The 56,676-nt window shown below is 59.4% G+C and carries 56 protein-coding genes, 1 tRNA gene and 1 pseudogene (2 of these 58 cut by a window edge); 34 read left to right on the forward strand and 24 right to left on the reverse strand.

Going from position 1 to position 56,676, the window contains the following annotated elements; all coding sequences use genetic code 11:
* Positions 1-65, forward strand: partial view of an iron-sulfur-binding ferredoxin reductase gene (locus PSUM_RS26710; protein WP_020797865.1) — the final stretch only. It extends 871 nt beyond the left edge of the window; only the last 65 of its 936 coding nucleotides appear in the window; the start codon falls outside the window, past its left edge; it ends in the stop codon at positions 63-65.
* Between the two features lie 179 nt (positions 66-244).
* Here PSUM_RS26710 and pyk read toward each other — a convergent pair whose 3' ends face one another.
* On the reverse strand, positions 245-1,696 hold the full coding sequence (pyk, locus tag PSUM_RS26715) for a pyruvate kinase (RefSeq protein ID WP_020797866.1): 1,452 nt from the start codon (positions 1,694-1,696) through the stop codon (positions 245-247).
* Positions 1,697-1,868: 172 nt separating this feature from the next.
* Between pyk and PSUM_RS26720 the strand changes: the two genes are divergently transcribed.
* The gene (locus PSUM_RS26720) at positions 1,869-2,243 is read left to right on the forward strand and encodes a tetratricopeptide repeat protein (protein WP_020797867.1); all 375 of its coding nucleotides are present in this window, start codon (positions 1,869-1,871) and stop codon (positions 2,241-2,243) included.
* 238 nt (positions 2,244-2,481) lie between these two features.
* A complete protein-coding gene (locus tag PSUM_RS26725) occupies positions 2,482-2,841 on the forward strand; it encodes a PilZ domain-containing protein (protein WP_020797868.1) in 360 nt (119 codons plus the stop codon).
* 28 nt (positions 2,842-2,869) lie between these two features.
* On the opposite strand, the gene PSUM_RS26730 is transcribed toward PSUM_RS26725, so the two are convergent.
* Genes PSUM_RS26730 through PSUM_RS26755 form a run of 6 tightly spaced genes read right to left on the reverse strand, consistent with a single transcriptional unit; the run spans position 2,870 to position 9,589 of the window.
* Complete coding sequence (locus tag PSUM_RS26730) at positions 2,870-4,201, reverse strand: DUF58 domain-containing protein (protein ID WP_083349685.1); 1,332 nt, start codon at positions 4,199-4,201, stop codon at positions 2,870-2,872.
* On the reverse strand, positions 4,198-5,199 hold the full coding sequence (locus tag PSUM_RS26735) for an AAA family ATPase (protein ID WP_020797870.1): 1,002 nt from the start codon (positions 5,197-5,199) through the stop codon (positions 4,198-4,200). Before PSUM_RS26735 ends, PSUM_RS26730 begins: the two co-directional genes overlap by 4 nt.
* Entirely contained in the window at positions 5,196-6,359 is a 1,164-nt protein-coding gene (locus PSUM_RS26740) for a DUF4350 domain-containing protein (RefSeq protein ID WP_083349684.1), read from the reverse strand. The genes PSUM_RS26735 and PSUM_RS26740 overlap by 4 nt, the downstream gene beginning before the upstream one ends.
* Entirely contained in the window at positions 6,356-7,903 is a 1,548-nt protein-coding gene (locus tag PSUM_RS26745) for a DUF4129 domain-containing protein (protein WP_083349683.1), read from the reverse strand. The genes PSUM_RS26740 and PSUM_RS26745 overlap by 4 nt, the downstream gene beginning before the upstream one ends.
* Positions 7,890-8,867 (reverse strand): stage II sporulation protein M, encoded by a 978-nt coding sequence (locus PSUM_RS26750; RefSeq protein WP_083350190.1) that lies wholly within the window; start codon positions 8,865-8,867, stop codon positions 7,890-7,892. The genes PSUM_RS26745 and PSUM_RS26750 overlap by 14 nt, the downstream gene beginning before the upstream one ends.
* On the reverse strand, positions 8,864-9,589 hold the full coding sequence (locus PSUM_RS26755; RefSeq protein ID WP_083349682.1) for an RDD family protein: 726 nt from the start codon (positions 9,587-9,589) through the stop codon (positions 8,864-8,866). Before PSUM_RS26755 ends, PSUM_RS26750 begins: the two co-directional genes overlap by 4 nt.
* 184 nt (positions 9,590-9,773) lie before the next feature.
* Between PSUM_RS26755 and sbcB the strand changes: the two genes are divergently transcribed.
* On the forward strand, positions 9,774-11,204 hold the full coding sequence (gene sbcB / locus PSUM_RS26760) for an exodeoxyribonuclease I (protein ID WP_083349681.1): 1,431 nt from the start codon (positions 9,774-9,776) through the stop codon (positions 11,202-11,204).
* Between the two features lie 98 nt (positions 11,205-11,302).
* Here the strand turns inward: sbcB and mvaT are convergent, their stop codons facing one another.
* Positions 11,303-11,680, reverse strand: coding sequence for a histone-like nucleoid-structuring protein MvaT (mvaT, locus tag PSUM_RS26765; RefSeq protein ID WP_008058684.1), 378 nt, complete (start codon positions 11,678-11,680; stop codon positions 11,303-11,305).
* 328 nt (positions 11,681-12,008) lie between these two features.
* Here mvaT and purU point away from each other — a divergent pair, with 328 nt between their 5' ends.
* Positions 12,009-12,857: a formyltetrahydrofolate deformylase gene (gene purU / locus PSUM_RS26770; protein ID WP_020797876.1), complete on the forward strand. Its 849-nt coding sequence runs from the start codon at positions 12,009-12,011 to the stop codon at positions 12,855-12,857.
* Positions 12,858-12,942: 85 nt separating this feature from the next.
* A complete protein-coding gene (locus PSUM_RS32230) occupies positions 12,943-13,122 on the forward strand; it encodes a hypothetical protein (RefSeq protein WP_080725283.1) in 180 nt (59 codons plus the stop codon).
* Here the strand turns inward: PSUM_RS32230 and gpgF are convergent.
* The 5 genes and pseudogenes from gpgF to PSUM_RS32735 form a co-directional block, all read right to left on the reverse strand.
* The gene (gene gpgF, locus PSUM_RS26780) at positions 13,100-14,095 is read right to left on the reverse strand and encodes a glucosaminyl phosphatidylglycerol flippase (protein WP_020797878.1); all 996 of its coding nucleotides are present in this window, start codon (positions 14,093-14,095) and stop codon (positions 13,100-13,102) included. The two genes, PSUM_RS32230 and gpgF, sit on opposite strands and share 23 nt — an antisense overlap.
* A complete protein-coding gene (gene gpgD, locus PSUM_RS26785; protein ID WP_033039762.1) occupies positions 14,092-14,868 on the reverse strand; it encodes an N-acetylglucosaminyl phosphatidylglycerol deacetylase in 777 nt (258 codons plus the stop codon). Before gpgD ends, gpgF begins: the two co-directional genes overlap by 4 nt.
* A complete protein-coding gene (gpgS, locus tag PSUM_RS26790) occupies positions 14,861-15,973 on the reverse strand; it encodes an N-acetylglucosaminyl phosphatidylglycerol synthase (protein ID WP_083350189.1) in 1,113 nt (370 codons plus the stop codon). Before gpgS ends, gpgD begins: the two co-directional genes overlap by 8 nt.
* A 172-nt stretch (positions 15,974-16,145) precedes the next feature.
* Positions 16,146-16,910 (reverse strand): methyl-accepting chemotaxis protein, encoded by a 765-nt coding sequence (locus tag PSUM_RS32730; protein ID WP_371106612.1) that lies wholly within the window; start codon positions 16,908-16,910, stop codon positions 16,146-16,148.
* Positions 16,911-17,003: 93 nt separating this feature from the next.
* A pseudogene (locus PSUM_RS32735) lies at positions 17,004-18,035 on the reverse strand (cache domain-containing protein); the annotation flags it as partial.
* A gap of 189 nt (positions 18,036-18,224) precedes the next feature.
* On the opposite strand from PSUM_RS32735, the gene PSUM_RS26800 reads away from it, so the two are divergent.
* On the forward strand, positions 18,225-19,712 hold the full coding sequence (locus PSUM_RS26800) for a helicase HerA-like domain-containing protein (RefSeq protein ID WP_042955423.1): 1,488 nt from the start codon (positions 18,225-18,227) through the stop codon (positions 19,710-19,712).
* Positions 19,713-19,814: 102 nt separating this feature from the next.
* On the opposite strand, the gene PSUM_RS26805 is transcribed toward PSUM_RS26800, so the two are convergent.
* Positions 19,815-20,270, reverse strand: coding sequence for a DUF721 domain-containing protein (locus PSUM_RS26805; RefSeq protein WP_083349680.1), 456 nt, complete (start codon positions 20,268-20,270; stop codon positions 19,815-19,817).
* 307 nt (positions 20,271-20,577) lie between these two features.
* Between PSUM_RS26805 and secA the strand changes: the two genes are divergently transcribed.
* The 4 genes from secA to PSUM_RS26825 all read left to right on the forward strand — a co-directional run bounded on the left by secA (position 20,578) and on the right by PSUM_RS26825 (position 26,371).
* Positions 20,578-23,313, forward strand: a complete 2,736-nt coding sequence (gene secA, locus PSUM_RS26810) for a preprotein translocase subunit SecA (protein ID WP_020797884.1) — start codon at positions 20,578-20,580, stop codon at positions 23,311-23,313.
* A gap of 121 nt (positions 23,314-23,434) precedes the next feature.
* Positions 23,435-24,652, forward strand: coding sequence for a bifunctional glutamate N-acetyltransferase/amino-acid acetyltransferase ArgJ (gene argJ / locus PSUM_RS26815; protein WP_020797885.1), 1,218 nt, complete (start codon positions 23,435-23,437; stop codon positions 24,650-24,652).
* Positions 24,653-24,797: 145 nt separating this feature from the next.
* On the forward strand, positions 24,798-25,430 hold the full coding sequence (locus PSUM_RS26820) for a glutathione S-transferase family protein (RefSeq protein ID WP_020797886.1): 633 nt from the start codon (positions 24,798-24,800) through the stop codon (positions 25,428-25,430).
* Positions 25,427-26,371: a Nudix family hydrolase gene (locus PSUM_RS26825; RefSeq protein ID WP_020797887.1), complete on the forward strand. Its 945-nt coding sequence runs from the start codon at positions 25,427-25,429 to the stop codon at positions 26,369-26,371. Before PSUM_RS26820 ends, PSUM_RS26825 begins: the two co-directional genes overlap by 4 nt.
* Before the next feature lie 114 nt (positions 26,372-26,485).
* Here the strand turns inward: PSUM_RS26825 and PSUM_RS26830 are convergent, their stop codons facing one another.
* From PSUM_RS26830 to PSUM_RS26840, 3 genes are read right to left on the reverse strand one after another with little or no spacing between them, the layout of a single operon-like run.
* Positions 26,486-27,067, reverse strand: a complete 582-nt coding sequence (locus PSUM_RS26830; RefSeq protein WP_033039748.1) for a cob(I)yrinic acid a,c-diamide adenosyltransferase — start codon at positions 27,065-27,067, stop codon at positions 26,486-26,488.
* A gap of 2 nt (positions 27,068-27,069) precedes the next feature.
* On the reverse strand, positions 27,070-29,106 hold the full coding sequence (locus PSUM_RS26835) for a HAMP domain-containing sensor histidine kinase (protein WP_033039745.1): 2,037 nt from the start codon (positions 29,104-29,106) through the stop codon (positions 27,070-27,072).
* 45 nt (positions 29,107-29,151) lie between these two features.
* Complete coding sequence (locus tag PSUM_RS26840) at positions 29,152-30,069, reverse strand: putative 2-dehydropantoate 2-reductase (RefSeq protein WP_083349679.1); 918 nt, start codon at positions 30,067-30,069, stop codon at positions 29,152-29,154.
* 142 nt (positions 30,070-30,211) lie between these two features.
* On the opposite strand from PSUM_RS26840, the gene PSUM_RS26845 reads away from it, so the two are divergent.
* Complete coding sequence (locus PSUM_RS26845) at positions 30,212-30,697, forward strand: YajQ family cyclic di-GMP-binding protein (RefSeq protein ID WP_007977344.1); 486 nt, start codon at positions 30,212-30,214, stop codon at positions 30,695-30,697.
* Between the two features lie 141 nt (positions 30,698-30,838).
* On the forward strand, positions 30,839-31,681 hold the full coding sequence (locus tag PSUM_RS26850; protein ID WP_020798470.1) for a mechanosensitive ion channel family protein: 843 nt from the start codon (positions 30,839-30,841) through the stop codon (positions 31,679-31,681).
* Between the two features lie 207 nt (positions 31,682-31,888).
* Here PSUM_RS26850 and PSUM_RS26855 read toward each other — a convergent pair whose 3' ends face one another.
* Positions 31,889-33,217 (reverse strand): OprD family porin, encoded by a 1,329-nt coding sequence (locus tag PSUM_RS26855; RefSeq protein ID WP_020798469.1) that lies wholly within the window; start codon positions 33,215-33,217, stop codon positions 31,889-31,891.
* 906 nt (positions 33,218-34,123) lie between these two features.
* Between PSUM_RS26855 and PSUM_RS26865 the strand changes: the two genes are divergently transcribed.
* Positions 34,124-34,549, forward strand: a complete 426-nt coding sequence (locus PSUM_RS26865; protein WP_020798466.1) for an HIT domain-containing protein — start codon at positions 34,124-34,126, stop codon at positions 34,547-34,549.
* Between the two features lie 3 nt (positions 34,550-34,552).
* Positions 34,553-34,759, forward strand: coding sequence for a SlyX family protein (locus PSUM_RS26870; RefSeq protein ID WP_007977339.1), 207 nt, complete (start codon positions 34,553-34,555; stop codon positions 34,757-34,759).
* A gap of 71 nt (positions 34,760-34,830) precedes the next feature.
* Here the strand turns inward: PSUM_RS26870 and PSUM_RS32395 are convergent, their stop codons facing one another.
* Positions 34,831-35,433: a cold-shock protein gene (locus PSUM_RS32395; protein WP_020798465.1), complete on the reverse strand. Its 603-nt coding sequence runs from the start codon at positions 35,431-35,433 to the stop codon at positions 34,831-34,833.
* A 306-nt stretch (positions 35,434-35,739) separates the two neighbouring features.
* Here PSUM_RS32395 and PSUM_RS26880 point away from each other — a divergent pair, with 306 nt between their 5' ends.
* The 19 genes from PSUM_RS26880 (at position 35,740) to nadA (ending at position 50,922) form a co-directional block, all read left to right on the forward strand.
* Positions 35,740-36,210, forward strand: coding sequence for a Dps family protein (locus tag PSUM_RS26880; protein ID WP_020798464.1), 471 nt, complete (start codon positions 35,740-35,742; stop codon positions 36,208-36,210).
* Between the two features lie 256 nt (positions 36,211-36,466).
* Entirely contained in the window at positions 36,467-36,805 is a 339-nt protein-coding gene (locus PSUM_RS26885; protein WP_020798463.1) for a ribbon-helix-helix domain-containing protein, read from the forward strand.
* A gap of 136 nt (positions 36,806-36,941) precedes the next feature.
* Positions 36,942-37,163, forward strand: coding sequence for an FmdB family zinc ribbon protein (locus tag PSUM_RS26890; protein WP_007977333.1), 222 nt, complete (start codon positions 36,942-36,944; stop codon positions 37,161-37,163).
* A gap of 109 nt (positions 37,164-37,272) precedes the next feature.
* On the forward strand, positions 37,273-39,048 hold the full coding sequence (aspS, locus tag PSUM_RS26895) for an aspartate--tRNA ligase (RefSeq protein WP_020798462.1): 1,776 nt from the start codon (positions 37,273-37,275) through the stop codon (positions 39,046-39,048).
* Positions 39,049-39,176: 128 nt separating this feature from the next.
* The gene (locus tag PSUM_RS26900; RefSeq protein ID WP_020798461.1) at positions 39,177-39,923 is read left to right on the forward strand and encodes a YebC/PmpR family DNA-binding transcriptional regulator; all 747 of its coding nucleotides are present in this window, start codon (positions 39,177-39,179) and stop codon (positions 39,921-39,923) included.
* Between the two features lie 158 nt (positions 39,924-40,081).
* The gene (ruvC, locus tag PSUM_RS26905) at positions 40,082-40,606 is read left to right on the forward strand and encodes a crossover junction endodeoxyribonuclease RuvC (protein WP_020798460.1); all 525 of its coding nucleotides are present in this window, start codon (positions 40,082-40,084) and stop codon (positions 40,604-40,606) included.
* A 114-nt stretch (positions 40,607-40,720) separates the two neighbouring features.
* Complete coding sequence (gene ruvA / locus PSUM_RS26910; protein WP_020798459.1) at positions 40,721-41,329, forward strand: Holliday junction branch migration protein RuvA; 609 nt, start codon at positions 40,721-40,723, stop codon at positions 41,327-41,329.
* Positions 41,330-42,391, forward strand: a complete 1,062-nt coding sequence (ruvB, locus tag PSUM_RS26915; RefSeq protein WP_020798458.1) for a Holliday junction branch migration DNA helicase RuvB — start codon at positions 41,330-41,332, stop codon at positions 42,389-42,391.
* Between the two features lie 127 nt (positions 42,392-42,518).
* The gene (ybgC, locus tag PSUM_RS26920; protein ID WP_020798457.1) at positions 42,519-42,986 is read left to right on the forward strand and encodes a tol-pal system-associated acyl-CoA thioesterase; all 468 of its coding nucleotides are present in this window, start codon (positions 42,519-42,521) and stop codon (positions 42,984-42,986) included.
* A complete protein-coding gene (gene tolQ / locus PSUM_RS26925) occupies positions 42,976-43,671 on the forward strand; it encodes a protein TolQ (protein ID WP_007995636.1) in 696 nt (231 codons plus the stop codon). Before ybgC ends, tolQ begins: the two co-directional genes overlap by 11 nt.
* A 23-nt stretch (positions 43,672-43,694) precedes the next feature.
* On the forward strand, positions 43,695-44,147 hold the full coding sequence (tolR, locus tag PSUM_RS26930) for a protein TolR (RefSeq protein ID WP_162276380.1): 453 nt from the start codon (positions 43,695-43,697) through the stop codon (positions 44,145-44,147).
* Complete coding sequence (tolA, locus tag PSUM_RS26935; protein WP_020798455.1) at positions 44,147-45,244, forward strand: cell envelope integrity protein TolA; 1,098 nt, start codon at positions 44,147-44,149, stop codon at positions 45,242-45,244. Before tolR ends, tolA begins: the two co-directional genes overlap by 1 nt.
* A gap of 17 nt (positions 45,245-45,261) precedes the next feature.
* Entirely contained in the window at positions 45,262-46,542 is a 1,281-nt protein-coding gene (tolB, locus tag PSUM_RS26940) for a Tol-Pal system beta propeller repeat protein TolB (protein ID WP_173667181.1), read from the forward strand.
* Between the two features lie 52 nt (positions 46,543-46,594).
* Positions 46,595-47,092: a peptidoglycan-associated lipoprotein Pal gene (gene pal / locus PSUM_RS26945; protein ID WP_003178634.1), complete on the forward strand. Its 498-nt coding sequence runs from the start codon at positions 46,595-46,597 to the stop codon at positions 47,090-47,092.
* A 6-nt stretch (positions 47,093-47,098) separates the two neighbouring features.
* A complete protein-coding gene (ybgF, locus tag PSUM_RS26950; protein WP_033040435.1) occupies positions 47,099-47,944 on the forward strand; it encodes a tol-pal system protein YbgF in 846 nt (281 codons plus the stop codon).
* 167 nt (positions 47,945-48,111) lie between these two features.
* Complete coding sequence (queE, locus tag PSUM_RS26955) at positions 48,112-48,759, forward strand: 7-carboxy-7-deazaguanine synthase QueE (RefSeq protein WP_020798452.1); 648 nt, start codon at positions 48,112-48,114, stop codon at positions 48,757-48,759.
* Between the two features lies 1 nt (position 48,760).
* Positions 48,761-49,453, forward strand: a complete 693-nt coding sequence (gene queC, locus PSUM_RS26960; protein ID WP_020798451.1) for a 7-cyano-7-deazaguanine synthase QueC — start codon at positions 48,761-48,763, stop codon at positions 49,451-49,453.
* Positions 49,454-49,516: 63 nt separating this feature from the next.
* Positions 49,517-49,592 (forward strand) — tRNA-Lys (locus PSUM_RS26965).
* A 271-nt stretch (positions 49,593-49,863) separates the two neighbouring features.
* The gene (gene nadA, locus PSUM_RS26970) at positions 49,864-50,922 is read left to right on the forward strand and encodes a quinolinate synthase NadA (protein WP_008054654.1); all 1,059 of its coding nucleotides are present in this window, start codon (positions 49,864-49,866) and stop codon (positions 50,920-50,922) included.
* Positions 50,923-51,057: 135 nt separating this feature from the next.
* Here nadA and PSUM_RS26975 read toward each other — a convergent pair whose 3' ends face one another.
* The 5 genes from PSUM_RS26975 to gcvP form a co-directional block, all read right to left on the reverse strand.
* Entirely contained in the window at positions 51,058-51,546 is a 489-nt protein-coding gene (locus tag PSUM_RS26975; protein WP_020798450.1) for an RDD family protein, read from the reverse strand.
* A gap of 95 nt (positions 51,547-51,641) precedes the next feature.
* On the reverse strand, positions 51,642-51,854 hold the full coding sequence (locus PSUM_RS26980; RefSeq protein ID WP_007977299.1) for a cold-shock protein: 213 nt from the start codon (positions 51,852-51,854) through the stop codon (positions 51,642-51,644).
* 403 nt (positions 51,855-52,257) lie between these two features.
* A complete protein-coding gene (gene gcvT / locus PSUM_RS26985) occupies positions 52,258-53,382 on the reverse strand; it encodes a glycine cleavage system aminomethyltransferase GcvT (protein WP_033041496.1) in 1,125 nt (374 codons plus the stop codon).
* 36 nt (positions 53,383-53,418) lie between these two features.
* Positions 53,419-54,795, reverse strand: coding sequence for an L-serine ammonia-lyase (locus tag PSUM_RS26990; protein WP_083349678.1), 1,377 nt, complete (start codon positions 54,793-54,795; stop codon positions 53,419-53,421).
* Positions 54,796-54,979: 184 nt separating this feature from the next.
* Positions 54,980-56,676, reverse strand: partial view of an aminomethyl-transferring glycine dehydrogenase gene (gene gcvP, locus PSUM_RS26995; RefSeq protein WP_083349677.1) — the 3' portion only. It continues 1,153 nt past the right edge of the window; 1,697 of the gene's 2,850 nt are visible here — the last part of the coding sequence; its start codon lies beyond the right edge, outside the window; it ends in the stop codon at positions 54,980-54,982.

Consider the following 56,676-nt stretch of genomic DNA (forward strand, 5'->3'; position numbering starts at 1 on the left):
GCCTGTACCTGGCAGGACTGCCGCGTAATCAACTGCTGGCCGACGTGTTCCTGCCCCGTGGTTGAGATGATACAGCTCAAGGCAATGGCGGCATTGAACCCAAAAAAGATCGCAGCCTGCGGCAGCTCCTACAATGGAATGCGTTCCCTGTAGGAGCTGCCGCAGGCTGCGATCTTTTAATCTTCAAAACAAAAAAGCCCCGCCATTCACATGGCAGGGCTTTCGTTTTTCAGCGAGCGGTCACTCAGACCATCGGATCGCCAACGTGCAGGATCTTCATGCCGTTGGTGCCACCGGTGGTGTGGTAGCTGTCGCCCTTGGTCAGGATGACCCAGTCGCCTTTCTGTACGACGCCGCGCTTGACCAGTTCGTCGATCGCCTTCTGGCTGACTTCGTTCGGTGCCAGCGAAGCCGGATCGAATGGAATGGTGTACACGCCACGGAACAGCGCCGCGCGCGCCTGGGCTTCACGGTGTGGAGTGAACGCATAGATCGGCACCGAGGAACGGATGCGCGACATGATCAGCGGGGTGTAGCCACTTTCGGTCAGGGCGATGATCGCCTTCACGCCCGGGAAGTGGTTGGCGGTGTACATGGTGGCCAGGGCGATGCTCTCGTCGCAGCGCTGGAACTCCTTGCCAATGCGGTGGCTGGAGGTCTTGCTGGTTGGGTGCTTTTCAGCGCCAACGCAGATTCGCGCCATTGCTTGCACAGCTTCCAGCGGGTACAGGCCGGCGGCACTTTCGGCCGAGAGCATCACGGCGTCGGTGTAGTCGAGCACGGCGTTGGCTACGTCGGACACTTCGGCGCGGGTCGGCATCGGGTTCTGGATCATCGACTCCATCATCTGGGTCGCCACGATCACGGCCTTGTTGTGGCGGCGCGCGTGCAGAATGATTTTCTTCTGGATGCCCACCAGTTCGGCGTCGCCGATTTCCACGCCCAGGTCACCACGGGCCACCATTACGGCGTCGGAGGCATTGATCAGGCCGTCGAGGGTTTCGTCGTCGGCTACGGCTTCGGCACGTTCGATCTTCGCCACCAGCCAGGCGGTACCGCCGGCTTCGTCGCGCAGTTGACGGGCGTATTCCATGTCGGCGGCGTCGCGCGGGAAGGACACGGCGAGGTAGTCGACCTGCATTTCGGCAGCGAGCTTGATGTCTGCCTTGTCTTTCTCGGTCAGGGCCGGTGCCGTCAGGCCACCACCGCGACGGTTGATGCCTTTATGGTCTGACAGCGGGCCGCCGATGGTCACGGTGCAGTTCAGTTCGGTAGCGGTGGCGGTGTCGACGCGCATCACCACGCGGCCGTCGTCGAGCAGCAGCTCGTCACCTACACCGCAGTCCTTGACCAGGTCCGGGTAGTCGATGCCGACCACTTGCTGGTTGCCTTCGGTCAGGGGATGGCTGGTGGAGAAGGTGAATTGATCACCGATCTTCAGCTCGATCTTCTTGTTGGCGAATTTGGCGATACGGATTTTCGGGCCTTGCAGGTCACCCAGCAGGGCAACGAAGCGGCCGTGCTTGGCAGCGAGGTCACGCACCAGCTTCGCGCGAGCCTTGTGCTCGTCGGGGGTGCCGTGGGAGAAGTTCAGGCGGGCTACGTCCAGGCCAGCCAGGATCAGCTGTTCGAGAACTTCCGGCGAGTTACTGGCCGGGCCAAGGGTGGCGACGATTTTGGTACGACGGACGGACATGCAAAGACTCCTGAGTTCAAGCGCTGAGTGAGGCTACTATGCTCTTGGGGTGTAGTCATTGTTCATGTGCACTACTTATTCGTTTGATTCTTTGAATGAACACTTTTGCTGACCTGCCACCTGAAGATTTTCGTCCACGGGTCGATACAGAGCTCAAGTCAGGAGAACTCCCATGCGATTCGTGCTCATAGCCGTCCTTGCCCTCAGTGTCGTGGGCTGCACCCGTTGGTCGATGAACCACCATTTGAACCTTGCCTATAGCGCCTATGACCGTGGTAATTGCGAGCAAGTGACGCTCGAGCTTTCCAAAGTTGAACGCGCCAGCCGCGCGCGGCCTTATGTGTGGCCAGAAGTGTCAATGTTGCGCGGTTTGTGTCTGGAACGGCAAAAACTGTTTGTCGATGCGGCGCAAACCTACCAGTTCATCATTGCTTCGTATCCGCAAAGCGAATACGCGTATCGCGCCCAGGCTCGCCTGGAAACCTTGCAAGCACTCAATCACTACCCGCTGCGAAGTTCGGCGACGGTACGTCCAACCCGCTTCTGATTACGTTTCTCATCTGGTGGCTGGCTCGCCGGCGACGGTGAGCTATAGTCGAATAGATCGGTTTGGAGCCTTGTCTGCAAACCGACGTAACACCTGTGATCGGCAGGAGTAAGCGGCAGCGGTTCATGGACTGTCGCACCAGGATCGGGGAGAGCGCGCCCATCGCCTGTCTATCAGGCCGGCCCGTTCCGAAGCATTAGTGCGGCCCTGCTTAAGGGCCTGGCAAAGCGAATTCAGCATGTTCACTGACCGCCGGATCGAGCGGCATCAACTGCCGTATTTTCTGAAAGTGTTCAACCGCATTACCGACAAGCCGATTGGCTATCTCGGCAACGTCTCCGAAGACGGGCTGATGCTTATCAGTCAGTTGCCGATGATGATCGGCGTGGATTTCGATTTGCGCCTGAAAATCCCCGCGAGCGGCGGGTGCATGCAGGTCATCGATCTGCGGGCGTGTTGCCTGTGGTGTCATGAAGACGCAACTCCTCACTACTATGACGCCGGGTTCAGCCTGCAACGGGCACCCCCGGAGTATGGGCAACTGGTGGAGGCATTGAGGCAGTACTTCAGTTTTCAGCCGTTGCCGGCGTCTGCCTGATGCCGCATGGGTTGCGCTTGGAGCGTTGTTAAATCGTCCCTGCTTTTTTCCAGCTCAAGTACCGGGTGACCAACTCGGGGCCCAACGCCTCGGGTTGCCCATCCACTACCGGTACTCCGTGGGCGATCAAGCGCTCATGGAGTGCTGCGCGCGAATTCAGGTATTCGACCGTCCCGCAATAGGCCAACGCCTCTGACAAAGTTTGCACCGGCAATAGTCGCGTCGTATCCAGGACGCTCTCACGCAAGCTTGCGACCAACACCTGGTGCTGCTTGCTCAAGCGCTTGACGGCAGTCAGCAGTTCATCATCGTCTTCATCGCGCAGGTTGGTGACCAGCAGCACCAGCGCCCGCCGTTTCTGCCGGGACAGCAGTTGGCTGGCAGCGGCTTGATAATCGGCGCTGCGTTGAGTGCTGTTCAGATCGTAGACCGAGTTGAGCACCACGTTGAGCTGGCCAGCGCCTTTCACCGGGGCGAGGAAGCGCGGATGATCACTGGCAAAGGTGCAGAGGCCTACCGCATCCCCTTGGCGCAGCGCGACGTAGCTCAACAACAGGCAGGCATTGAGCGCATGATCGAAATGCGCCAGCTCGCCGTCCTGGCTGCGCATGCGTCGACCGCAATCGAGCATGAAGATGATCTGTTGGTCACGCTCGTCCTGGTACTCCCGGGCAATGGGTGTGCGTTGGCGGGCAGTGGCTTTCCAGTCGATCTGGCGCAGGCTGTCGCCTTCGCGAAATTCCCTTAGCTGATGAAACTCCAGGCCCAGGCCACGTCGTTGGCGCTGGCGAACACCGAGTTGGCTGAGCCAGTTGTCCACCGCCAACAGTTGGCCGCCGTAGAGTCGGGCGAAGTCGGGATAGATGCGGGTGCTGTCAATCACGCTCAGCAGGCGTTTGCCGTGCCATAGCCCCAATGGGCTGGGCAGGCTGATTTCGCAGTTCTCGAAGCTGAAGTGGCCGCGCTTGAGCGGGCGCAGGCGATAATCGATGTCACTGTGCTGGCCGGGTTGAAGTTCCACCGACAGCGGCAGGTTTTCGAAGCTCAGGCCGTCGGGTACGTGGTCGTAGACCTGGATGTTCAGTGGCAGGGGAAAGTCGTGCTCGACTTGCAGTCGCACGACGCTCCAACGGCCGAGGGCCAGGCTGCCGGGCAGTTGACGTTGTACCCGGGGCGACGGCAGGCGGTTGAGACGGATGGCGTCGATTATTGCCAGGGCCAAGAGAGCCAGGAGCAAGCCCCAGTTGATCGAGAACAGCGTTGATGGAACCGCGATGTCCAATGCGTGCAATGTGCCCAGAATGAGACCGATGCCCAGCAAGGTCGCAAGCCAGGCCAGTAGCAGGCGCGAGGGTTTCACAGCCGTGGCGCCGGTACTTGGTCGAGCAGTTGCCGCAACACCTGATCGACGTCCAGCCCTTCGATATCCAGTTCCGGCGCTATGCGCACACGATGGCGCAGAACGGCCAGGGCGCAGCCTTTTATGTCGTCAGGGATCACAAACTCGCCACCGCGCAACAACGCCCGCGCCCTTGCGCAGCGCACCAGCGCAATGGATGCACGAGGCCCGGCACCGAGGGTCAGGCCGGGCCAACTGCGGGTGGTGCGAGCCAGGCGTACGGCGTAGTCGAGGACCTGGTCGTCCAGCGGCAAATCGCTGGCAATGCGCTGCAAGGCCAGGACCTCCCTGGCTTGCAGCACCGTGCGCAGCGGTTGGACATCGAGCATGTCGGCCCGGGTCGAGCGGCTGACCTGGCGCACCATGTCCAACTCCTGCTCCACGTCAGGGTAGTCCATGCGCACCTTGAGCATGAAGCGATCGAGTTCGGCTTCCGGCAACGGGTAAGTGCCTTCCTGTTCGATGGGGTTTTGCGTGGCGAGCACCATGAATGGCTGCGCGATGGGCAGGGCGCGGCCTTCGAGGGTGACTTGGCGTTCCTGCATGGCTTCGAGCAGTGCGGCCTGGGTTTTTGCCGGGGCCCGGTTGATCTCGTCGGCGAGCAACAGGTTGGTGAACAACGGTCCCTTGCGCAGCTTGAATTGCTCGGTCTGCATGTCGTACACCGCATGCCCGGTGACATCGCTTGGCATCAGGTCCGGCGTGAACTGGATACGCGCGAATTCGCCGCCGAAACAACGTGCCAGCGCCCTGACCAACAGCGTCTTGCCCAGCCCCGGCACGCCTTCGAGCAATACGTGGCCGCCAGCGAGCAGGGCGGTGAGAACGTCGTCGATGACGGTGTCCTGGCCGATCACGGCTTTTTGCAATTCATGGCGCACCGCCTGGGCCAACTGGCAGGCACGCTGGCGTTGCCGGATGGCGTGGTCGATTGCATCGGGCTCGATCGGTTGACTCATAACGCATTCCTCAAGGTTTGCAGGTGGGCGACCTGGCGGCTGAATTCAGCACTGGAAAACCGCTGTTTCGACCGCGGGCCCATGGCTTGGCTGATCGCGTCTGCGGGCTGGCCGCTCAGACGGGCGAGCACCCGCCATTGTTCGGCGACATCGAGTTGTTCATAGCCAGGATGACGATGTCTCACGCGGCGCAGTATGTCTTGCTGCAAGGCCTGCAACAGGCTGTCCTGGCCGTTGTGTCGCAACATGAAATCGGCGCTGGCGCGCAGGTGTTCCTGCAATTGGCGGCGAGCTTTGGTTTGCGGTTGCAGCAGTGGCCCATGGCGCACGCCGAAGTGCCAGCAACCCAGGCCGATCAGGGCGGCCAAGGCGACCAACGCCTGGGGGAAATGGCGTAGCAGCAGTGTCAGCAGGCTGTCGTGCTCGGTATTGAACAGCAGGGTCACGCTGGTATCGGCGGTCAGGTACCAGAGCAGCCAGGCGTTGTCGTATTGATCGATGGCCGGGGTTTTCCACAGGTCGGCGTCGGTCACCACAATGATCGAGCCAAGCCCGTGGTTCAGTTGCATCATATGGGTTGCCTTGGCACTGTTGGCCCAGGCCTTGACGAGGTTTTTCGGGTCTTCGAGATGGAACGTGGTATCGAAGCCCGCGTAGGCCGGTGCGTCTTCATCTTCCAGATAGAGTTTGGTCAGTTGCGGGTAGGGATCATCCGGGGTGTCGGGCGGTGGGTCCTTGAGGTCTTTGCTCAGCGACTGTTGCAGTTGCACCCGATCCAGCAACAGGTCATTGCTTTGCCCGGTCTTTTCATCCCACAGCGACTGGGCAACGAACAGCAGGCGCCCGCCGGCTTGGGCCCAGTCCAGCACCTGATCGATCTGCCTGGGCGTCATGTTGTAGCGATCGCCTAGCAACAACAGGCTGTGATGCTGCGGCGCCAGGGTTGGCAGGATATCGAGGCTGTTGGCATGGCTGACACTCAGGCCCTGCTTGCGCAAAAAAAACTCGGCGGCCAGGTACGGGTTGACCAGGGCTTCAGGCGCCGGGCCATGGTCGATTTCGACCGGATAGGGCGTTGCCTTCAGGTACAGATAAATCATCAACACGGCCAGCAGGACAGCGGTCATCGTGCTGATGAATGGCCAGGCGCGCCGGTTCAATGGGGGATTCCCGAGTCAAATACGCCACGCCAGCCGTTACACAGTTCGCGCTGAACATGCGCGGGTGGCAATTGGTGTCCATAGGCCATGTTTTGCCAGTGCACGGTCAGGTCTTTGCTGAAGGCCAGCAGGGCCGGGTGCTGTAGTTGTTCGATGCGTTCAAGCACCTGGCCTTCGGTGTCGGCGGCCTTGAGTGGCATGTCGAAATCGTGCAAGAGGCGGCTGAGCAGGGCGCGATAGAGCAAGCCAAGCGCTGCACGCGGATTGTTCTGCCAGAGGCTTTCGGCACTGGCAGCGATGTCGCAGGGCAGGGTCTCGCGGCTGAGGTCAAGGCCAAATGCCTGCGGGGGAGGCGGGTGGGGGGCTTTTTTAGCGGGACGCGGGCGACGGCTGACGAATGCCTGCAACCCCTCACGGTAGTACCAGATCAAGCCCCCGATGGCGGTGATCACGGCTGCCCACAGCACAACTTCGATCAGCGTGGCCAACGCGCCGAAGTCTCGGTTGTCAAACATCTGGAGCAGCGCCTTTAGCCATTGGGGTGTGTGGTCTTCATTCGCGCCTTGGTCCGCGGCCTGGTTTTCGCCGAATCGATAGCGGGTGACGGTTTCCCTGTTCTTGAACGGAGGCTGGTCGAGGATGGCCTTGATGCTGTCCCTGGACCCCTGGCTGGTCAGTGGTTGCTGCAGCATGCGCGGACTGTCGGGCGTCGCAAGGGCCGACTCGGACGCCCAGGCGATAGGGGCGATCGGCAGCAGCAAGGTCGCCGTCAGTAACAGGGCAAGGGTCGCTCCGCTCAAACGATGGGACAGGCTGCGAAACACCAGCTCGATATCCCAGGCTTCGAGTGCGGTGCGTCGGTTCAGGTACAGACTGAAGCCAGCGGCCACGTAGATCGGTTCCCAAATCACCAGCACCAGGACGTAGAAGCCGTTGGACAGGTGTTCCAGCCAGTGCCAGTCCTGCGTCGCGGCGCTGATCAGCGACTGCCAGCTCCAGTCGAGGGCGACCTGTTGTGGCAACAGCAGATAGAACAGCACCATCAAACCGATCCATAACGCGCCTTCCAGGTGCGCACCTATCACGGTCAGCCAGCGTGCCGCGCTGGCGTCACGCTGCAACAACACTTGCAACCGCTGTTGGCGCGCATCACCGCTCAGGCCTTCGAGCTGTAACACGGGCAGCGTGAAGCTGCGACTCAGGCTCAGGCGTCGCCAGGTCAGGCTGGCCAGCAGTTGTGGCTTGAGCAACCGTGGCCACTGGTAAAGCGCCTGCTTGAGGGTGGGCGTTTCTGCAAAAATGGCTTTGGAAAGGATGTACAAGGGCAAGCGTTCAAACGCCGGTTTCAGCCACCAGAAGATGAACACGGCCAAGGTCGGCGAATCCCACAGCAACCAGGTGAGCACCGCGAAAACCGGCAAGGTGACAATCGCCCAGCTGCTCATCAGCAGGCACCGGTGGCGCTGGCTCAACAGCACGCCGAGGTCCATGGCTTCCCAGGTCGATCTTGGGCGAATGACCACGGTGGTGTCACTCAGGCGCATGATGCGTCCGTCCGGCGAATATCAAGTAAATCGCCACCAGCACCCAGAGGGCCGCACCGACCAGGTATTTGATCAGGGGTGCCGGTGTCGTCATCGACGACCAGTAGGCTTCTATAAATGCCGCAATCAGCAGAAACAACATGACGCCGCAAATCAGCAGAACACTCTTGCGGGCCGCCACGCGCAAGGCTTCGGCGCGGGGCAGGCGTCCCGGTGCAATCAACGCCCAACCCAGTTGCAGGCCGGCGGCACCCGCCAGGGCAATGGCCGTCAACTCAAAGGCACCGTGACCGACCACGAACGACCAGAAGCTTTGCCCGTAGCCGATATGCGTCAGGTGTCCGGCGACCGCGCCGATCATCAAGCCGTTGAAGATCAGGAAAAACGCGCTGCCCAGGCCGAACAGCAATCCGCTGGCGTAGGTCTGAAAGGCGATCCCTATGTTGTGCATGATGTAGTAGCCGAACATCGCCCAGTCTTCACTGGCCGCACGCTCCATCGAGCGTCCCAGGTGACCGGCATCGGGGTCGTACATGCTTTGCATGTCGCTGACCTGATCGGCTGGAATCAGGTTGTAGACCAGTTCCGGAAACAGATAAACCAGGCCTGCCATTGCGATCAGGCTGCCGAAAAACATCAGGCTGGCAGCGAGCACGAAGCGCCATTGTTCACGTACCAGCCGGGGGAAGCCCGCCAGGATGAAACCCAGTGCATGGGCTCCAAAATGGCTGCGATGTCGATAAAGCTGCTGATGCCCACGTAACACCTGTTGCTGCAATGAGTCATTCAGGAAACTGCTGTAACCGCGCTCGCGGGCCAGCGCCAGGTGTTGGCAGATGCGCCGATAATCGGCCAGGAAATTGTCGGCCCCTTTGGCTTTGCTGTCCCGCTCCAGCCTGTCCAGCAGGAGGGAGAACTGCTCCCATTCAGCCATATGTCGATGTTCGAAAAGGCTTTGTTTCATGTCGGACCCAACAAGCCGTGGGCAATGCCGTTGAGTTCGGCCACGGCGCGGGGAGCCGGAACCTGAAGGGGGCGCGCGAGGATCGAGGCGAGCTCATTGACCCTGGCATCGGACAGTCCGGCCTGGCGTTCGGCAAAACCGAGGATGGCACGTTGCTCGGTCAGTGTCAGGGCAAAAGGAGGACGACGGGGTTGCGAGGGTGGGAGTTGGGGACGGGTAAGTGGCTGCTCGCGGTAGACCACCAGCGTGCCGGCGGCCAGGTCACCGAGGCGCTTGAAATTGGGGTGTTGCAGGCAACTGATAGCGCCGAGAAAGTAGCCAAACGGCAACATGTCGACAAATCGCAGCAGGTTGCGCAACAGTGACGCGGACCAGTCGATAGGCGTGCCATCGTCCTGTATGACCCGAAGACCCATCCATTGTTTGCCCGGTGAGCGCCCCTGGTTGAAGACTTCGAACAGCACCATGTACCACCAGCTTACGCCGAAGAGCAGGATCGAACCCAGCCCCGCACCGAGTTTTCCGAGCATTGCCAAAGCAATGAACATCAGGCCCAGGATCAACCCGCGTATCGCCAGGTCGATGGAAAACGCCAGTGCGCGCACCATCAAGCCGGCCGGTCGCAGCGGCAAGTCTATGCCTTCGGGCGTTTCCACCTGATACCGCGTGTCCAGTGGTGGTGGCAGCGTTGCTTTCCGTGGCAGTGCTGTGGTGTCGAGCATGGGCAACCTGATGCTGTGGCCTGATCGGTTTGTCTCTTCACCGGATGCTAGCAGCCTCGCCGGAAAAAACGACATAACTATGTATTGCATATTGCGTGGCCAGGGATGATTCAATGGCACGATTGCTGGCCGGAGCGGGACGGGAACGCCTAGACTTCGCCAATCTTCAGTTCAGGAATAGCCCGTGACCTCCATCTTCTGGTACGACTACGAAACGACGGGTATCAATCCCCGTTGCGACCGCCCGCTGCAAATGGCGGGGTTGCGTACTGACTTCGAGCTCAATGAAGTCGACGAGCCTGTCAATCTCTTTTGCCGGCCCAGCGACGACATCCTGCCGCATCCCGCGGCTTGCGCAATCACCGGCATCACGCCCGCCCAACTGGCCGAGGACGGGTTGAGCGAAGCCGACTTCATGACCCGGGTGCATGCCCAACTGGCGGCGCCGGGTACTTGCGGCGCCGGGTACAACACCTTGCACTTCGACGATGAGATGACCCGCTACAGCCTGTACCGCAATTTTTTCGACCCTTATGCACGGGAATGGCAGGGTGGTAACAGTCGCTGGGACCTGATCGATGTCGTTCGCGCAGCCTATGCCTTGCGCCCCGATGGCCTTGTCTGGCCGACAGACGAAGAAGGGCGAGTGACACTCAAGCTCGAACGCCTGACCGCCGCTAACGGGATCGATCATGGCAGCGCCCACGAAGCGCTGTCGGACGTTCGCGCCACGATTGCCCTGGCGCGCCTGATCCGGGAAAAACAGCCGAAGTTGTATGACTGGTTGTTTCAGCTTCGCAGTAAACAAAAGGTGCTGGACCAGGTGCGCTTGCTGCAACCGATGGTGCATGTTTCAGGGCGCTTTTCTGCGGCGCGCAACTATGTCGGCGTAGTGTTGCCCTTGGCCTGGCACCCACGCAATAAGAACGCACTGATTGTTTGCGACCTGCACCTCGACCCGCAGGGTTTGCTCGATCTCGATGCCGAAACCTTGCGCCAGCGTTTGTATACCCGCCGCGACGAGCTGACAGAAGGTGAATTACCCGTACCGCTCAAGCTTATCCACATCAATAAATGCCCCGTGGTCGCGCCTTTATCGGTTCTTCGTCCCGCAGATCAGCTGCGCTTGGGGATGGATGTTGCGCTCTATCAGCAACGTGCACTGCGGCTAAGTGACGCGCAGCAGGATTGGCAAGCTAAAGTTCTGGCGATTTATGCCCGGGAAGATTTTTCCTCGAGCGAGGATCCTGAGCAACAGTTATACAACGGATTTATCGGGGACCGTGATCGGCGTTTATGCGAGCAAGTCAGAACAGCCGACCCGCTGCAATTGGCGCAACAGCAATGGCCTTTCGATGATGAACGTTTGCCAGAGCTATTGTTTCGATATCGAGCACGTAACTTTCCCGATACCTTGAATCTCGACGAGCAAGAACGCTGGCGAATATTCTGTCAGAAACGTCTATCAGTCCCTGAATGGGGCGCGCCAAATACCCTGGATAGTTTTACAGAGGCGGCAGCCCAGTTGGCCCTTACAGCGACATCGTTGCAGCAGGCGGTTCTCAATGATTGGCGGGAATATGTTCAGGGTCTTCGCAATCGTTTGAATCTTTGAAATCGAAAATGCCCCGGGGCTAAACTCCGGGCATAAAAAAACGCCAGCGTATGCTGGCGTTTTTTTTGTCGCAATCGATCCGCGACAAGCGCGTGAGCTTAGCCCAGCAGGGTAGCCCAGCCTTCAACCACGTCACCGCCCCACTTGGCTTTCCACTCTTTCAGAGTTTTGTGGTTGCCACCTTTGGTCTCGATGACTTCGCCGTTGTGCGGGTTTTTGTATTGTTTAACTTTGCGAGCACGCTTGGTGCCAGTAGTTTTTACTGCACCGCCACGTGGCGCTTTGGTTTTGGCTTCTGGATCCAGCAGCGCGATGATGTCGCGCAGGGATTTGGAATATTCGCCCATCAGGGTGCGCAGTTTGCCTTCGAATTCCAGCTCAGTCTGCAGTTTGTCGTCTTGGGACAGATTCTTCAAACGGGCTTGCAGCTCTTTGATAGCTTCTTCGGTGGCGCGATATTCGTTGATCAAGGACATGATTACTACCTTATGTAGGGCGCTGGATGGCAGGTGACAGTGCGGCAATAATAGTCAGGCTGTTTCATCAAGTAAACATTAAACCTGAGTTTATTTAATTAAATTCCAGTGAGTTCAGCGCACATTGGAGGCGCAGTTAAATAACTCGCCACCTGTGCTACAGATATTTACAAATCAGTGCTGGTCGATAGCCAATTAGGGGCGTTCGCCTGGTGCTGCGCGAACGTTGGCGCAGGCCATTGGGGAAGGCGGCGTGTCATCAATACTGCAGTTTTGCTGCACAATCGCTAGAATGCCCGCCTTTGCGAAGTTCTGGAGTTTCCCCCTCATGCGCACTTTTCGGCTGGTGATTTCTTGCCCGGACCGCGTCGGCATCGTTGCCAAAGTCAGTAACTTTCTGGCGTCACATAACGGCTGGATCACTGAAGCGAGCCACCACTCGGACAATCTCAGTGGTTGGTTCTTCATGCGTCACGAAATTCGTGCCGACTCGCTGCCTTTCGGGATCGAAGCCTTGCGCGAAGCCTTTGCGCCGATTGCCGAAGAGTTTTCGATGGACTGGCGTATTACCGATACCGAGCAGAAAAAGCGCGTCGTGTTGATGGCCAGCCGCGAGTCTCACTGCCTCGCCGACTTGCTGCATCGCTGGCACAGCGATGAACTGGATTGTGAAATCGCCTGCGTGATTTCCAACCACGACGACCTGCGCAGCATGGTCGAATGGCACGGCATTCCCTACTACCACGTACCGGTTAATCCCCAGGACAAGGAGCCGGCATTTGCCGAGGTCTCGCGCCTGGTCAAGCAGCATGATGCTGAAGTGGTCGTATTGGCCCGCTACATGCAAATCCTGCCGCCTGAGCTGTGCCGGGAATATGCGCACAAGGTCATCAACATCCACCACAGCTTCCTGCCGTCGTTCGTCGGCGCCAAGCCTTACCACCAGGCTTCCCTTCGAGGGGTAAAGCTGATTGGCGCTACTTGCCACTATGTGACTGAAGAGCTGGACGCCGGCCCGATCATCGAGCAGGACGTGGTGCGTGTCAGCCACAGCGACAGCATCGAAGACATGGTGCGCTTCGGTCGAGATGTCGAGAAAATGGTGCTGGCCCGTGGCCTGCGTTACCACCTGGAAGACCGGGTACTGGTACACGGCAACAAAACCGTGGTGTTTTGACCGCTGCACGACAGGGTTGAAATTCGAAGGGCCTGGGCGTTCAATCGCACAGGCCCTTCGCCGTTTCTGCACCGAGGACATGAGCATGGCCGATCCACTGGACAAAGCCACCTCGAAGGCACCCGCCACCTTGGGTGAGGGTTGCTTGAGTCGGTACGACCCCGATGAACTGAGCCCTGAAGATGGCACGGAGTTTCCGGGGGCTGCCGAGTTGTGGGAGGCGTTGCAGCTAGAGCCTGGGCCTACGGATACACATTCTTCATAAGCTTCTTGAGCAATGGCCGGCCCAGCATCAGCAAGAACACCGGTCCACCCACCAGCAAGTAAAAATAATAGGTCACCGCCCGCCAGATCAGGATCGCGGCCGCCGCCGTGGATTTACCCACCATGGGCGCCAACAGTGCCGCTGACGTCAGTTCAGCCGCCCCCGCACCGCCTGGCAACAGGCTGAACTGCCCCGCACTCAATGAAACCATCTGGATCAGGAAGCTCCAGGCCCACTGCAAGTCCGCGCCGAGCCCGCGCAGCGCCAGGTACAACACGCTGTAACGCAAGATCCAATGCACGCAAGTCAAACCAAACACGGTGATCAATGTTTGCGGGGGTAACTTCAGGGTGTCGGTAAACGCCGCCAGGAAGTGCAGGAGTTTGCGTGCCCAACGCATGCGGGTCGAGGGCTCGACGTTGAGGCGTGCCAGCAGTCGGCCCCCCATACGGATTACCAGGCGGTGATAGCGCGCCACCACCACGCAACTGACCAGCCCACCAAACATCGAGAGGGCACTGATGATCAGCAACCACGCCATGTGCTGGCTGAGATGCTGGAACAGGGCGTAAATCAGAATGCCGGTCAATGCGCAGAGAAAAAACAATAGATCGCTCAATTGGTCCATGGCAAACACGGCGCTGCCCCTGGCCGGTCGCACGCCATTGCGCGCCAGCAAGGCCATGATGGTCAGCGGCCCGCCGCTGCCTCCCGGCGTGGCGCAATAGGCAAATTCGGCGGCCATCACCACGCCAAGGCTCTTGACCGGGCTGACCTTGTCGCGCTGATCTCCCAGCAACAGGCGCAATCGCAGGGTATTGACCACCCAGCACAGCAAGATCATGCCGAGCATGACCAGCAAGCTGCTCAGTGGAAAGTCATTGAGCCGTGACCAGGTTTCGCTGCCGCCCAGGAGCCAGGGAATCAGTAACGCGGCAAGTAGACCGATGCACAGCAGGATCGAGCGGCTCATGCCGCACGCCCCATGCGCTGGCTTTGCAGGGCCAGCCAACGGGTCTTGGTCATGGGTACGCGGCCCTCATCGAGCAGGCGCTTGAGGGTTTGCAGCCAGTACGTACGCGAGAACTCATGACGCATGTCCACCGGGTGCAGGCCCAATCGAATTACCGGCGCCGATCGCCAGCGCTGTTCGAGTTGCTGGCTGACCAGTTTCGATACGCCACGCCGCCAGGCACTGCGTGCGCTCCAGACCAGTCCGGGGGCATCGATTGCAGTGAAATCAGGCAGGCGAAAAAGATGCCGGGCATCACTGGTGTAATCCAGCGGTAATTGGCGCAAGGCCTGGCGCGTGCCTTCGCTCATCAACCAGGCGGGAGCGACGAAACCCTGGAGCGGCCAATTGTTCCGTTGGAACATTTCAATGCCGGCGTGCAAGCGGTTGAGGGCGGCTTCGCGAGACAAACTGTAGAACTCGCCTTCATGGGTGTAGATCCGGCGCATGAACCAGTCATGGGGATTGCTCGCCTTCGGCGCGTCATCGCAGTGAAAATAACCGTGCAGCACCAGTTCATCGCCGCGCTCGAGCCGTGCGCCGAGCTGACGACAAAATTGCGGTTGGGCTCGCAAGTCGTAGTGTTTGTGGAAATCCGGCACAACAAGCCAGGTGATCGGCACGCTGCCAAGCGCGTCGACGGCTTCGACAAAGGGCTGGTAATCGGCCCAGGTGGGTGGCGCGACATCGTGCAGTACCAGCAGCAGGCTCGGGGCGCTCATAGATTCAACCATTGGCGGCTCGCGGCCATTGACTGCCGAGGACGGCGTGATAATGGCCGAGCAGGCTGTTGACCACTGCGTCCCAGGCGTAATACCGCTCGACATGGCGTCGGGCTTGCTGGCCGAGGGCTACGCTGCCCTGCCTGAACAGTTCGCGCACGGCGTTGGCCATGGCCAACGGATCGTTGGGGGCGCACAAGACGCCACATTGATCGGTGATGATTTCCTCAAAGGCGCCAGCAGCCACCGCCACCACGGGGATACCGCAGGCCATGGCTTCGAGGGTCACCAGGCCAAAGGTTTCCTGGTCACCGGCATGCAGCAACGCGTCGGCACTGGCCATCAGGCGGGCGACTTGGGTGGCAGGGCGGAACCCGTCGATGACCGTGACGTTTCCCGGCACAGAGGTCGGCATCGACGAACCGACCAGCAGCAAGTGATAGCGTCGGCCCAGGCGCTTCATGCATTCGAGCAGCACCGGCAGGTTTTTCTCCTTGGAACCGCGCCCCGCGAAGATCAATAGATGAGTGTTTTCGTCAAGGCCCAGCTCGGCCCGAAGGTCGCTGTCCCGTGCATCGGGATGAAACACCTGGAGATCGACCCCCAGGGGCTGCACGAAAACGTTCTTCACCCCAAGGCCGGTCAGTTTATCGGCCATGACCCTGCTCGGTGCCAGTACCCGGTCGAAGTTTCCGTAGAGCTTGCTGACATAGGCCTCGACGTTTGGCGTGACCCAATTGCCCATTCTATTGCGGGCCAGCAGTGGCAGGTCGGAGTGATAAAAGCCGATGACGGGCACATCCAGTTGGCGACGGGCGTCCAGGGCCGCCCAGGCGGTGAGGTAGGGGTCGCCGACTTCAATCAAGTCGGGCTGCAGATCCTGCAGGACATTGCGCCAGGGCGCGAGACGCAGAGGGAAGCGATAACCTTTGCCGAAAGGCAGGGCGGGAGCCGGAACCGTATAGATGCCATCCTGTTCGCTGAGAGCGGCCCCCGGTATCAACACGCTGTGGCGGATACCGGGCCTGGTGCACAGGCGATGATGCTTGGCATCCAGATAAGTGCGTACGCCACCGCTGGCAGGGGCGTAGAACATGGTTATGTCAGCGATATGCACGATGAACACTCCTCCGGTGCGTTGTTCTCCTTGGTTGACCTTAATGAAGAATAGTTGTTCGGTCAGGATTTGGCGGGGATGGGGAGGGGGTGGTGTATGGACGGATTGGTGTCAGGGTATTTCTCTTCGCGGGCGAGTCGGATCGCCGCCCGCGAAGAGGCCAGCTAAAACGCTAGATGCGGAAGCTGCCCACCAACTGCTTCAATCGCGCTGCCTGCTGCTCAAGGTCCGTACATGCACGCAATGTTGACTGCAGGTTTTCCACACCTTCCTGGTTCAGGGTGTTGATTTCGGTGATGTCGACATTGATCGACTCGACCACGGCGGTCTGTTCCTCGGTGGCGGTTGCCACCGACTGGTTCATACCGTCGATTTCACCGATGCGTTGCGTCACGCTGCTCAGGCGCTCGCCGGCCAGGTTGGCAATTTCCACGCTGTCCTGACTGTGGCGCTGACTGTCGCTCATCGTGCTAACCGACTCGCGGGCGCCGACCTGCAGCTCCTCGATCATGGTCTGAACCTGCTGTGCCGATTCCTGGGTGCGATGCGCCAGGTTTCGCACTTCATCGGCCACCACGGCAAATCCACGCCCGGCTTCACCGGCCCGTGCCGCTTCGATGGCGGCATTGAGCGCCAGCAGGTTGGTTTGCTGGGAAATGCTGGTGATGACCTCAAGAATCTGACCAATGTTCACGGTTTTGCTGTTGAGCGATTCGATGTTGCTGCTCGAGGCGCTGAGCATGTTCGACAGTTGATTCATGGCGGCAATGCTGCGGTCCACCACTTGCTGGCCATCTTCGGCCAGGTTGCGGGCATCGCTGGCCTGGCTCGACGCTTGCGCGGCATTGCGGGCGATTTCCTGGGCGGCGGCACCGAGCTGGTTGATCGCCGCTGCCACGCTGCTGGTGCGCGACGCTTGCTGGTCGGAGTTGTACATCGACGAGTTCGAGGCGGCAACCACACGCAACGCCACCTCATTGACCTGGCCGGTGGCCGAGGACACTTCGCGGATCGATCCGTGGATACGTTCCACGAAGCGGTTGAATGCTGTGCCGAGGTTACCGAACTCGTCGTTGTTCTGGATCACCAGGCGTTTGGTCAGGTCGCCTTCGCCGTCGGCGATGTCGGCCATGGCCCGGGTCATGACGTGCAGCGGCTGAATCAACAGGCGGATCAGCATGCCCAGCAGGGCGATGATGATGGCGACGGCGATCACCGTGGCAATCACCGCCGAGGTGCGGAACTCGCTGAGCATCGAGAAGGCCTTGTCCTTGTCCACCGACAGGCCGATGTACCAATTGACCGACGGCAGGCCCTTGATCGGAGTAAAGGTGACGATGCGGGTCTTGCCGTCGACCACGATTTCACTGAAGTCGCGGCTGATGCGCGGGGTATTTTGCGGGTATGCCTCGCCCAGGGACTTCATGACCAGGGCTTTGTCCGGGTGGACCAGGATCTTGCCGTCGGCGCTGACCAGAAATGCGTAGCCCATGCCGTCGAAATCCCGGGCGCTGAGGGTGTCGATCAAGGTTTGCAGGCTGAGGTCGCCGCCCACTACGCCAACGCCTTGCCCGGCTTTCGTCGAGGCCATGGCCAGGGAAATGATCGTTTGTCCGGTCGCAGCATCGACATAGGGTTCGGTCAGGGTCGGCGTGCTGCTGTTTTGCGCACCCTTGTACCAAGGGCGAACCCTGGGGTCGAAACCGTCCGGCATCTTCGCATCCGGTCGGATGGTGAAGTGCCCGGTAGCGTCGCCCAGGTAGGACGCCATGAACGTCGACGTCAGAGCTTTCTGTTCCAGCAGGGTGGCGACGTTGGCTTGTTCCGGGTTGATGGCAATGTTTTGCGAGAGGTTCTCGATCAGCAGGATACGGCCGGTCAGCCAGGTCTGGATATTGCTGGCGGTGACGTCGCCCATCTCGTTGAGATAGTTGCCCAGGTCTTCGCGGATGGCATTGCGCTGTAAATAGTCGTTATACAGGGTGAATGAGGCGAAAGTCGCAATGACGATAAGGGCGGCGGCAAGCAGGATTTTGTGGCTGAAGCGTAGATTTTTGTTCATGGCTTGGGGTTCCGCTAAGGTCTTAATGCCCAGCGCGTGCTTTTATAAAGGAACGCACGATGGGCAATGTTGAAAGCAAGTGATATTTCCGTCGCTCCTTAAGGGAAATGTCCGACAGATTTGTGTCTGTCTGCTTTGTCGATATTTCTATCGGCCGTGTAGGACCAAAGATTAACCATGGGTGACCAAATGCCTGATTCATTGCAACTTGTTATCGGCGCCGATCTCGCGGGCCAGCCGATCGCCCAGGCCATGCGCCTGGCGAACCGTCACGGATTGATCGCAGGCGCTACCGGGACCGGCAAGACCGTCACGTTGCAACGTCTGGCCGAAGCCTTCAGCGATGCCGGCGTGGCGGTCTTTGCCGCCGACATCAAGGGTGACCTGTGCGGCCTGGGCGCTGCCGGCAACCCCCAGGGCAAGATCGCCGAGCGCATTGCCGGTATGCCGTGGCTGAACCACAAGCCAGCGGCCTATCCGGTGACCTTGTGGGATATTCACGGTCAGTCCGGTCATCCTTTGCGCACGACATTGAGTGAAATGGGGCCGTTACTCCTCGGCAGCCTGCTGGAATTGACCGACAGCCAGCAGTCGGCGCTGTATGCCGCGTTCAAGGTGGCCGACCGCGAGGGTTTGTTGCTGTTGGATTTGAAGGATCTCAAGGCGCTGCTCAATCACCTCAAGGACCACCCCGAACTGCTGGGGGATGACGCGGCGCTAATGACCACCGGCTCCAGCCAGGCCCTGCTACGACGCCTGGCAACTTTGGAGCAGCAGGGCGCTGAGGCGCTGTTTGGTGAGCCGGCGCTGCAACTGGAGGATATTCTGCAACCGACCGCCGATGGCCGCGGGCGCATCCACCTGCTCGATGCCAGTCGTCTGGTGCATGAAGCCCCCAAGGTCTACGCGACGTTCCTGTTGTGGCTGCTGGCGGAACTGTTCGAGCAACTGCCGGAACGTGGCGATGCGGACAAACCGTTGCTGGCGCTGTTTTTCGACGAGGCGCATTTGTTGTTCGCCGGCACGCCCAAGGCGCTGCAGGATCGACTGGAGCAAGTGGTGCGGCTGATTCGATCCAAAGGGGTGGGGGTGTATTTCGTCACCCAGTCACCGGGCGACTTGCCCGATGACGTGCTGGCACAGCTGGGCCTGCGCATCCAGCACGGCTTGCGCGCGTTCACCGCCAAGGAGCAGAAATCTCTGCGAGCGGTGGCCGATGGCTTCCGACCGAATCCGGCGTTTGACGCCCTGTCGGTGCTGACTGAGCTGGGCATCGGCGAGGCACTGGTGGGCACCTTGCAGGACAAGGGCACACCGGAAATGGTCCAGCGCGTGCTGGTGGCTCCACCGCAATCACGCATCGGGCCGCTGACGGAAACGGAGCGCACGCTGCTGATAGCCGGTTCGCCGTGCAAGGGGCGGTATGACAAGCCGATCGATCGCGAATCAGCCTATGAAATACTGATGGGGCGCAAGGGACTGGCCCCCGAACCTGAGGCTGCGCCAGCAAAACCGACGGCGCAGGAGCCGAGTTTCACCGAGCAAGCCGGAGAGTTTCTCGGCACGGCCGCGGGGCAGGCACTGAAATCAGCGATGCGACAGGCGGCTAATCAGCTGGGACGGCAATTGGTGCGCGGGTTGATGGGGTCATTGTTGGGCGGCAGCAAACGCCGCTAACTGTGGGAGCGAGCCTGCTCGCGAATCCGATGTTACATTCAACATTTATGTCGACTGAAGCACCGCTTTCGCGAGCAGGCTCGCTCCCACAGGGGTTCCATGTCATGCCCTGGACTTGGCGTGCGCCGCCAGGCGCTCCAGCGCCGCCCGCAGATTTGGATCGCTGATGCCGTCGGCCGTGGCCTGGATGGTCGCGGCCGCATCATTGGATAAATCCATGGTATGCCCGGTCGCCCCTTGTTGAACGGTAGGCGGCTGGACCTTGAACAGGATTCGCGTGAGGCTGGCGAACTCATCGAACATCTGCAGTTGCCGCTGCAGGCGTTTTTGCTGGTAGCGCAGGCGGGTGGCCCAATGACCATCGGTGACAATGAGCAACAAACTGCCTTCGCGCCAGGACGCCACGTGGCAATGCGCGCGCGCGTCGGGTTGCAGCTGGCTCTCGAGCAAGCGTTGCAAATGACCCAGGCGTTGAGCATGGCCTAGAATGGCCTTGAGCGGCTTGGCTTCGCGAAGCAGGACGGCGGGTGCTCTGGCCGTAAGAGGGCGAAATGCCATGATCAGACACCTGAAGTAACAGAGCCGCCATGGTAGCAGAAAGCACCGGATGCGCCCGCCCCATTGCTTTGCGCGCGCTTTACCCATTAAATCAACCAGTAACTTCTGCCGTGAATGGCTTGAAGTTCAGCGATTTGCCCTTATTTTAAATGAGCCCCGTCACAACGCTGTGCCAGCATCGTGGAGTAACGCCACTTTCCTCACCACCGTTTCCGGGTAGAATGCTCGTTCGCATGCGGCCATGAGGGCTGCTCGGGCGACTCACGGGGCCGCCCTCCATCCCTTTAGTGTGGAAGATCCTGCCGATATGTTTGCGCCTTTGTTAAAAAAACTTTTTGGAAGCAAGAACGAGCGTGAAGTCAAACGCATGCTCAAGACGGTGCAACTCGTCAATGCCTTCGAAGAGCGAATGGTGGCCCTTTCGGACGATCAATTGCGTGCCAAGACAGACGAGTTCAAGGCCCGCTTCGCCAAAGGGGAAACCCTCGACCAGCTTCTGCCGGAAGCCTTCGCGGTTGCCCGTGAAGCCGGCAAGCGCGTCATGGGTATGCGCCACTTTGATGTCCAGCTGATCGGTGGCATGACCTTGCATGAAGGCAAGATCGCCGAGATGCGTACCGGTGAAGGCAAGACCCTGGTGGCAACACTGGGTGTTTACCTCAACGCATTGTCCGGCAAGGGCGTGCACGTTGTGACGGTGAACGACTACCTGGCCCGTCGTGACGCCAACTGGATGCGCCCGCTCTACGAATTCCTCGGCTTGACGGTCGGCGTGGTCACGCCATTCCAGCCGCCGGAAGAGAAGCGCCTGGCCTATGCCGCCGACATCACCTATGGCACCAACAACGAGTTCGGTTTCGACTACCTGCGCGACAACATGGCGTTCAGCATGGAAGAAAAATTCCAGCGCGAACTCAATTTTGCAGTAATCGACGAAGTCGACTCCATCCTCATCGACGAAGCCCGTACCCCGCTGATCATTTCCGGTCAGGCCGAGGACAGCTCCAAGCTGTATATCGAGATCAACAAACTGATCCCGCAGTTGGAGTTGCACGTCGAAGAAGTCGAAGGCGAAGTCACCAAGGCCGGTCACTACACCGTTGACGAGAAGACCCGCCAGGTCGAGCTCAACGAAGCCGGTCACCAGTTCGTCGAAGACGCGCTCACCCGCCTTGGCCTGCTGGCGGAAGGCGAGAGCCTGTATTCGGCGCACAACCTGGCCCTGCTGACCCACGTTTATGCCGGTCTGCGTGCGCACAAACTGTTCCATCGCAACGTTGAATACATCGTGCAGGACGGCCAGGTCGTACTGGTCGACGAGCACACCGGTCGCACCATGCCCGGTCGCCGTCTGTCCGAAGGCCTGCACCAGGCCATCGAAGCCAAGGAAAACCTGAACATTCAGGCCGAAAGCCAGACCCTGGCCTCGACCACCTTCCAGAACTACTTCCGTCTGTACAACAAACTGTCCGGCATGACCGGTACGGCCGACACCGAAGCGTTCGAGTTCCATCAGATCTATGGCTTGCAGGTCATCGTCATTCCGACGAACAAGCCGCTGGCCCGTAAAGACTACAACGACCTGGTGTTCCTGACCGCCGACGAGAAATATGCGGCAATCGTCACTGACATCAAGGAAAGCATGGCCGCGGGCCGTCCGGTGCTGGTGGGTACTGCGACCATCGAAACCTCCGAGCGCATGTCCGACCTGCTCAACAAGGAAGGCATCGAGCACAAGGTCCTGAACGCCAAGTTCCACGAAAAAGAAGCCGAGATCATCGCCCAGGCCGGTCGCCCGGGTGCACTGACCATCGCCACCAACATGGCCGGTCGCGGTACCGACATCCTGTTGGGCGGCAACTGGGAAGTGGAAGTGGCCTCGCTGGAAAACCCGACCCCTGAGCAGATTGCCCAGATCAAGGCGGACTGGCAGAAACGTCACCAGCAAGTGCTCGAGTCGGGTGGTTTGCAGGTGATCGCGTCCGAGCGTCACGAATCGCGCCGTATCGACAACCAATTGCGTGGTCGTGCCGGTCGTCAGGGTGACGCCGGTTCCAGTCGTTTCTACCTGTCGCTGGAAGACAGCCTGATGCGCATCTTCGCCTCTGATCGGGTGAAGAACTTCATGAAGGCCCTGGGCATGCAGCCTGGCGAAGCGATTGAGCACCGCATGGTGACCAACGCCATCGAAAAGGCCCAGCGCAAGGTTGAAGGTCGCAACTTCGATATTCGCAAGCAACTGCTCGAGTTCGACGACGTCAACAACGAACAGCGTAAAGTTATCTATCACATGCGTAACACGTTGCTGGCTGCCGACAACATCGGTGAAACCATTGCTGACTTCCGCCAGGACGTACTCAACGCTACCGTCAGCGCGCACATTCCACCGCAATCGCTGCCAGAGCAGTGGGACGTGGCGGGTCTGGAAGCGGCCCTGGAAAGCGATTTCGGTGTGAAGCTGCCGATTCAGCAGTGGCTCGACGAAGACGATCACCTGTACGAGGAAACCCTGCGCGAGAAGCTGATGCAGGAGCTGATCGCCGCGTACAACGAGAAAGAAGACCAGGCGGGCGCGGAAGCGCTGCGCACCTTCGAGAAGCAAATCGTCCTGCGCGTGCTGGATGACCTGTGGAAAGACCACCTGTCGACCATGGATCACCTGCGTCACGGTATCCACTTGCGCGGTTATGCGCAGAAGAACCCGAAGCAAGAGTACAAGCGCGAGTCGTTCACGCTGTTCTCCGAGCTGCTGGATTCGATCAAGCGCGACTCGATCCGTGTGTTGTCACACGTTCAGGTGCGTCGCGAAGATCCGGCCGAGGAAGAGGCGCGCCTGCGCCAGGAAGCCGAGGCACTGGCGGCGCGCATGCAGTTCCTGCATGAAGAGGCTCCGAGCCTGGAGCAGCCGGAGCAGTTGGGTGAAGAGGTCGATGTGGCCCTCGCCACCGCCCCGGTTCGCAACGAGCAGAAGCTGGGCCGTAACGAACTGTGCTACTGCGGTTCGGGCAAGAAGTTCAAGCATTGCCACGGGCAGATCCAGTAACCCCCGTTTCATACGCTGAAATACCCGCGCCGCGACCGGCTCATGCCGTCGCGGCGTTTTGCCATTTTTACCATCGCTTTTGCTGAAGCGGTGCAGACATCATTTATAAAGGAGCGCATTCATGGCTGTTGGTCTTGGTCCTTTGCCAACGTTGCACCCGGTTGCCGGTTTTGAACTCGGTATCGCCTCGGCCGGTATCAAGCGCCCGGGGCGCAAGGATGTGGTGGTCATGCGTTGTGCCGAAGGCTCGACGGTGGCGGGTGTATTCACCTTGAACGCCTTTTGCGCCGCCCCGGTGATCCTGGCCAAGCAGCGCGTGCAAGGTCCGGTGCGTTACCTGCTGACCAATACTGGCAATGCCAACGCCGGTACCGGTGAACCAGGTTTGGCCGCGGCCGAGCGCACCTGCGCCAAGCTGGCAGAGTTGACCGGCGTAGACGCCAGCCTGGTGCTGCCGTATTCCACTGGTGTGATCGGCGAGCCGCTGCCGGTCGAGAAAATCGAGGGCGCACTGCAAGCCGCCCTCGACGATCTGTCGGAGAACAACTGGGAAGCTGCCGCCACCGGCATCATGACCACCGATACCCTGCCAAAGGGTGCCAGCCGCCAGTTCCAGCACGACGGCGTGACCATCACCGTCACCGGTATCAGCAAGGGCGCGGGCATGATTCGCCCTAACATGGCGACCATGCTCGGCTATATCGCCACCGACGCCAAGGTTGCTCGCGATGTGCTGCAAAACCTGATGCTGGACGGCGCCAACAAGTCGTTCAACCGCATCACCATCGACGGCGACACCTCGACCAACGACTGCTGCATGCTGATCGCCACCGGTCAGGCGGCGTTGCCGGAAATCACCCGTGCCGAAGGCGAGTTGTTCGCCAAGCTCAAGCAGGCGGTATTTGAGGTGTGCATGGAAGTGGCCCAGGCGATCGTTCGCGACGGCGAAGGCGCGACCAAATTCGTTACCGTTGAAGTCAACGGCGGCGGCACTCACCAGGAATGCCTGGACGTTGGCTACACCGTGGCCCACTCGCCATTGATCAAGACTGCGCTGTTCGCTTCCGACCCGAACTGGGGCCGCATCCTCGCGGCTGTTGGTCGTGCCGGCGTGCCGAACCTGGACGTGAGCAAGATCGATGTGTTCCTCGGTGAAGTGTGCATCGCCAGCCGTGGCGCCCGCGCTGCGACCTACACCGAAGCCCAGGGCGCGGCGGTGATGCAGCAGGAAGAAATCACTATTCGTATCGAACTGGGTCGTGGTGATTGCAGCGAAACCATCTGGACCACCGACCTGTCCCACGAGTACGTGAAGATCAACGCCGAGTACCGTACTTAAGACCGAGTCGACCCCATCGCGGGCAAGCCCGCTCCCACAGGTTCCGTGGTACGGCGCGATCACTGTGGGAGCGGGCTTGCCCGCGATGAGGGATGACCAGACGCTAAAGAATTTGGCCTGTCCACCTCATCAAAAGGTCCCGAACATGAGCCTCCACCTGATCATCGGCGACAAACTGCTTTCCTCCTGGTCCCTGCGTGGCGCCCTGGCCCTCGATCTGGCCGGCGCCTCCTACACCGAAGAACTGATCAAGTTGAACCAGCCGGACACCCGCGAACGTCTGCTCAAGCACTCGCCAACCGGCAAGGTCCCGTTGCTCAAGACCGAACACGGCACCATCGCCGACTCCCTGGCGATTGCCGAATACCTGGCGGAACAGTTTCCCGACGCGGGCCTGTGGCCCAAGGATATCGCCGCCCGTGCCCAGGCGCGTTCGGCGTGCGCGCAAATGCACAGCGGGTTCTTCGCCATGCGCGGCAACATGCCATTCGACCTGAATCACGACGCGCCGCTGTCGCCGGTTCCGGCGGATGTGCAGGCAGACATCGAGCGCATGTCGGCGTTGTGGGCTGAATGCCGCTCTGTCGCGACCGAGCCTGGGCCCTACCTGTTCGGTCGCATAAGCCTGGCCGACGTTTTTTTTGCACCCATTGCCGTGCGCCTGCGTACCTATCAGGTCAAGCTGTCGGCAGTCGACGAAGCCTATGTTGAAACCCTCTACCAATGGCCAGCGTTCAAGGCTTGGCAGAAGGCCGGCCTGGAGGAGATCAAGCGGTGAAACGAGTACACGTAGCAGCCGCCGTTATCCGTGATGGCAGCGGCAAGATCCTCATCGCCCGTCGTGCCGATACTCAGCACCAGGGCGGCCTGTGGGAATTTCCCGGTGGCAAGGTCGAGGCCGACGAGTCGGTCGAAAGCGCCTTGGCCCGTGAGCTGCAGGAAGAGCTGGGTATCGTGGTCGGCGCGGCACGCCCGCTGATCAAGGTCCGCCATGATTACCCGGACAAGCAGGTGTTGCTGGATGTCTGGGAAGTCTCGGCGTTCACCGGTGAGCCTCACGGCGCCGAAGGTCAGCCATTGGCTTGGGTGACGGCGCGTGATCTGTCGGGTTACGAGTTCCCTGAGGCCAACCGGCCAATCGTGGCGGCCGCGCGCTTGCCCGAGCAATACCTGATCACGCCTGAAGACCTGGAAACCCCGGCCCTGTTGCGAGGGATCCAGAAAGCCATCGCGGGCGGCATCAAGCTGATCCAGTTGCGCGCACCAAACGGTTACGACCCGAAGTACCGCGATCTGGCTGTGGACGCCGTCGGGCTGTGTGCCGGCAAGGCGCAGCTGATGATCAAGGGGCCGTTCGAGTGGCTGGGAGATTTCCCCTCCGCCGGTTGGCACATCACGTCGGCACAGTTGCGCAAGTACGCGGCTGCCGGTCGTCCGTTGCCGGCATCGCGCTGGTTGGCGGCGTCTTGCCATAACGCTGAAGAGCTGGCGCTGGCCGAGGAGATGGGTGTGGACTTCGTGACCCTGTCGCCGGTGCAGCCGACCTTGACGCATCCGGGCGCTCTACCGCTTGGCTGGGAGCAGGCTTCGAGCTTGATCGAGGGTTTCAGCAGGCCGGTGTTTTTGCTGGGTGGGGTTGGCCCGGCGGAAGTCGAGAAAGCTTGGGCAGCAGGAGCGCAGGGCGTGGCGGGGATTCGGGCGTTCTGGCCTGAGACTTGATTCCCTGGTGTAGCCACTGACCCCTTCGCGAGCAGGCTCGCTCCCACAGTTGACCGCGTACTCGGTCAACTGTGGGAGCGAGCCTGCTCGCGAAGTCGGTCTGAAAGGCGACGGCTAAATCTCTGGTTTCACCGCCGGCTGCCACAAAATCTCGGCAACCCCCTGACGCCGGGCAATCAATCTTGCCACCACAAACAACAAATCCGACAGCCGATTGATATAAGCCAATCCCACCCCGCCCAAAGGCTCAACAGCATTCAAATGCTGGCAGCGGCGCTCCGCACTGCGGGCCAGGCTTCTGCACACATGAGCCTGGGCGATCAGCATTGACCCCCCCGGCAGAATGAAATTCTCCAGCGGCCCAAGCTCTGCATTCCACACATCGATCGCCGCTTCCAGGCGTTCGATTTCCGCGGCGTTCAGCGCCTGATACTCCGGCATGGCCAGTTCACCGCCGAGGTCAAACAACCGGTGCTGGCAGGGCGCCAATACCTCGATCACTTCCTTCAAGCCCGGATGCAGGGCAATTTCTGCCGCCAGTCCAGCCAGTAACACTCCGACCTGACTGTTGAGCGTATCTACCTCGCCAATAGCCTCGATCCGCGGGTGGTCCTTGGGCACACGGCGACCGTCGCCCAGGCCGGTTTCGCCTTTGTCGCCGGTGCGGGTGTAAATCTTCGACAAGCGAAAGCCCATGGTTACCTCGTTAACTGGTTGAGTTCTTGAGAGACGAGCGGGGTGCTCGCCAATGGCAGGCGCAGGGTAAAGCAGGTGCCTTGGCCAAGGGTCGATTGCACTTCCATCTGGCCCTTGTGGTTGTTGGTGATGATGAAATACGAGACCGACAGGCCAAGGCCGGTACCCTGACCGACTTCCTTGGTGGTGAAAAACGGTTCGAAGATGCGCTTGCGCACGCTTTCGCTCATGCCGATGCCGTTGTCTTCGACCTGGATCTCCGCCCACGGCGGATTCAGCTTGGTGCGCAGGATGATGCGCCCTGGTTCGCTGTCGTCTTCACGCTGGTGAATGGCTTGAGCGGCGTTTTTCAGCAGGTTGAGCAGCACCTGTTCCAGCTCGTTGGCGGTACCGGGCACTGGCCCCAGCGCCGGGTCGAACTGGCGAATGATCGCCTGGCCCTTGAAGTCGAAACCAATCGCCAGGTCGAAGTCGTTTCCGGCGATTTCCACCGCCTGGTCGATCAGCGCTGGCAGATCGCACGGGGCCATTTGGCGGGTACTGCGCCGACTGAAGCTAAGCATGTGCGTGACGATCTTCGCCGCCCGGGCGCCGGCCTGCTGGATGCCGTCGAGCAGTTGTGGCACTTCGCGTGCTTGCAGGTACTGGTTGACGGTCGATAGCTCGACACCGATCTGCTCGGCCTGTTCCAGGTTCTTCGGCAGTTCAGGGGACAGCCGGCGGCGGATATTCTGCACGTTGTGCAGGATCGCACCGAGCGGGTTGTTGATTTCGTGGGCCATGCCGGCGGCGAGGCCACCGACGGAAAGCATTTTCTCTGACTGCACCATCATTTCTTCAAGGGACAGGCGCTGGGTAATGTCGTCGATGCGGATCACCACGCCGCGTCCGGCACCGCCCATCAACGGATAGAAGGTCAGGGCGTAGTGGCGGGGCTCATCGTCCTTGACCCAGGTCACGCGCTCGATCTTGGCCACCGTGTGTTGCTCGACGGTTTGCTTGAGCTGCGGCAGGAACGGCTTGAGCGGTTCGAAGGCGAGGAAGATCGGCTGGTTCAAGGCTTCGTCCAGGCGTGTACCGGAAAGGGCGCTGGCTTCCTGGTTCCACTGCGTTACGTAAAGCTGTTCGTCGAGGGCGATCAGCGCCGATGGCATGGAGTCGATGATGCTGTTGAGGTAATTCTGGAAACCCGTGAGTTTTTTCTCGATCTTGCTCCGTACCTGGACTTCGAGTTCCAGCTTGCGATTGGTGTGGCGGGTTTCTTCGGCCAGTCCCTGGGCCTGGTCATACGCGGCCTGGGAGTCATCGCGGGCGCGTTTGAGTTGCTGTTCCCGGGCTTCGATCCGCGAGAGCATGGTGTTGAACGCCTCGGCCAGGCTGCCGATTTCATCGTGATTGCCCCGGGAGGCGCGCAGGGCGTAGTTCTCTTCCCGGGTCACTTGGCGGGAGAGCTCCTCCAGCTGATGAATCGGCCGGGTAATCAGGCGTTTGATCTGTCGCGCGATGACCAGCCACAGCAGCACACTGAAAATCAGGATCCCCAGGCTGGCGGTCAGGGTCCCGGTATAGAACGCCATGGGCAGCTCACTGCTGGCCACCAGCAGCAAGTGGCCGGGTGCGGTGCCGGGGCGGGGCAGGGTGATGACCTGGTTACTGCGAAACTCGGTGACTTGCCAGGATTCGATGTGCCGGTAATGCTTGGGCAGGCTCAGGTGATCGCCATGTTGCAACTGCGCCAGGCGCTCGCCCTTGCCGTCATACAGGGCTGCAGCGCGCAGTGGTGAATAGCTGTCGAGCTCATCGAGCAGGCGCTGGGCGCTTTGCGGCGATTGCAGTGCCTCAGACACCAGGCTCGGGTTGGAGACCAGTCGGCCGATGGTCTGCAGGGCCTGGGGCGCCATGCTTTCTTGGGAAATGTAGTAAGCGGCGCTGATAAAGGTCAGGTTCGCAACCAGCAGCACAGTGGTCAACAGCACCAACAGGGCGGCCAGCAGTTTCTGGCCGACAGGGAGGTTTTCAAGACGCTGGCGCAATGGCATCAGGTTTATCGCTGCAAGGGAACAAGTGGCCAGCGTAGCCGCTGCTCAGTCGCTGGGCAATCCAAGGCTGAGCAGGCGCGCGATCAACTTGGACTCAAGCTGATTCAGGTGCGGCAGGTTCAGTTGATGCCGCGCCGCGACTTTACAGGCATGGCCCAGCAGGTAACTGATTTCGGTGCGGCGCCGGTTGCTGACGTCCTGGTACATCGAGGAGTAGTTGGCAGCGGTCGCGTGGATCACCCGTTCAACCTCCTGTTGCAGGTTTTCGGCGGCTGCTGGCTGGCCGCATCGCTCAAGCAGCTCGATGAGTTCGCCGCACAGGGTGGCGACCTCACAATGGTGCTCCTGCAACCCGCCGTTGCGACAATCGTGCAGCACTGTCAACGGATTGATCGCGCAGTTGAGTGCCAGTTTGCGCCACAACCGGGTGAGAATCTCGGTGCTCCACTCATGGGGAATGCCCGCGGCGTCGAGGTCGTCCAGCCAGATCGGCGCGACAGGATGGCCGGCATCCCCCAGCCAGGTAAACCCGTGCCCGGCAAAGACTACACGCCAGTCACCGTCGCGAAAGGCGCCTTCAGTGCTTGACGCATAAATGCAGCGCGCCTGCGGGACTTGCGCCGCCACGGCGTCCTGGCTGCCCAGGCCGTTCTGCAGCAGGATCAGTTCGGCGCCGGGCGCCAGTCGGGGTGCCAGCTGTGCCACGGCCAGTTCCGCATCGTAGGCCTTGCAGGCGACCAGTAGTCGATTAATCGGTGCGAGGCTGTCAGCCGTTTCGGCGCTCACTGGATATAGCTGTGCCTGGTCATGTTCCACCAGGGTCAAGCCGCCTGCCGCCTCGTACGCCCGTAGCCGGGCTGAGTCACGCAGTATCAGGCGCACCGGCACTGCGGCCCGAGCCAGGCGAGTGGCCCACAACGTGCCGAGGCTACCGGCGCCTAGTACATGCCAGGTGGTGGACATCAGCTTTTTGCTCTGTTTAAGGCGCGCATGGGTGGCTCGCAGTGAATGATCGGAAAGACCCGTTATAATCAGCGCGGATTTTAACCGCAAGCCAGGCGTGCTCCATCTTGATCGAGCGCGCCCTATTTATTGGAGAGATTACATGCCGTCGTTCGACGTGGTATCCGAACTGGACAAACACGAAGTCACCAACGCGGTCGAGAACGCCGTCAAGGAACTCGATCGTCGCTATGACCTGAAAGGCAAAGGCAGCTTCGAGTTCAAGGAAAAGGACCTGACCGTCAACCTGACCGCTGAAGCGGATTTCCAGCTCGAAGCGATGATTGAGATCCTCAAGCTGGCCCTGGTCAAGCGCAAGATCGATGTGCAGTGCCTTGAGGTCAAGGATGCGTTTGCATCGGGCAAGCTGATGAAGCAGGAAGCTGTGCTCAAGGAAGGCATCGACAAGGAGCTGGCGAAGAAAATCGTCGCTCACGTCAAGGACGCCAAGCTGAAGGTGCAGGCCGCCATCCAGGGTGAGCAGGTGCGCATCACCGGCAAGAAGCGTGACGACCTGCAGGAAGCCATTGCAGTGCTGCGCGCCAAGGAATTCGGCATGCCGCTGCAGTTCAACAACTTCCGCGACTGACGTGCAAGGCGGGAACCTCCAGGCGTTTTCGGCGTCCGAGGCCCAAGCAACGGCAGAAACGATCGATCCGCACAGGATTTGGTCTTTCTGCCGCTTTATTTTTCGCGTGCCGGGTAGCCGGAAAAATGCAGGAGAAAGCAGATGGACTTAAATGCTGAAGTAGACAACCTGGTCAAGGTGTCCCAGTCCTGGATCCCGATGATCATGGAATATGGCAGCCGTGTGCTGCTGGCAGTGATTACCCTGGCGATCGGCTGGTGGTTGATCAACAAGGTCACGCACAAGCTCGGTGGCCTGATAGCCCTGCGTAACGCTGATCTTGCGCTGCAAGGCTTTATCAGCAGCCTGGCGAACATCATTCTGAAGATCCTGCTGGTCGTCAGCGTGGCGTCGATGATTGGTGTGGAAACCACTTCGTTCGTGGCGGCAATCGGTGCGGCTGGCCTGGCCATTGGCCTGGCGTTGCAGGGCAGCCTGGCTAACTTCGCTGGCGGCGTGCTGATTCTGCTGTTCCGTCCTTTCCGTATCGGTGACTGGATCGAAGCCCAAGGCGTAGCGGGTACTGTCGACAGCATCCAGATCTTCCACACCGTGCTGCGCACCGGCGATAACAAGACCATCATCGTGCCTAACGGCAATCTGTCGAACGGCATCATCACCAACACCAACCGTCAACCGACCCGCAAGGTGGTATTTGATGTGGGTGTCGATTACGAAGCGGATTTGCAAAAGGCTCGTGAAGTCTTGCTGGAACTGGCCAAGGATCCGCGCGTGTTGGACGACCCGGCACCGCAAGCAGTCATTTCGACCCTGGGTGACAGTTCAATCACCGTTTCCCTGCGTGTCTGGGTGAAAACAGCGGATTACTGGGATGTGATGTTCATGTTTAACGAAAAGTCCCGTGATCGATTGAAAGCGGTGGGTATTGACATTCCATTTCCTCAGCGTGTAGTTCGTGTGGTTCAGGAAGCGGCCGTACTGTAAGCCTGTTTGTTAGTTGTTACATAAGCCCAAGAGGTGAATAGTCTCTTGGGTTTTTTTGTGACTGTTGATGAGTTCATTGAAAAAAGTATTAACGTTATGCGCGCAAGTTGCTTGCGGCAGCGTTTGCCATGTGGCATGCATAAAAAAACCGCCCACCTGAAAAGGTGGGCGGTTCTTGATCTACGCAGTTGCCTACTTACACCCTGATTACAGGATGCTCAGTGGGTACTCGATGATCAGGCGGGTGTCGTAGACGTCAGACGAGTAGCCGCTGTACGCGCCGTTCGAGCGGTAGTTGGCGAAACGTGCACGGAACGACAGGTCTTTTGCTGGACCTTCCTGTACGACGTACTTGGACTCCAGGTTCCACTCGTTTTCCTTACCTTCACCCAGACCGTTGGTCTTGATGTTGTCACCCATTACGTAACGGGTCATGAAGCTCAGGCCAGGAACGCCGTATTGCGCCATGTTCAGGTCGTAGCGAGCTTGGTAGGATTTCTCCTCGCGGCCCACGAAGTCAGAGATCTGAATGGAGTTGGATACGAAGATGGTGCTGTTGCCGTCAACGCCGTAGTAGTAAGCGTTGTCGCCGCTCGACTGCTGGTAGGCCAGGGTGAACTTGTGCGCGCCCAGGCTATAGGCAGCTGCCAGGGACCACAGGTTGTTGTCCACACCCAGGGTGCCGTCGCCGATCGCGTCAACCAGGTCGCCACGCTTGTCGCCCTTGGTTTTGTAGCCGTTGAGGTCGAAGTTCAGCGATTGTTCATCGTTGATTGGCACAGTCAGGTTCATGTTGACGTAGTACTTCTTGAAGTACTCTTCAGCATCCGACGCAGCGACGGCAGCGCTGAAGTTGTCGGTGAAGGCGTAGCTGGCACCGAAGATGTTGATGCCATCGCTCAGGCCTTTGCCGTGGTTGCCATCTTCATCTGTCAGGCCGCCGATGCTGTCACGGGCCATACCGGTTTGCTTGCTCAGCGCGGTGAAGCGACCAGCGCTCACTTCCAGGCCTTTGATTTCCTTGGAAGTCAACAGGGTACCGGTAGCAACTTCTGGCAGCATACGGCTGTCGTCGGTAGCGAATACTGGGCTGGCAACGAACTGCTGGCCGTATTTCAGGACGGTGTCGGACAAACGCAGTTTCACTGCACCGCCAACCTTGCCTTGGGATTTTTCCGGGTTGCCATCGCTGTCGTTAGCGAACAGGCCGTTACCACGCTTGCCCGAGCCACCGTCCAGTTTGACAGCGCCCATGGCCATGGCGTCGAGGCCGAAACCAACAATACCTTGAGTGAAGCCCGACTCGTAAGTGAGCAACTGGCTCAGACCGGAGTCCTGGCGATAGCCGGCGGTGCCGCTCGATGGGTTGCTTGCACCGTTTTTGTAGTCGCGGTTCATGTACTCAAAACGAGTTTTGAGTTTCAGGCTCGAATCATCGATGAAACCCTTGGACTCGTCCTGGGACGACGCCACTGCGAACTGCGAGGTACCAGCTGCAACAGCCAGTGCGATCATGCTCCACTTCATCACGCGCATCGTGATTTGCTCCTTTGGTTTTTAGAAGAGTACTGCCGCTCCACCTGTTTTATTATCTGGGCGGCTCTTTCTTTTTGTGTCGGCGCAAACTTATATCACGCCGACAATGTTGGCGATACTTGCGCATCTATCCTTTCAGCTTCTTTACGACCCTGTCGTAAACGGCTAGCTAGATGTCGCAAATTTACAGCCCCGATGCAACCGGACTGACAACTTTAATGCTGTTTTTCTGGACTGGCGCATCGATAAAAAGAGTCCCTGGTGAAACGTTTGAATCTCCATCGGGCTACCCTGCCACTGTTTTTTTTGGTCTTGAGGCTGGCCGCTTCCCGCGGTGCCTTATAGACGATGTGGGTATCAATGCAACAAGCGTGCACAAATCAGAACTCCATCGATGTTTTTTTCTGTCTGGCTGCTTGAAGCGGTAAAAACCTCATAAAACCGGGGGGCTCATGCTGCTTTATTTCAAGCTTGACGTAGGGGTGGGCATCGTGTTTGACCTCCATGTCTGGCCGCGTGACATGCAAAAGCGTTACCGGTTCACCCCGCCAGTGAGTAAATGGCGGATATGCGAAGCACTCAGCGTAGACGTACTGTGCGGTTTTGGTGCAAAAAATTTCAATGACTGTACTGAATTCAAACAGTCGGAGTTTTTAGGTGACGTGGGCGGGCCGTAGCGTTCTGGTCATTTTCGCGTTTTTTGCAGCCCATTGGTTCTATATTGGTGCTTTTTCGCAGGAAATGTCTCATCTCGGGGCGCGCATGTACCATTTGTGGATCCTCGAACAGCGTGGGCGGTGGTTCACAGCAAAGCTGGCAAGGTATGCTGCCGTCCAGTGGCTTGGCGTACGATCTCACTGGATGGGCGCTAAGCTGAATAATGATGACCTGGCGGGAGTATGTGCAGTGTTCGCTTTAGATCCACGACTTCAACAAGACACACTACCGATTGGCGATTTCCCGCTTTGTCGGTTGCTGCTGTCCAATGATTCGAACTATCCCTGGTTCATCCTCGTGCCACGCAGGGACGATATCAGCGAGATATTTCAGTTAAGTGTCGCCGATCAGCAGCAGCTGTGGCAGGAAACGACCTCGTTGGCAGAGTTGCTCAAGGACTCGTTCGATGCCGACAAGCTGAACGTCGCTGCCCTGGGCAACGTGGTCAGTCAGTTGCACATGCATGTGATCGTGCGCAAGCATGAAGACGCGGCCTGGCCGGCACCTATCTGGGGCAAGCACCCGGCCAAACCTTACAGTGCAGAGCAGGTCGAGGCGATTCGCGAACGGCTGCGTCTGGTGTTGACCGATGATTTCAAGTTTGAGGAGGGTTGAATCATGAGCCTCGAAGAGCGCGTCACCGACCTTGAAAGCCGCCTGGCGTTTCAGGATGACACCATCCAGGCATTGAATGATGTCCTGGTGGCGCAGCAGCGGGTTGTCGAACGCCTGCAGCTGCAAATGGCCGCGCTCCTCAAGCGGCAAGAGGAAATGGTCGGCCAGTTCGAGTCTTTCGAAGAGGAAGCGCCACCGCCGCATTATTAAGTAGTAGCGCTGGAAGAAACGCAGGCATAAAAAAACCGCGAACTCGTTCGCGGTTTTTTTATTGCCGTTGATCAGCGTCGCGGCAGGGCGGCGATGACGTCTTCGGCTTGCAGGCCTTTGTCACGATTCATGACGGAGAACTCGACGCGCTGGCCTTCGACCAGAACGCGATGGCCTTCACCGCGAATGGCCCGGAAGTGCACGAAAATATCATCGCCGGAGTCGCGGGAAATAAAGCCGAAGCCTTTGGAGGTATTGAACCACTTGACGGTACCGGTATCGCGGTTGCTCATGTCATAGCTAGGCGAAGCGGCGGCCGGTGACGATTTGTAGAAGCTGATGGCCAGGTGCAGGGCAACAGCGATCAGGGCTGCAACCAGGCTGAACAGCACGGCGGGCTGACCGGCAATGACCGAAATCTCCGCGATCAGCGTCAGGGTTTGCAGGACGACAGCCAACACCAGCAGGGCGCTGACCAGGTTCTGCAATTGATGGCGCGGGCCTTTGTTCCAGTAAGGGATAACTGGAGCAAGTGTCAGGTTGAGCAGGCCAAAAAAGGCCAGGTACAGCGCCTCGGGTTGTTGCAGGTAAGGCAGGGCTTCGGATCGCAGGCTAGGGAAGAAGGACAGCAGCAAGGCCGCTGCGCCTATCAGCAGGTGGACGATTTTCAACATTTTGATTAACTCACGTTAAGACAGCTCACAAGGAAGAGCTGATGGCGCACGGTTCGCTTCGGAATAAATAAGAGGCGTTGGACACGTGCCCGGTATCAGCCTATGCGTAGCACCCGAAAAAATAGGCACTGACGACACGCGGTCTATTTAACAGCAAAGCTGCAGGCTACTCAAATCAAGGAGTCCAGCGGTGCATCGCAGCCCTTGCTGTCGCCCGCCGAGGCTTGCGGGCTGCAGCCTGGCGACAGGCTTGCTAGAGTGGTCCTGCACCTGTTGGATGAACTTCATCACCTTTAGGGGAAAAACATGGCAATCGATATCGGTATCAGTGAAGAGGATCGCAAGTCCATCGTCGACGGACTTTCTCGTCTGCTGTCGGACACCTATGTGCTTTACCTGAAAACCCATAACTTCCATTGGAACGTCACCGGCCCGATGTTTCGCACCCTGCATTTGATGTTCGAGGAGCAATATAACGAGTTGGCCTTGGCGGTCGATTCGATTGCCGAGCGAATTCGCGCGCTCGGGTTCCCGGCCCCGGGCGCCTATTCCGTTTATGCGCGCTTGTCTTCCATCAAGGAGGAAGAGGGTGTGCCGGCTGCCGAAGACATGATCAGGCAACTGGTGGCGGGGCAGGAGGCTGTCACGCGCACCGCCCGAGGGATCTTCCCGTTGCTCGAAAAAGTCAGCGACGAGCCTACGGCTGACCTGCTGACCCAACGCATGCAGGTCCACGAGAAAACCGCGTGGATGCTGCGCGCACTCTTGGATCAATGATGCACTGGCGCGTGGATGGCATTGTTGTTCGCGCGCTCCTTTTCGTCAGAATGGCACCCAGTTGATTGAGCGAATATTCGCTCGTTGCTGTAGGAAAAGTGCCTGACTAGGACGCTCTCCCTCATCCGCCTTCCGTTGTTGGCTTATCCTACGCGGATGGTCATAAAGTCATCTGGCTATAACTTTGCCCTGGCGTTTTTATAAGCACTCACATTGCTCTTATAGAAACCGCAAATGGCAAAGGAGTGTCAGCGATATGGAATATGAAGGCAGGAGAGCTGAGGGGCGGGGCGGGCAGACCAAGGATATAACGGTCGATCCATTTGTCAGTGAGTTCGATATGGGGTTGGCCCGGCCGTTGTCCCGATCGGTGCGATTGAATGGCTTTGCCACCTGTTTGCGGCTTGAGCAGGTGTATTGGGATATTTTAGCCGACATGGCCAGGGTCAATAGCTGTTCGGTCAGCGCGTTGCTGTCCCATGTCGATCGCCAAGTGCATTTGCGTCATGGCGGGGTGAGAAATTTCAGCGGGCTGGTGCGGGTGGTCTGTGTTGTCCACAGTCGCAAGGAGGGGCGTTGCCCGGTTCTGGCTTGAACCTGATGTATCAAAGGGCAGCGTGTCGATCTGTGCAGTCTTACGGCTGCACAGGCTGCATTTAATGGATATAATCCCGCTCTTTGCCGCAAAACCCAGCGTGCGCGGTAGCAATCTGATCGCCGAGACAACCCCCATGCCGATGTACGATTACCAATGTGCTTCCTGTGGTCATCAGTTGGAAGCCATTCAAAAGATCAGCGATGCACCGTTGGTCGACTGCCCTGCGTGCCAGGCGCCAGAGCTTAAGAAGATGCTGTCCATGCCAGGCTTCCGCCTCAGCGGCACAGGCTGGTACGAGACCGATTTCAAGACCGGTTCCAAGAAGAACCTGGCCGGCGGCGACAAAGCTGACTAGGTTTCAGGGCCTGAGTTGAACCACACGCGCGAGCTCTTGCGTCATCCGCCAGCGGATCGGCGCAGGAGCTCCAAACGAATGTCGAATTACGAGAAGTGAAACCACTACCATGATGCGCAGCCATTATTGCGGCCAACTGAACGAAAGCCTGGACGGCCAGGAAATTACCCTTTGCGGATGGGTCCACCGTCGCCGTGACCACGGTGGGGTGATTTTCCTCGATATCCGTGATCGTGATGGTCTGGCCCAGGTGGTGTTCGATCCGGACCGCGCTGAAACCTTCGCCGCCGCCGATCGCGTGCGCAGCGAGTACGTCGTGAAGATCACCGGCAAGGTTCGCCTGCGTCCGGCCGGTGCCACCAACGCCAACATGGCGTCGGGCATGATCGAAGTCCTGGGCTATGAGCTGGAAGTGCTGAACGAGTCGGAAACCCCGCCGTTCCCGCTGAACGAGTTTTCCGACGTCGGCGAAGAAACCCGCCTGCGCTATCGCTTCCTGGATCTGCGTCGTCCTGAAATGGCCGAGAAGCTGCGCTTGCGTTCGCGCATGACCACCAGTATCCGTCGCTTCCTGGACGAGAACGGTTTCCTCGACGTCGAAACGCCGATCCTGACCCGCGCCACTCCTGAAGGCGCGCGTGATTACCTGGTACCAAGCCGTACCCACGCCGGTTCGTTCTTTGCCCTGCCGCAATCGCCACAGCTGTTCAAGCAGCTGCTGATGGTGGCTGGCTTCGATCGCTACTACCAGATCGCCAAGTGCTTCCGTGACGAGGACCTGCGTGCCGACCGTCAGCCGGAATTCACCCAGATCGACATCGAGACCAGTTTCCTCGATGAAAAAGAGATCATGGGCCTGACCGAACAAATGATCCGCAACCTGTTCAAGGAAGTGCTGGGTCTGGAATTCGGCGAGTTCCCGCACATGACGTTCGAAGAAGCCATGCGCCGCTACGGTTCCGACAAGCCAGACCTGCGTAACCCGCTGGAACTGGTGGACGTTGCCGACCAGCTCAAGGAAGTCGATTTCAAGGTGTTCAGCGGCCCGGCCAACGATCCTAAATGCCGCATCGCCGCTCTGCGTGTTCCAGGCGGGGCAAGCATGCCGCGCAAGCAGATCGACGACTACACCAAGTTTGTCGGTATCTACGGTGCCAAGGGCCTGGCGTACATCAAGGTCAACGAGCGCGCCAAAGGCGTCGAAGGCCTGCAATCGCCAATCGTGAAGAACATTCCCGAAGCCAACCTCAACGTGATCCTCGATCGCGTTGGTGCGGTCGATGGCGATATCGTGTTCTTCGGTGCCGATAAAGCCAAGATCGTCAGCGAAGCCCTGGGTGCCCTGCGTATCAAGCTCGGCCACGACCTGGAACTGCTGACCTGCAAGTGGGCGCCAATGTGGGTCGTCGACTTCCCGATGTTCGAAGAGAACGACGACGGCAGCTTCACCGCGTTGCACCACCCGTTCACCGCGCCGAAGTGCACCCCGGCAGAGCTGGAAGCCAACCCGGCTGGCGCCCTGTCCCGTGCCTACGACATGGTATTGAACGGTACCGAGCTCGGTGGCGGTTCGATCCGTATTCACCGCAAAGAGATGCAGCAGTCGGTCTTCCGTCTGCTGGGTATCAATGAAGCGGAACAGGAAGAGAAATTCGGCTTCCTGCTCGACGCCCTGAAGTACGGCGCGCCGCCGCACGGTGGCCTGGCCTTCGGCCTGGACCGCCTGGTGATGTTGATGACCGGTGCCCAGTCGATCCGTGAAGTGATCGCCTTCCCGAAAACCCAGAGCGCGGCGGACGTCATGACTCAGGCGCCGGGTCAGGTCGATGCCAAGGCATTGCGTGAACTGCACATTCGTCTGCGCGAAACGCCCAAGGCAGAGTAAGGTTCACCTGAAGGGCGCATCTGCGGATGCGCCCTTTCTGCATATGTAGAGCAATCCAAGATTTTTGTTTGCCGGCCGAAGCGATGCAGCGGGGCGGGCAATGTGTCAAAGAGAATTCGGAGCGAGTTATGGCAGGTCATTCCAAGTGGGCGAACATCAAGCACCGCAAAGAACGTCAGGATGCCAAGAGAGGCAAGATCTTCACCAAGTGGATTCGTGAGCTGACCGTCGCGGCCCGTCAGGGTGGTGGCGATCCGGGCTCCAACCCGCGCCTGCGCCTGGCGCTGGACAAGGCCCTTGGTGCGAACATGAGCCGCGACATTATTGATCGCGCCATTGCTCGTGGCGCTGGCGCGACCGAAGCCGACAACGTCGAAGAACTGACTTACGAAGGTTACGGTCCCGGCGGCGTGGCGGTGATGGTCGAATGCATGACGGACAACCGCAACCGGACCGCGGCGGCTGTTCGCCATGCGTTCAGCAAGTGCGGCGGCAACCTCGGCACTGACGGTTCTGTGGCCTATCTTTTCGAACGCAAGGGGCAAATCAGCTTTGCGCCAGGCGTCGATGAAGATGCCTTGACCGAAGCTGCGCTGGAAGCCGATGCCGATGACGTGGTCAGCAACGAAGACGGCTCTATCGATGTGTTCACCTCGTTCACCGGATTCTATGCGGTGCGCAACGCGCTGGAAGCGGCCGGATTCAAAGGTGATGACGCAGAAATCGTCATGTTGCCGACCACCAGTGCCGAACTGGATCTGGAAGGCGCAGAAAAAATCCTCAAGCTGATCGATATGCTCGAGGATCTGGATGACGTGCAGAACGTCTACTCCAATGCGGACATCCCGGAGTCGGTCGCCGCACAGCTCGGTTAACGGCGACTGCGATCCAGTGTGGGAGCGAGCCTGCTCGCGAAAGCGACTTCAAATTCAGCAACCATGCTGCCTGAAAGTCCGCATTCGCGAGCAGGCTCGCTCCCACATTTGTTCTGCGCAGTCTTTAATGGCGTGCTTTTACTTAACTCACAGGCGTTATGACTTTAATTCTTGGTATCGACCCCGGTTCGCGCATTACCGGTTATGGTGTGGTGCGCGATACCGGTCGTGGCTGTGAGTACGTGGCTTCCGGTTGCATCCGCACCGGCGCCGGCGAGTTGCACGAGCGCCTGCAGATCGTTTATCGCGGTGTACGGGAAATCATTCAGACCTACGGTCCGGTGACCATGGGCATCGAAAAGGTGTTCATGGCCCGCAACGCCGACTCCGCCCTGAAGCTGGGGCAGGCGCGTGGCGCGGCCATCGTGGCCGGCGCAGAAGAAAACCTGGAAATTGCCGAATACACGGCCACCCAGGTCAAGCAGGCTGTGGTCGGTACCGGCGCAGCCAACAAAGAGCAGGTGCAGATGATGGTCATGCACATGCTGAAGCTGACCAGTAAACCGCAAATCGACGCCTCCGACGCATTGGCCATTGCCATTTGCCATGCGCACACCCGCTCCAGCCTGTTGCCCCATGGCCTGGGCGCGGCACGCAGTCGTGGCGGGCGCTTGCGTCTCTGATAGCATCAGCAATCATTTTTCTGGAATGAGGGGCATGCGCCTGGGTTGTCGGCGCAAAACCCTTGTTCTGTCAGCCGCTGGCCCAGGGCTGGTCAACGCTCAAGGATCTGTAACGTGATTGGACGCTTGCGCGGCACACTGGCTGAAAAACAGCCGCCGCACCTGATTCTGGATGTAAACGGCCTGGGGTATGAGCTGGAAGTGCCCATGACCACGCTTTATCGCCTGCCGTCGGTCGGTGAGCCGCTGACGCTGCACACCCATCTGGTCGTGCGCGAAGACGCGCAGTTACTCTATGGCTTCGTCGGCAAGCGTGAGCGAGACTTTTTCCGCGAGTTGATCCGTCTCAATGGTGTAGGGCCGAAACTGGCCCTGGCCTTGATGTCGAGCCTGGAAGTCGACGAACTGGTGCGTTGCGTGCAGTCCCAGGATACCTCGGCGTTGACCAAGGTGCCGGGCGTGGGCAAGAAAACCGCCGAGCGCCTGCTGGTGGAGCTCAAGGATCGCTTCAAGGCCTGGGAAACCGTACCAGCCATGTTTGCCCTGGTGCCTAACCAGCCGGATGCCCCTGCGCCGGTCAATACCGCCGAAAACGACGCGGTCAGTGCGCTGATCTCCCTGGGTTACAAGCCGCAGGAAGCCAGCAAGGCGATTTCCGCCATCAAGGAGAAAGGCTTGAGCAGCGAAGACCTGATTCGTCGTGCCCTGAAGGGAATGATCTAAGTGATTGAAGCTGATCGTCTGATCGCTGCCACGGGTGCACCCCGTGATCGCGAGGAAGTCCAGGACCGCGCGATACGTCCCGTCAGCCTGGCCGAATACATCGGCCAGCCGACCGTTCGCGAGCAAATGGAACTGTTCATCCAGGCCGCCCGAGGGCGTAGCGAGTCCCTTGACCACACCTTGATCTTCGGTCCGCCGGGCCTGGGCAAGACTACCTTGGCCAATATCATCGCCCAGGAAATGGGCGTGTCGATCAAGAGCACGTCGGGGCCGGTCCTCGAGCGTCCAGGCGACCTGGCGGCGTTGCTGACCAACCTTGAGCCACACGATGTGCTGTTCATCGATGAAATCCATCGTTTGTCGCCGATTGTCGAGGAGGTGCTGTACCCGGCGATGGAGGATTTCCAGCTCGATATCATGATCGGCGAGGGGCCTGCCGCGCGGTCGATCAAGCTTGATTTGCCGCCGTTCACGCTGGTCGGTGCGACCACGCGGGCGGGGATGCTGACCAACCCGCTGCGTGACCGTTTCGGCATCGTCCAGCGCCTGGAGTTCTACAGCAACGCCGACCTGTCGACGATTGTCAGCCGCTCGGCGAACATCCTTGGCTTGCCACTGGATCCGGAAGGCGCTTTTGAAATCGCGCGGCGTGCCCGCGGTACCCCGCGGATCGCCAACCGCTTGCTGCGCCGGGTGCGTGACTTCGCAGAAGTTCGTGCCAAGGGCCATATCACCAAGCCAATCGCCGACCTGGCCCTGAACCTGCTGGATGTCGACGAGCGTGGCTTCGATCACCAGGACCGGCGCCTGTTGCTGACCATGATCGAGAAGTTCGATGGCGGGCCGGTCGGGGTGGACAGCCTGGCCGCAGCCATCAGCGAAGAGCGCCACACCATTGAAGATGTGCTGGAGCCCTACCTGATCCAGCAGGGCTACATCATGCGTACCCCGCGGGGCAGGGTAGTGACGCGACATGCGTATCTGCACTTCGGCTTAAACATTCCGTCACGATTGGGCGAGATGCCCGTGGTAGACGAGTTTCCTGATGCCGTGGACGATTAATTAACATTGCGAGCTGATTTTTTCGGGCATTGTGTGGTCCCAGGACCGTACTTTTGCGCGAAAGCCGCAGAACATTGAAAAACAGTTGCCTGGCCGGATTGGCAACCCGAGGAGTAAGCACTAGAGTATGCGCGCGCAAAACGGGCTTGAGCCTTTCGCACATCGTTGTCGCGTTTATTACGAGGACACCGATGCGGGCGGCATCGTGTATTACGTCAATTACCTCAAGTTTATGGAACGGGCTCGAACCGAGCGACTGCGAGAGCTGGGCTTTGCCCAATCTTCGCTTGCCGGGGAGGACCTGTTGTTCGTCGTGCATTCCAGCGAAGCGCGCTATCACGCGCCGGCGCGACTGGACGACGAGCTGCTGGTAAGCGCTGAAGTAGTCGAATTGAACCGTGCCAGCCTGCGCTTCAAGCAGCAGGTCAGACGGGCCACCGATGATGTATTGCTCTGTGAAGGGCAGTTTCTGGTGGCCTGTGTGCGCACTGAAAGTTTAAAACCCCGGGCCATTCCCGAAGCTCTACGAGCGGCCTTTGTCGCCGTGAGCGGCGCGGGTACACACTCAAAGCAGGAGATAAAGCGTGGAAGCTAACGTCGTCGACCATTCCTCCATGTGGAGCCTGGTCAGCAATGCCAGTATCGTGGTGCAACTGGTAATGCTGACCCTGGTAGCCGCATCGGTGACCTCATGGATCATGATCTTTCAGCGCAGCAACCTGCTGCGTGCCGGTCGACGCGCCCTGGAGAGCTTCGAAGAGCGCTTCTGGTCGGGTATCGACCTGTCCAAACTCTACCGCCAGGCGGGTAGCAACCCGGACCCGGATTCCGGCGTCGAACAAATCTTCCGTGCTGGCTTCAAGGAATTCTCCCGTTTGCGCCAGCAGCCAGGCGTTGACCCGGAAGCGGTCATGGAAGGCGTGGCCCGTGCCATGCGCGTTGCCATTTCCCGCGAAGAAGAAAAGCTCGAGCAGAGCCTGCCGTTCCTCGCCACCGTCGGTTCCGTGAGCCCGTATATCGGTCTGTTCGGTACCGTCTGGGGCATCATGAACTCCTTCCGTGGCCTGGCAACTGCCCAGCAAGCCACCCTGGCCACTGTTGCACCGGGTATCGCCGAGGCCCTGATCGCCACCGCGATCGGTCTGTTCGCCGCCATTCCAGCCGTTATCGCTTACAACCGTTTTGCTGCCCGCAGCGAAACCTTGCTGGGCCGTTACTACACCTTCGCCGATGAATTCCAGGCGATCCTGCACCGCAAAGTGCACACCAGCGAAGAATAAGCAGGTAATTCCCAATGGCTTTAATCGCTCGAGCTCGCAAAAAGCGCAAGCCGGTCGCCGAGATGAACGTGGTGCCCTACATCGACGTGATGTTGGTGCTGCTGGTCATCTTCATGGTGACCGCGCCAATGCTCAATCAGGGCGTGAAAGTTGATCTGCCCAAGGTTTCCAGCGAAGCCTTGCCGCAGGACAACAACACCCAGGTCCTGACCATTTCGATCAAGGCTGACAAGACCTACTACTGGAACCTTGGCAGCGAAGTCGATACAGAGAAGCAACAAGACCGCGCCATGACCCTGCCGCAGATGACTGACGCGGTGACCAAGATCATTCGCGTGGGCAACGAAGGCGGCAAGCGTACCCAGGTCTTCATTCGTGGCGACAAGAGCGTCGACTACGGGTCTGTCATGGGCGCGATGGGCGGGTTGCAGAAAGCCGGCGTCGGTAATGTTGGCTTGATTACCGAGGCGCCCTGATGCAGCAACAGCGAGAGCCGTCCGCCTCGGAAAGCTACTTCTGGCCTAGTGTCTGGGCGATTGGCTTGCACGTGCTGGTGTTCGGCATGCTGTTTGTCAGTTTTGCCTTCACTCCGGAGTTGCCGCCGGCCAAGCCGATTGTCCAGGCGACCCTGTACCAGTTGAAATCGAAAAGTCAGGCAACCACCCAGACCAATCAGAAGATTGCGGGTGAGGCGAAGAAATCCGCCGCGCGCCAGACCGAAGTCGAGCAGTTGGAACAGAAGAAGGTCGAACAGGAAGCGGTGAAGGCTGCGGAACAAAAGAAAGAAGAAGCGGCTCAAAAGGCCGAGGAAGCCAAGAAGGCCGACGAGTCGAAGAAAGCTGAAGAGGCGAAGAAGGCTGACGAGGCCAAGAAGGCCGACGAAGCCAAGAAAGCCGATGAAGCGAAGAAGACCGCCGAAGCCAAGAAGGCAGAAGAGAAACAATTGGCTGATATAGCCAAGAAGAAAGCGGAAGAAGAAGCCAAGAAGGCTGCTGAAGAAGAGGCCAAGAAAGCGGCCGCTGAAGAAGCGAAGAAAAAGGTCGTCGAAGACGCGAAGAAGAAAGCCGCTGAAGACGCCAAGAAGAAAGCTGAAGCTGAAGAGGCGAAGAAGAAAGTCGCCGAAGAAGCGAAGAAGAAAGCTGCTGCCGATGCTGCGAAGAAGAAAGCGCAGGATGCGGCGCGTAAATCCGCCGAAGACAAGAAGGCCCAGGCCTTGGCAGATTTGCTTTCCGACACGCCTCAGCGTCAGCAGGCCTTGGCGGATGAGCAGGGCGACGAAGTCGCCGGCAGCTTCGATGATCTGATTCGATTGCGTGCAGCGGAAGGCTGGGCTCGTCCACCTTCGGCCCGCAAAGGCATGACGGTTCAGCTGCAAATCGGCATGTTGCCGGACGGTACGGTGACTTCGGTCAAGGTGCTCAAGTCCAGTGGCGACGGTCCGTTTGACGCTTCAGCCGTAGCGGCAGTGAAGAATATTGGACGTTTGACAGAAATGCAGGGAATGAAGCCGAGCGATTTTGCTCCGTATCGTTCATTCAAGATGACATTCACACCTGAGGATCTAGCCCCGTGAGAAACCTCCTTCGAGGAATGCTCGTCGTGATCTGCTGCATGGCAGGGATCGCGATGGCAGATGAGAAAAACATTCTGGTCACCAGCGGCAGCGATCGGGCTACTCCGATTGCAGTCGTGCCGTTCGGCAACCAGGGCGGCAGCGTGCTGCCGGACGACATGGCGGAAATCATCGGTAACGACCTGCGCAACTCGGGTTACTACTCGCCGATTCCAAAACAGAACATGATCAGCCAGCCAAGCCAGGCGAGCGAAATCATCTTCCGTGACTTCAAGGCGCTGGGCGCCCAGTACGTCATGGTCGGCAGCATTGCGCCAGCGGGCGGTCGCCTGCAGGTTCAATACGCCTTGTTCAACGTCGCCACCGAGCAACAAGTGCTCACCGGCAGCGTGTCGGGCAGCGTCGATCAGTTGCGCGACATGTCGCACTACATCGCCGACCAGTCGTTCGAAAAACTCACCGGTATCAAGGGTGCGTTCTCGACTCGCCTGCTGTACGTGACGGCCGAGCGCTTCTCCGAAAAGAACACCCGTTACACGCTGCAGCGTTCGGACTATGACGGTGCCCGTGCCGTGACCCTGCTGCAATCGCGCGAGCCGATCCTGTCGCCGCGTTTCGCCCCCGATGGCAAGCGTATCGCCTACGTCTCGTTCGAGCAGAAGCGTCCGCGCATTTTCATGCAGAACATCGACACCGGTCGCCGTGAGCAGATCACCAACTTCGAAGGCCTGAACGGCGCGCCAGCCTGGTCGCCGGATGGCAATCGCCTGGCATTCGTATTGTCCAAGGACGGTAACCCGGACATCTACGTGATGAACCTGGGCTCGCGCCAGATCAGTCGCGTTACCAACGGCCAGGGCATCAACACCGAACCGTTCTGGGGCAAGGATGGTTCGACCATCTACTTCACCTCCGACCGTGGCGGCAAACCGCAGATCTACAAGACCAGCGTGGGTGGCGGTGGTGCCGAGCGCGTGACTTTCGTCGGTAACTACAACGCCAACCCTAAGCTGTCGGCTGATGAAAAGACCCTGGTGATGATCCATCGTCAGGAAGGTTTCACCAATTTCAAGGTGGCGGCCCAGGATTTGCAACGCGGTAGCGTAAAAATCCTCACTGATAGCACTCTGGACGAGTCGCCCACTGTCGCGCCCAACGGCACCATGGTAATCTACGCCACCCGCCAGCAGGGCCGGGGAGTCTTGATGCTCGTGTCTATCAATGGACGCGTAAGGCTCCCGCTTCCTACCGCTCAAGGCGAAGTCAGAGAACCTTCCTGGTCCCCTTACCTGAACTGACGCGGCGCTATACGTTGTACTTAACACACTGGGGTTCATTAGGAGTTTCACGATGGAAATGCTGAAGTTTGGTAAATTTGCTGCGCTGGCACTGGCCATGGCTGTAGCTGTAGGTTGCTCGTCCAAAGGCGGCGACAATGCCGGTGAAGGCGCGGTAGATCCAAACGCTGGTTACGGCGCAAACACTGGTGCAGTTGACGGCTCCCTGAGCGAAGAAGCTGCACTGCGCGCTATCACCACTTTCTACTTCGAATACGACAGTTCGGACCTGAAGCCAGAAGCCATGCGCGCTCTGGACGTTCACGCCAAAGACCTGAAAGCAAACGGCGCTCGCGTTGTTCTGGAAGGCAACACCGACGAACGTGGTACTCGTGAGTACAACATGGCACTGGGCGAGCGTCGTGCGAAAGCCGTTCAGCGCTACCTGGTACTGCAAGGTGTTTCCCCAGCTCAGCTGGAACTGGTTTCCTACGGCGAAGAGCGTCCAGTTGCTACCGGCAACGACGAGCAGTCCTGGGCTCAAAACCGTCGCGTCGAACTGCGTAAGTAATTCGTCATGCGAACGTGCCGTCGTGCTGTAACTGTCCTGGCTCTCAGTCTCGCGCCGCTTGCGGCGTGGGCTGCGGTTCCTGTGGTCGAAAACGATTCCGGCTATAACAATAGCGGGACCAGTTATCCGCCTGCAGGTTACGGTACGAACGGCGCCTATGCCGGGGGAGGGGTTTCGGCCCCTGTCTCGGCACAGGGCGAGCTGTTCAACCAACTGCAATCAATGCAGCAACAGATCGAGCGCCAGCAAGGTGCGATCGAGGTTCTGCAAAATGATGTAGCGCGCATGAAGCAGGAAAGCCTGGAGCGATACCAGGATCTTGATCGGCGCATAGGAACCGGCGTTGCACCAGCCGCGACTCCTGAGAATTCTTCCACCGGTGGCGATTTGAATGCCCCTGGTGCAGCAGCTGGCGCAGCTGCAGGTGCGGGAGCGGCTGCCGCTCAAGCACCCGCCGCGGGTAGCGAGCCGGCAGATCCGGCGAAGGAAAAGCTCTATTACGACGCTGCCTTCGACCTGATCAAGGCCAAGGACTTCGACAAGGCCAGCCAGGCTTTTGCCGCTTTCCTGCGCAAGTACCCGAACAGCCAGTACGCAGGCAATGCCCAGTACTGGTTGGGCGAAGTGAACCTGGCCAAAGGCGATCTGCAAGGTGCGGGTCAGGCATTTGCCAAGGTTTCGCAACTGTACCCCAAGCACGCCAAAGTGCCTGACTCGCTGTACAAGCTCGCTGATGTAGAACGCCGCCTGGGTCATCCCGACAAGGTAAAAGGCATTTTGCAACAAGTTGTGTCGCAGTACCCGGGCACTTCCGCCGCTCAGCTGGCCCAGCGTGACTTGCAAAAAATGTAATGGCTGCTTGACCCGTTTCGAAGAAACCCGCGCTTGTCGCGGGTTTTTTCGTTAGAATTCACCCCCATTTTCTGAAACACGCTTTTTGGGGCCTGCGCATTGCCGGGGTTCCTTGAAGTGCCTGACGGAGGCGGACAGCCTGTTTAGCTGTTACGCCCGTGGCGACTATGCAAGACACATTGAGAATTACCGAAGTTTTCTACTCGTTGCAGGGGGAAACGCGGACTGCTGGCCTGCCCACTGTTTTTGTGCGCCTGACCGGTTGCCCTCTGCGTTGCCAGTACTGCGACAGCGCCTACGCATTCACGGGTGGGACCCTTCGCACCCTTGACGATATCCTCGAGCAGGTAGCCGGCTTTCGGCCGCGTTACGTCTGTGTCACCGGTGGCGAGCCCCTGGCCCAGCCCAATGCCATTCCATTGCTCAAGCGCTTGTGCGATGCCGGTTACGAAGTGTCACTGGAAACCAGTGGCTCCATTGATATCTCGGCGGTAGATTCCCGGGTCAGTCGCGTTGTCGACCTGAAAACCCCGGGTTCGAAGGAAGCGCACCGCAATCGCTATGAAAACATCGAGCTGCTGACGCCCAACGATCAGGTGAAGTTTGTCATCTGCTCGCGTGAAGACTATGACTGGTCCGTGTCCAAGCTGATCCAGTACGGTCTGGACCAGCGTGCCGGCGAAGTCCTGTTTTCGCCAAGCCACCACGATCTCAATGCGCGAGACCTGGCGGACTGGGTGGTGGCGGACAACCTGCCAGTGCGTCTGCAATTGCAGCTGCACAAATATCTTTGGAATGACGAGCCGGGGCGCTGAAATGACTGAACCACTCAACACTGCCGAAAAACGCGCGGTCATCCTGTTGTCCGGTGGCCTGGACTCGGCAACCGTCGTGGCCATGGCGCGTGCCGAAGGCTATAGCTGCTACACCATGAGCTTCGACTACGGCCAGCGCTCTCACGCCGAACTGTACGCCGCCGAACGCGTTGCCCGCGACCTGGGTGTGGTCGAGCACAAGGTCATCGGCCTTAACCTGAACGGAATGGGCGGCTCGGCGCTGACCGACACCAGCATCGATATCCCGGAAGAGTTGGGCGAGGGCATTCCGGTGACTTACGTGCCTGCGCGTAACACGGTATTCCTGTCCCTGGCGTTGGGCTGGGCGGAAGTGCTCGGTGCGCGGGATATCTTCATCGGCGTCAACGCGGTGGATTACTCCGGTTACCCGGATTGCCGTCCCGAGTTCATCGAATCGTTCGAGCGCATGGCCAATCTGGCGACCAAGGCAGGCGTGGAAGGCAATGGCTTCCGGATTCAGGCGCCGCTGCAAAACCTCAGCAAGGCACAGATCGTCCAGGCAGGTGTGAAGCTTGGCGTGAACTACGGCCTGACCGTTTCCTGCTACCAGGCCGACGATAACGGCCGTGCCTGCGGCAAGTGCGACAGCTGCCGACTGCGTGCAGAAGGCTTTGCGGCGGCCGGAATCAGCGACCCAACACCTTATTTTTGAATTATTTTAAAATAGGTGTTGAATAGTCCTTAAAAATCAGTATTATACGCGCCACCACACAGCGGGTCGTTAGCTCAGTTGGTAGAGCAGTTGGCTTTTAACCAATTGGTCGTAGGTTCGAATCCCACACGACCCACCATTTTTGGCGGTTTAGAAAATCCGGAAGGCCCACGCAAGTGAGGATTTCCGGGTTTTTTTTTGCCTGCGATTTAACGCTCGCCTGTTCCTTTGCTGCACTGCAGGGCGCAGGTCAGAATCATCTTTTGCATCCTGCCGATATTCTGTAGCCTTGCGCAGCTTCAACGCTGTCCGTGCCTGATCAATACTCACTTTCCCGGCGGTACCCTGTTGGGTCCGGAGCCGGGTGTATACTCGACTTTCGCGCGAATGCGCCTGCAGGTCTTGCGAACATGACGCAGATTTCCGAACGCCTTCTGGTTCAAGCCCACCTCGACGCCAAGCAGCCCAAGCCGCTGACCGCCGATGAGGAAGCTTATTATCGTGCCGCCATCGCTGCCGAGCTCAAGGCTCAGGACGCGGTGCTGGTGGCGCACTTCTATTGCGATCCGGTGATTCAGGCCCTGGCCGAAGAGACCGGAGGCTGTGTTTCCGACTCGCTGGAGATGGCCCGCTTCGGCAACGCCCACCCGGCCAAGACGGTGGTGGTCGCCGGTGTGAAGTTCATGGGCGAGACAGCCAAGATCCTCAACCCCGAAAAACGCATCCTGATGCCCACCCTGGAAGCGACGTGCTCGCTGGACCTTGGTTGCCCCGTCGATGAGTTTTCCGCGTTCTGTGACCAGCACCCGGAGCGTACGGTGGTGGTCTACGCCAATACCTCGGCGGCGGTCAAAGCCCGCGCGGATTGGGTGGTGACTTCAAGCTGCGCGCTGGAAATCGTCGAAAGCCTGATGGATAACGGTGAAACCATCATCTGGGGGCCGGACAAGCACCTGGGTACTTACATCCAGCGTCAGACCGGTGCCGACATGCTGCTATGGGACGGTGCCTGCATCGTTCACGAAGAGTTCAAGTCCAAGCAGCTCGAAGACATGAAGGCACTGTATCCGGATGCAGCGATCCTGGTACACCCGGAGTCGCCGACCTCGGTGATCGAGCTGGCGGATGCCGTCGGGTCCACCAGCCAGTTGATCGCGGCGGCACAGAGCCTGCCAAACAAGACCCTGATCGTCGCTACCGATCGCGGTATCTTCTACAAGATGCAGCAGCTGTGCCCGGACAAGGTCTTTATCGAAGCGCCAACGGCCGGTAACGGCGCGGCATGCCGCAGTTGCGCGCATTGCCCCTGGATGGCGATGAATACCCTTGAGCGCACGCTCAAGAGCTTGAAGGAAGGGACGAACGAGATCTTTGTTGATCCGGCGTTGATTCCGCAGGCGATTCGGCCGCTCAAGCGCATGCTTGACTTTACCCAGGCGGCGCGGATGAAGCTGGCCGGCAACGCCTGAGGTCTCTCATTCAGTAAAAAAAACTTGTGGGAGCGAGCCTGCTCGCGTAGACGGTGTAACAGTCAAAGTTGATAGTGACTGACACACCGCTTTCGCGAGCAGGCTCGCTCCCACAGTGGTTTTCGTATGGCTGAATTATTTGTTCTTCTTCGGGACCCGCACCAGCTGGGTGTTGGAATACATGTCATGCCAGCTGCGCTTCTGCTTGTCGAACAGCGACCAGAAGAACCCCAGGCCTACGCACAGCAACGACGCGATCGCCACTACAAAGCGCAACAGCGCCTGCCACAGGCTGATGGATGAGCCATCGGCATTCTGTACCCGTACGCACCACACCTGCATGCCCAGGGTCTGCCCTGAATAGGTCCAGAACTTGGCGAAGAAGCCGAACAGCACGAACAGCAAGACCGTCGAGAGCAGCGGATCACCGTCCAGCGCGCCGGCTTCGGTCAGGGTGCGCATTTTCTCTTCGCCGATGATCGCCATCTGGATCATCTTGTAGACGCCGCTGGTGACGATCAGCAGGGCGGTGCACAGCAGGAAGTCATAGAACATTGCTGCCAGGCGACGACCCAGGCCGACGGCGGGGAAGTCGCCCTGGGGTTTGAGCAGGTGTTTCGACATGGCAGCCTCTGGGCGCAAAAAGAAGCCATTTTACGGATTTACGCGCACAAAAAAGCCCCTGATGTCAGCATCAGGGGCTTTTTCGTTACAGAAGATTAAGCTTCTGCTTGTACTTCGTCAGCCTGCATGCCTTTCTGGCCTTGCACAGCGATGAAGGTCACTTTCTGGCCTTCTTTCAGGCTCTTGAAACCGTTGCCCTGGATGGCGCGGAAATGCACGAACAGATCCGGACCGCTTTCAGGTGTGATAAAACCAAAACCTTTTTCGTCGTTAAACCACTTGACGGTACCGCTCTGACGTTGGGACATTTCTTATTTCCTTTGACGCAAAAAATTAATGACAGTCTCTTTCTCATGAAAGAGTACTGGGGCTGGTTGCAGGAGAGTAAGAAGACGTCGAACGGGATGTAGCTAACTTGTAGGCTACTGCCCAGGTCACGATTCCAAGCGACCCATGCAAACACAGTGAACAAACTCTACGCCAACTTCGGGAGAAAAAACAAGCCCCTTTGGAGGCCCCGGATTTGCTCAGGTTGCTGACACCACTGACAACTAGCGCGGGCGTATGCGTTGACGGTGTTCAGATGTTTTCGATCGTTATAAGCAAAGTTCATAATCGAAGCTAAGAGCCAAACGATGCACTATTTTATGGCGGTTGCGTTACACATTAGTGCAGTGTAAGCACAACCGCGTTACTTATAGGAACAGTCAATCAACCGCGATAGTAGCGTTGTGGAACAAATGGCATTTTGCTTACAAGCAAAGGCACCTTTTTCCCACGAACGATTGCCCATACCGGCGTATCGATGGCGGTGTAGGCGCTGTCCAGGTAACCCATGGCCAAAGGGCCACCCAAGGTCGGTCCAAAGCCGCCGCTGCAGACGCTGCCGATGATCTCGCCTGCTTCGTTGACGATTTCAGCACCTTCGCGCACAGGTGTGCGTTCCTGCGGTAGCAGGCCAACGCGCTTACGGGTAACACCGGTTTGTTGTTGTGCGAACACACTTTCTGCGCCAGGGAAGCCACCGGCGCGCGCGCCATCGGCACGACGCGGCTTGGAGATGGCCCATAACAGGCTGGCTTCGATCGGGCTGGTGTCGGTGTTCATGTCATGGCCGTACAGGCACAGGCCGGCTTCCAGGCGCAGGGAGTCGCGTGCGCCGAGGCCGATGGCCGCTACTTCAGGCTCGGCCAGCAAGGCCCGGGCCAGGGCTTCGGCGTTGGCGGCCGGTACCGAGATTTCGAAACCGTCTTCACCGGTGTAACCCGAGCGGCTGACAAAGCAGTCGACGCCCAGCAGTTTCACGGGGGCGAACTGCATGAATGTCATCTTTGCCACTTCTGGCGCCAGACGTGCCAGTACGGTCACCGCGGCAGGACCTTGCAGGGCGAGCAGGGCGCGTTCTTCGAACAGGGGCTCGATGGTGCACTGGTCACCGATGTGCTTGCGCAGGTGGGCCAGGTCCTGGTCCTTGCAGGCGGCGTTGACCACCAAAAACAGTTCGTCGTTACCCAGGTTGGCGACCATCAGGTCGTCAAGGATGCCACCGGTCTCGTTGGTGAACATCGCGTAGCGCTGCATGCCCACCGGCAAGTCGACGATGTCCACTGGCACCAGAGTTTCCAGTGCCTTGGCGGCATTGGCACCGGTCAGGCGAATCTGGCCCATGTGCGAGACATCGAACAGGCCGGCCTGCTCGCGGGTGTGCTGGTGTTCTTTCATCACGCCCAGCGGGTACTGCACCGGCATGTCATAGCCGGCGAACGGCACCATGCGCGCGCCCAATTCGACGTGCAGGGCGTGCAACGGCGTTTTCAACAGTTGTTCGGTGGACATATTCAGCTCCTGGAGAAGTGTGAAGATGAGCGCGCATCAGCACTCGATAATGTTGACCGCCAAACCGCCACGGGCGGTTTCCTTGTATTTGCTTTTCATGTCGGCGCCGGTTTGGCGCATGGTGCGGATGACCTTGTCGAGGGACACGAAGTGCTGCCCATCGCCGCGCATGGCCATGCGCACGGCATTGATGGCCTTGACCGAGCCCATGGCGTTGCGCTCGATGCAAGGCACTTGCACCAGCCCGCCAATCGGGTCGCAGGTCAGCCCGAGGTTATGTTCCATGCCGATTTCCGCAGCGTTTTCCACTTGCTGCACGGTGCCGCCAAGCACCTCGCAAAGGGCTCCCGCCGCCATTGAACAGGCCACGCCGACTTCGCCCTGGCAGCCGACTTCGGCGCCCGAGATCGAGGCATTTTCCTTGTACAGAATGCCAATGGCCGCGGCTGTCAGCAGAAAGCGCACCACCCCGTCATCGTTCGCGCCGGGGATGAAGCGCATGTAGTAATGCAGTACCGCCGGGATGATCCCGGCCGCGCCGTTGGTCGGAGCAGTTACCACGCGTCCGCCGTTGGCGTTTTCTTCGTTGACCGCCAGGGCGTACAAGTTGACCCAGTCCAGTACCGACAGCGGATCGCGCAGTGACGATTCGGGGTTCTTGCACAATTGCCGATGCAGCGCGGCTGCCCGGCGCTTGACCTTCAGGCCGCCGGGCAGGATGCCTTCGTTGTGGCAACCGGCGGCGACGCAGTCCTGCATCACTTGCCAGATCTTCAGCAGGCCGGCGCGGGTTTCCGCTTCCGGGCGCCAGGCGCTTTCGTTGGTCAGCATCACCTGGCTGATGGACAAGCCGTAGGTGGTGCAGTGACCCAGCAGGTCCTTGGCGCTTTTGAACGGGAAGGTCAGGGGGGTAGCGTCTTCGACGATACGGTCGGCGCCGGCGGCGTCTTCATCGACGACAAAACCACCGCCGACTGAATAGTACTCGCGGCTGCGGATTTGCAAACCCGCGGTGTCGAAGGCGCGAAAGATCATGCCGTTGGGGTGATAGGCCAAGGGCTTGCGAATCATCGCCAGGTGTTCTTTCTCATTGAACGCAATGCTGTGTTCGCCGAGGAGGTTCAAACGACCATTGCCGCGAATTTCGTGCAGGCGAGCGGCGACGGTTTCGGTATCCACGGTATCCGGGTGTTCGCCTTCCAGGCCGAGCAACACAGCCTTGTCGCTGCCGTGGCCTTTACCGGTGGCGCCGAGTGAGCCGTACAGCTCGACTTTGACGCAAGCGGTCGCGGTGAGCAGCCCTTCACGGCGCAAACCTTCGGCGAAACGTGCGGCTGCGCGCATCGGGCCGACGGTGTGGGAGCTGGAGGGGCCAATGCCAATCTTGAACAGGTCGAACACGCTTAACGACATGGTTGTTCTCCGGTTTCTTGTTATAGGCGTTTCACGGGAGATGCTTTGTGTAGGAGCTGCCGCAGGCTGCGATCTTTTGATCTTGTTTTTTTCAAGATCAAGATCAAAAGATCGCAGCCTGCGGCAGCTCCTACAGGGGGTGTGGTGTGCTTGATAGGGGCGAGTAAACCCGCCCCCTGTTGGTTTAAGCGTAGCTTTCGATCGACGGGCAGGCGCAGACCAGGTTGCGGTCGCCGAACACGTTGTCGACACGGCCCACAGGCGGCCAATATTTGGCGTCGATCAAAGTGTCCAGCGGATAAACCGCCTGCTCACGGCTATACGGATGCGACCACTCGCCGACCAACTCCGCCGCGGTGTGCGGGGCGTTTTTCAGTGGGTTGTCGTCCTTGTCCAGGGTGCCGTTTTCCACCGCGCGGATTTCTTCGCGGATGCGGATCATGGCGTCGCAGAAGCGGTCCAGTTCTTCCTTGGATTCGCTTTCGGTCGGCTCGATCATCAGGGTGCCGGCCACCGGGAAGGACATGGTCGGGGCATGGAAGCCGAAGTCGATCAGGCGCTTGGCCACGTCGTCGACGCTGATGCCGCTGCTGTCTTTCAGCGGGCGCAGGTCGAGGATGCATTCGTGCGCCACCAGGCCGTTGCTGCCGGTGTACAGCACCGGGTAGTGCTCTTCCAGGCGACGGGAAATGTAGTTGGCGTTGAGGATCGCCAGCTGCGACGCGCGCTTGAGGCCGGCGCCGCCCATCATGCGGATGTACATCCAGGTGATCGGCAAAATGCTCGCGCTGCCGAACGGCGCGGCGCACACCGCGCCTTCCTTGCGCGCCATGTGCGCGTGGCCTGGCAGGAATGGCGCCAGGTGCGATTTCACACCAATCGGGCCGACGCCCGGGCCGCCACCGCCGTGGGGAATGCAGAAGGTCTTGTGCAGGTTCAGGTGCGAGACGTCGCCGCCGAACTTGCCCGGGGCGCAGAGGCCGACCATGGCGTTCATGTTGGCGCCGTCGATGTACACCTGGCCGCCGTGCTCGTGGATGATGCCGCAGATTTCGCGGATGCCTTCCTCGAACACGCCGTGGGTCGACGGGTAGGTGATCATCAGCGCGGCGAGGTGCTCGCGGTGCTCGATGGCCTTGGCGCGCAGGTCTTCGATGTCGACGTTGCCGCGGGCGTCGCAGGCGGTGACCACCACGCGCATGCCGGCCATCTGTGCGGTGGCCGGGTTGGTGCCGTGGGCCGAGGACGGGATCAGGCAGATGTCGCGACGGTCTTCGCCACGGCTCTGGTGGTAGGCGCGGATGGCCAGCAGGCCGGCGTATTCACCTTGCGAACCGGCGTTCGGCTGCAGCGAGATCGAGTCGTAGCCGGTGGCGGCGCAGAGCATCGCTTCCAGTTCATCGGTCAGCTGCTGGTAGCCGGCGCTTTGTGCGGCCGGGGCGAACGGGTGCAGGGCGCCGAATTCGGCCCAGGTCACCGGGATCATTTCGCTGGCGGCGTTGAGTTTCATGGTGCACGAACCCAGCGGGATCATGGTGCGGTCCAGCGCCAGGTCCTTGTCCGCCAGCTTGCGCAGGTAGCGCATCAGCTCGGTTTCCGAGTGGTAGCGGTTGAACACCGGGTGGCTGAGGATCGGCGACTGGCGCAGCAGCGCGGCCGGGAGGGTCGCTTGCGTGGCGGCGGCGAGGGCGGCGAAGTCCGGCAGGGCCTGGCCCGCGGCGAACAGCGCCCACAGGGTTTCGACGTCAGCCTGGGTGCTGGTTTCATCCAGGGACAGGCCCAGACGTTCAGCGTCGACCACGCGCAGGTTGATCTGCTGGGCGTGGGCCTGCTCGTGCAGTTTTGCGGTGTTGGCGCCGGTGTTCAGGGTCAGGGTGTCGA

Origin of the sequence: Pseudomonas umsongensis (assembly GCF_002236105.1) — a bacterium.
GTDB lineage: Bacteria > Pseudomonadota > Gammaproteobacteria > Pseudomonadales > Pseudomonadaceae > Aquipseudomonas > Aquipseudomonas umsongensis.

Bases quoted from the DNA above. Each gene is read 5' to 3' on its own strand.
- pyk (WP_020797866.1), bottom strand. From the start codon at position 1,696: ATGTCCGTCCGTCGTACCAAAATCGTCGCCACCCTTGGCCCGGCCAGT.
- PSUM_RS26720 (WP_020797867.1), top strand. From the start codon at position 1,869: ATGCGATTCGTGCTCATAGCCGTCCTTGCCCTCAGTGTCGTGGGCTGC.
- PSUM_RS26725 (WP_020797868.1), top strand. From the start codon at position 2,482: ATGTTCACTGACCGCCGGATCGAGCGGCATCAACTGCCGTATTTTCTG.
- PSUM_RS26735 (WP_020797870.1), bottom strand. From the start codon at position 5,199: ATGAGTCAACCGATCGAGCCCGATGCAATCGACCACGCCATCCGGCAA.
- PSUM_RS26745 (WP_083349683.1), bottom strand. From the start codon at position 7,903: ATGCGCCTGAGTGACACCACCGTGGTCATTCGCCCAAGATCGACCTGG.
- PSUM_RS26750 (WP_083350190.1), bottom strand. From the start codon at position 8,867: ATGAAACAAAGCCTTTTCGAACATCGACATATGGCTGAATGGGAGCAG.
- PSUM_RS26755 (WP_083349682.1), bottom strand. From the start codon at position 9,589: ATGCTCGACACCACAGCACTGCCACGGAAAGCAACGCTGCCACCACCA.
- mvaT (WP_008058684.1), bottom strand. From the start codon at position 11,680: ATGTCCTTGATCAACGAATATCGCGCCACCGAAGAAGCTATCAAAGAG.
- purU (WP_020797876.1), top strand. From the start codon at position 12,009: ATGCGCACTTTTCGGCTGGTGATTTCTTGCCCGGACCGCGTCGGCATC.
- PSUM_RS32230 (WP_080725283.1), top strand. From the start codon at position 12,943: ATGGCCGATCCACTGGACAAAGCCACCTCGAAGGCACCCGCCACCTTG.
- gpgF (WP_020797878.1), bottom strand. From the start codon at position 14,095: ATGAGCCGCTCGATCCTGCTGTGCATCGGTCTACTTGCCGCGTTACTG.
- gpgD (WP_033039762.1), bottom strand. From the start codon at position 14,868: ATGGTTGAATCTATGAGCGCCCCGAGCCTGCTGCTGGTACTGCACGAT.
- PSUM_RS32730 (WP_371106612.1), bottom strand. From the start codon at position 16,910: ATGTACAACTCCGACCAGCAAGCGTCGCGCACCAGCAGCGTGGCAGCG.
- PSUM_RS26800 (WP_042955423.1), top strand. From the start codon at position 18,225: ATGCCTGATTCATTGCAACTTGTTATCGGCGCCGATCTCGCGGGCCAG.
- PSUM_RS26805 (WP_083349680.1), bottom strand. From the start codon at position 20,270: ATGGCATTTCGCCCTCTTACGGCCAGAGCACCCGCCGTCCTGCTTCGC.
- secA (WP_020797884.1), top strand. From the start codon at position 20,578: ATGTTTGCGCCTTTGTTAAAAAAACTTTTTGGAAGCAAGAACGAGCGT.
- argJ (WP_020797885.1), top strand. From the start codon at position 23,435: ATGGCTGTTGGTCTTGGTCCTTTGCCAACGTTGCACCCGGTTGCCGGT.
- PSUM_RS26820 (WP_020797886.1), top strand. From the start codon at position 24,798: ATGAGCCTCCACCTGATCATCGGCGACAAACTGCTTTCCTCCTGGTCC.
- PSUM_RS26830 (WP_033039748.1), bottom strand. From the start codon at position 27,067: ATGGGCTTTCGCTTGTCGAAGATTTACACCCGCACCGGCGACAAAGGC.
- PSUM_RS26835 (WP_033039745.1), bottom strand. From the start codon at position 29,106: ATGCCATTGCGCCAGCGTCTTGAAAACCTCCCTGTCGGCCAGAAACTG.
- PSUM_RS26840 (WP_083349679.1), bottom strand. From the start codon at position 30,069: ATGTCCACCACCTGGCATGTACTAGGCGCCGGTAGCCTCGGCACGTTG.
- PSUM_RS26845 (WP_007977344.1), top strand. From the start codon at position 30,212: ATGCCGTCGTTCGACGTGGTATCCGAACTGGACAAACACGAAGTCACC.
- PSUM_RS26850 (WP_020798470.1), top strand. From the start codon at position 30,839: ATGGACTTAAATGCTGAAGTAGACAACCTGGTCAAGGTGTCCCAGTCC.
- PSUM_RS26855 (WP_020798469.1), bottom strand. From the start codon at position 33,217: ATGCGCGTGATGAAGTGGAGCATGATCGCACTGGCTGTTGCAGCTGGT.
- PSUM_RS26870 (WP_007977339.1), top strand. From the start codon at position 34,553: ATGAGCCTCGAAGAGCGCGTCACCGACCTTGAAAGCCGCCTGGCGTTT.
- PSUM_RS32395 (WP_020798465.1), bottom strand. From the start codon at position 35,433: ATGTTGAAAATCGTCCACCTGCTGATAGGCGCAGCGGCCTTGCTGCTG.
- PSUM_RS26880 (WP_020798464.1), top strand. From the start codon at position 35,740: ATGGCAATCGATATCGGTATCAGTGAAGAGGATCGCAAGTCCATCGTC.
- PSUM_RS26885 (WP_020798463.1), top strand. From the start codon at position 36,467: ATGGAATATGAAGGCAGGAGAGCTGAGGGGCGGGGCGGGCAGACCAAG.
- PSUM_RS26890 (WP_007977333.1), top strand. From the start codon at position 36,942: ATGCCGATGTACGATTACCAATGTGCTTCCTGTGGTCATCAGTTGGAA.
- aspS (WP_020798462.1), top strand. From the start codon at position 37,273: ATGATGCGCAGCCATTATTGCGGCCAACTGAACGAAAGCCTGGACGGC.
- PSUM_RS26900 (WP_020798461.1), top strand. From the start codon at position 39,177: ATGGCAGGTCATTCCAAGTGGGCGAACATCAAGCACCGCAAAGAACGT.
- ruvC (WP_020798460.1), top strand. From the start codon at position 40,082: ATGACTTTAATTCTTGGTATCGACCCCGGTTCGCGCATTACCGGTTAT.
- ybgC (WP_020798457.1), top strand. From the start codon at position 42,519: ATGCGCGCGCAAAACGGGCTTGAGCCTTTCGCACATCGTTGTCGCGTT.
- tolA (WP_020798455.1), top strand. From the start codon at position 44,147: ATGCAGCAACAGCGAGAGCCGTCCGCCTCGGAAAGCTACTTCTGGCCT.
- tolB (WP_173667181.1), top strand. From the start codon at position 45,262: ATGCTCGTCGTGATCTGCTGCATGGCAGGGATCGCGATGGCAGATGAG.
- pal (WP_003178634.1), top strand. From the start codon at position 46,595: ATGGAAATGCTGAAGTTTGGTAAATTTGCTGCGCTGGCACTGGCCATG.
- ybgF (WP_033040435.1), top strand. From the start codon at position 47,099: ATGCGAACGTGCCGTCGTGCTGTAACTGTCCTGGCTCTCAGTCTCGCG.
- queE (WP_020798452.1), top strand. From the start codon at position 48,112: ATGCAAGACACATTGAGAATTACCGAAGTTTTCTACTCGTTGCAGGGG.
- queC (WP_020798451.1), top strand. From the start codon at position 48,761: ATGACTGAACCACTCAACACTGCCGAAAAACGCGCGGTCATCCTGTTG.
- nadA (WP_008054654.1), top strand. From the start codon at position 49,864: ATGACGCAGATTTCCGAACGCCTTCTGGTTCAAGCCCACCTCGACGCC.
- PSUM_RS26975 (WP_020798450.1), bottom strand. From the start codon at position 51,546: ATGTCGAAACACCTGCTCAAACCCCAGGGCGACTTCCCCGCCGTCGGC.
- PSUM_RS26980 (WP_007977299.1), bottom strand. From the start codon at position 51,854: ATGTCCCAACGTCAGAGCGGTACCGTCAAGTGGTTTAACGACGAAAAA.
- gcvT (WP_033041496.1), bottom strand. From the start codon at position 53,382: ATGTCCACCGAACAACTGTTGAAAACGCCGTTGCACGCCCTGCACGTC.
- PSUM_RS26990 (WP_083349678.1), bottom strand. From the start codon at position 54,795: ATGTCGTTAAGCGTGTTCGACCTGTTCAAGATTGGCATTGGCCCCTCC.